This is a genomic window from Synechococcales cyanobacterium CNB (assembly GCA_030263455.1).
In the GTDB taxonomy this organism is placed as follows: domain Bacteria; phylum Planctomycetota; class Phycisphaerae; order Phycisphaerales; family UBA1924; genus CAADGN01.
Window position 1 is genome coordinate 1 of the sequence record SZOZ01000006.1, and the last position, 57,671, is coordinate 57,671.

The window sequence follows — 57,671 nt, forward strand, 5'->3', positions numbered from 1 at the left end:
CGAAGGACAACTCGGACCCCCGCGCAGGAACCGCACGCGACCAGACCGAACGCAGAGGCCGCGGAGCGGAACGCGGAGAGCGCGGAATGGAACGCGGAGAGCGCGGAATGGAACGCGGAGCGGATCGAACGCGGAGGACGCGGAGCAGCACGCGGAGTTCGCGGAGCGAACAGTGCGGGGAGAACGGATCAGAAGGTCCAGAACACCCGATCCCCTCCTCCCCCGCACCCCTTCCCTTCCCGCGCGCCCTCCTCACCCGCAAACGCTCCCTTCCCGCGCGTCCTCCTCCCCCTCGCTCCGCGGGGGAGGTCGTGGCCGGGTCTTCGCGTCTGGCCTTCGCGGCCGGGTCTTCGCGTCTGGGTCTTCGCGTCTGGGTCTTCGCGTCTGGGTCTTCGCGGCTGGGTCTTCGCGGCTGGGTCTTCGCCGCCGGGGGAGGTTCCCTTCAGCCCTTCGGCCCTCTGCGCAGTCTGGCCCCCTGGCGGCGTGTCCCGGCCAGCCGCCAACCCCCGCCCGAAGGCCGCACAGCCCGATCCCCGGTCGCCCAATGGCAGAACGAGCGGCTGCTAACCGCCAGGTTCCCGGTTCGAGTCCAGGTCGGGGAGTTTTCGACGCCCTCGCGGAAACGCGGGGGCGTTTTGGTTTACGGGGCGGCCCCGTCCAAGCCACCCGGCCGAACTCGCGAAAAATCGCTTTACGAAGGGGGTTTCGGCGCTTCCCGGCCCGCCCGCCGCGCTCTCGGTCTTGAAACCGAATCTCGGGGTCCGACGGCAACCCCCACGGTTGCTCTCGCCCCACCGGCGGCAACCCCTCTCAAACTCTCGCGCTCTCTGGTTGACGGGTGGCTTGAGCTTAACAGCAGGGTTGCTCTCGGCGGCCTTGTCCGGTTGGCGCAGGAACCGGTGCCAAGAAGACGGGATAGATGCTCGCGTCCAGCGATCTTTCTATCAGGGTGTCGAGCCGTTCCCAGTCGCGCTCCGGGTAGAGTTGCCGCGTTAGCGCCGCAATCGCCGATGCGTCTTCATCGGAAGCGCCGGCCGGATCGTCGTGAACGCGCCGGAGCAGGCTCCGCATCGCTGCAACCGACGCCGGTTCCGCAGTTGTCATGGATTCAGAGATTCTGGCACTCGGACATCCCGCGGATCGCAGGGCCCGGAGCATGTCGAGTGCCATCTTCGGACCGAGGCTGGGGTCGGCGCTGCCGAGGGCACGATCGAGGGCGGCGGCCAGGATCCTCGCCGCGCGCTGGGGCTCCCCTTGGGCCAGCAGCGCCCATCCGCGGGTCCGGTCAGCGAGCGATGTCCCGTTCAGCCAGCCTGCGACGGAATAGAGCACCTGCCCCTCGCTCGCACGCTTGAGTGCGCCCTCTCCATTGCCTCGAACCAAAAGGGCTTGTCCGTGCAGGACGGACGTTGCTGCCACGTCGCGGACCTCCAGAAGCCCGGGCGCATCCTCGCTGACGAGGACCGACATCATGACGTCCTGCGTCTCGCCCAGCCGCTGGGCAAGACGCGCCGATACAGCCGCCAGGATTCGATGAAGACCGAGCCGATGCAGCAGGGGAGCCGTCTTGAAGCCTGCAGCTTGGACGACTTTGCACCACAGGTGCAGTCGGTAGTGCTCGAAGAAGGCTCGCGTCGCGCGGGTAGCGAGCGTGCGCAGTCGCCTGCCCCGACGCAGGGTCCAGACTGCCTGCGGGACAGCGAGCACGCTGCCGGGCAGCGTCAAGGCGAAGGACTCGAACGCCCGGGCGATGAGCTCAACCTCCGTCCCCGGCCAGGCCCTCCGCACTCGCACCGCCTCAGCGGCTTGAGCGGAGCAGTCGTGCCCGTGACCAAACTGCTCCAGGTACAGCCGCACCACGGCCGGGGGGGGAGCGGAGTCTCCGAACACGAGCGGCCGCAGGACTGGGATCGCGTCGCTCCGACACGCCGAGTCGGTGATGCGTGCAACGAACTCGGCCAACGCGTCCGAGGAGAGGGATCGCAGCGCCTCGTCCACCCGCAGTTTCATTCTCGCATCCAACAAGCGTTCCGCCGATACGTACTCAGGTACATCTCTCTCGGCGGCATCAAGCCCGAGCCGATGGGCGAGATCGACGAGGATGTGCCGCGGACCCCGCTCATGGATCGGCCCAAAGAGGCTTGCGCTATGCACTGTCGGATTGAGCTCCGTGAGGAAACTCGCCCGCAGCACTTCTGGCCCGGAGAACGACGGATCGACCGGCCAGTAGGGCTCGTTCCAGAAGACCCGCCTTCGCTCACGCGCGCCGTCGCCGTTGAGCAACGCCGAGAAGAGCGGCCTGAGGTCGGGGTCACGGAACCCGTAACCCAGCACGACCCACAGGCTCGGTGGCGCGGGTACCCGAAGGAGTTGGAAGACCTGATCGAGCCGGCCAGCAAGGAACAGGGTCCGGGCAAGTTGATGAGTTGTGTACACGCACGATGCCGGCTCCGACACGCACCCGTGCAACTTGAGCAGTTGCACGAGTCCCCGCTGTCGTGCGTCAATCCATTGATGCAGTTGGCCACCCAGAGTCCGCGAGGGAGCGGGAACGGAAATCCCCGCGGCAATCTCTAGGCATCGATCGTAGTTCGTGGTCGCGAGCGTCACGGCCTCGCACCACTCGCGATCAACGAGCGCCTGCGCCACGGCAATCACCAGCCTATGAAGATGGTTGGGGCGCGAATCCACGCTCCCTCCGCAGGTCGCCCGCACGACTGCGGTGGCGGCATGAGGATTTGCCGCGTCCAGACATCCCATGAACTGCTCAAATGGGAGCTCGCTCACCGCCTTCTTCCACTCCGGGTTGTCCAGGCAGGCCCTGACAGCGACGCGCAGCTCGGTTGAGGCGCCGCTGCATTCGGTCTGTTTGAGCACCGACGCGAGGACCAAGGCGTCTCGAATCTCGGGCACGCTCGCGCAATGGCACTCTGGGCTGCGTGAAACAAGCGAGCCAACAAGGAAGAGCAGGTGACGATGACGGCGGCCCTCGATCTCCGTCCAGAGCTCGTCCAAGCAGTCGGCGGTACCTGGCGACATGCTCCCATCATAATGCGGGTCCAGGGAGAGCGCCCTCCTCATCGAACCTCTTGTGGTTGACGGCGGGGTTGCTCTCGGCCCCTTGCGCGCGACTGCGGAATCCCATCGCGTAGGTATCCAGTAGCCAGCAGCGGCGTGCCGCAGGCGACCGATCCCGGATCACCACGACCGGCCACGGACGAGTGAGCATCTCCGAAGGAGTGCGCGATGTCGCTGCGCCCCGACCCGACGGACCCGGCGGACATGTCGCCCGACGAGCGGATGGACGAGGTTGGCAGCATCCTCGCCCGCGGGATTCTGCGGCTGCATGGGCGAGTTCGCCCACATCTCGGCCCCGCCGACCCCCCTCAGAATCTGCCGGAATCCTCGCGGACATGCCTTGAACTCTCGGCCGGTCCTCGCCCTGATGGCGTCGCTGGTTAACGGCGAGAGAACAAGGAGGCGATGCGTGGCATTGAACGTCGGGCAGATGGTGAGCGAACCGCGGCGCATGACCGTGACCGAGCTGCGCAGCCGGTACACCGAGGTCTTCGGCGAGCAGACGCGGTCGGGCAATCGCGATTACCTCGTGCGCCGGATCGCATGGCGCGCCCAGGCCAACGCCGAGGGCGGGCTCCCCGAGCGGGCGCGGGAGGGGGGGGTGTGGTTCCCACGCCTCTCCGGCCTTGCGCGCAGAAACGAACGATGCCCACGGGCTCCGCTTCCACGGGTTGCGCTTCCCCGGGTTGCGAGCAGCCGCTGCCCGGCGTCGCGCCACCCGCGGCTACAGGCCCTCGCCCCTCCGGAGCGAAGAGGCCGTCCCCCCCACCCCCACTCCCCCCACTCCCCCCACTCTCCCCCCCACCACCACCGCCTCCGGCACCGGGCGGTACGCCATCCGCACCCGCGCGGCCCGGCACGCGATGCGGATCGCGGCGCTGCGCGCGAAGCCGCGCGCGCCGCGGGCGTCACCTCCACCGCCGTCACGCTCACCGTGCGGGCCGCGTCGCGCGACATCAGCACGCTGATCTCCGGGCGGTGCGGCCAGCGGTGCGCGTGGAACGCGTCCTGCGCCTCCGGCGTCGGCCCGGGCGCGACGACCAACTCCTCGAACAGCGGCAGCCGCGGCAGCACGACCGCGTCACCCAGGCCCGAACTCGCGAAGCAGACCGCCGCCTGCCCGTGCGCGGTCAGGTGCAGCCGCTCGCCGTCCCAGACCGCGTCGAGCGAACGCGGCACGCCCCGCGCATCCGGCTGCACCGCGACGAGCCGGAACGGGTCGAACCGGGCGAGGTCGGCCGCGGCGAGCCGGTCCGCGGCCTCGTCGGCCGTCAGCGCATCGATGAGCGACGGGATGAGCAGGCCGCGCGAGCGCCGGCCCGCGCGCGGCGGCGCGGATTCCCCCCCCGGGGCGTTCACGTTCAGCAGCGCGAGCGCGAGGCCCGTCTCGGCGGCGGCGACCCACGTGCCCCCCGCGTGCGTGTCGGTCGGCCAGAGCGCTCGCACCGGCAGCGCCGGCGGACCTCGCCACTCGGGCGGGTCCGCGGCGGCGCGGCGGCGGCTCTCGTCCCGGTTCGTCACGAGCCGGAAGCCGGCGGAGGGCAGCGGGATGACGGAGACGGTGCACACGGGAGACAACGGACAGCGGACACGAAGATGAGCAGACCGGCCGAGAGCGGGTCAGCGGGCGGTGCGGTCGTGGTTCAGCGTCGAGGGGGCGCGGCCGAAGTCGTGCGCGGCGTGCGTGCCGAACTCGGCCGCGATCGCCTTCATCATCGCCTGGTGGTGCACGGCGTGGTGCGTGGCGAAGGCGAGCTCGCGCGCCCGCGTCGAGCCGAGCTCCGCCTCGCTGCCGTCGGCGTCGGTCATCACGCGCACGCGCACCGGCGCGTCGAGCGCGCCGTTGCGCAGCTCGGCGAGCCGCGCCCGCAGCGAATCGATCACGCGCGAGGCCTCGGCCCGGTCGGTCTCGACCGGCACGCCGCGCTCGCGGTGGTCGTAGTCGATCGTCCCGCCCTCGCGCGCGGCCAAGGCGGCGGCGAAGTGGTCCAGCGTGTGGCGGAGGTGCTTGCCGATCGTGCCGCCCGCCAGCACGCGCGACTCCGCCCGGTAGGCGTCGTCGCTCACGGCGTGGAGCAGGTCGCTGCACTGGCGGAGAACGGCGTCCGCGCCCGCGGCGACACGCTCCGCCCCGCCGAAACAGGCGCAGGGAGTGGACTCGGTGGTGGTCTTCATGGGGTTGTGCGCTCCATCCTTTGATGCACGCCCGGAACCATAGTCTAGCGCGCGGGCACGCGGCTCAGACCCGTTCTTCGGAACCGCCGAGCCGCGGGTTCGCGCCCTCGCTCGCGGAGCCGAGCGACGCCGCCAGCCGGGCGTACAGCACGGCGACGCCCAGCATGAGCAGGCCCAGGCCCAGGAAACTCGCCACCCGCCAGACCGGCGGCACGCCCTGAAGGTCGAGCAGCGCGACCTTGAGCATGGCGAGGGCGATGAGCGCAAGCCCGGCGCAGCGGGGCGAGGCTCGGCGCACCATGAAACCGCACGCGACCGCGACCGCGCCCGCGATGCCCCACCAGATCGAGACGGCGGCGCGGCGCGCGGTCGGGTCGGCGGCGATCGCCTCCGCCACGCGCGCGACCTCGAGCGTCGTCGAGACGAGCGCGACCGAAGCCGCGATCCACGCGACGACGACGGCGCCCGCCGCGAACCCGCCGCGCAGCGCCCGAGCCGACGCAACGAGCGCTGCAACAACAACGAACGACCGCCACAGCCCCGGATGCAGGAGCGGCGCGGAACCGTCCGCCTGCCACGAGTGCGGCGGGAACGCCCGGCACCACGCAACGGTCGCCGCGAGCGCGACCAGCCCGGCCGCGGCGTCGAGGCGGAGGAGCGGCACGCGACGATGCACGAACGCGAGCGCGAACGCGCCGATCGACCAGAACACCGCGAGCGCGGCCGCGCTGCTCTGCTGCGCGACGGGCGACGCGAGCGCCGCTCCGATCCCCGCCCACGCGCCGGCCCGCAACGCCCACGCGGCAGCGTCCGCCGACGGCGCGGCTCGCCCCGCCCATGCGGCACGCCCCATGAGCGTCGCGACCACGCCGCAGGCGACGAGCAACGCGGACCACGGCGCGAGACGCAGACCGAAGGCGTCGATGCCGCTCCATCGCAGGTCGGGCCGGACGGTCTCGACGACGAGCAGCCGGACAAAGACCACGCCGAGCATGGCCGCGCCGATCCACCGCAACGCGAGCCGCGGTTCGATACGGTGCGCGGCGAAGACGATCGCCGCGCCGCCGAGCCAGGCGATGCACGTTGCGCCGGCGTGCGTTCGCGCGTGGATGAACGCGACGAGCCAGAGCAGCCCGGCGACGGAGGCACAGAACACGCCGAGCCGACGCGCGGGAGACGCCCGCCCGAGCCCCGGCGGCCGCGTCGGCGGCGCGAGCGGCGACGCCTCTTCCTCTTCTTCGCCGGGGCGAGCGACGACGAGCATCAGCCGCGCCGACGCCCCCCACGCCGCCGCGCCGACCAGCATCAGCACCATCCACGGGGAAACGGCGACGACGCGATCCGCGACCCACGGCGAGGCCAGGCCGCCGACGGTGTGATCCCAGATGAGCAGCCGGCCCGTGGCCACGACGAGCAGGAGCAGCCCGTAGCGGTCGAGCGCGGGCGCGGCGATCCATCGCCCGGCGACCACCGCGGCGACGCCCATCGCGAGCCACGCCGCGGTCTCCGTCCAGCCCGCGAGCGCGAGCGCGATCGTCACCATGAGCAGGCCGCCCGCCTGCACGGCGAAACACGCCGCGAGCGACTCCGTGTCGGTGCGCGGGCGGTCGCGCAGCACGCGCACGCTCGACCCGAGCGAGAGCGAGGCCACCGCCGTGGCGACAAAGCCCGCTGCAGGCGCCATCCAGTCTTCAAGCATCCCCCACTCGCGGATGACAACCGTGGCCATCAGCGTCGCCCACGCGGAACTCGCGATGCTGATGACGATCGGATGTGCTCGCCGCAGGCGCCTGCGGCGCGGCGTCTCGTCCGGCGAGATGCCGTGGCGACGGGCTGACAGGATCAGTTCGGACTGGTAGAGCGACCATGCGGCCGCCCAGAACCCGAGCGCGATGATCGCATGATCGACACCCTGCGCGGACGTCCAGAGCGTGCCGAGGACGCCCGTGGCCCACCACGAGAGCGGCCTGAGAATGGCAAATGGCACGCGGCGCCATACAGAGAGCGAGAGCGCGACGACCGCGAGCGCGAGCAGGTGCAGAGGGAGAACCAGCGGCGCGGGCTCGCGATCGGCGAGGAGAACCGGGATGAGGTAGCCACCGAGCAGGGCAAGGACGGCGGTGGAGGCGAGGTTGCCGCGGATGGCGACTGCGATGCCGACTGCCGAAACGATCACCATGAGGCCGAACGCGACGGGCGTGCTTTCGATCAGGCCGAAGAAGCCGTAGGCGGCGTACGCGGCCACAAACAGCGCGCCAACTCCCGCGGCATTCAGTCCCGCAGCCGCGAGCGGGTTGATGCGCCGGCGTGCGATCTCGCCGACGGCGAGCAGAGCCGCGCCGAACGCTGCCGTGGCGATGCACCGGCCGAGCGGCGGCAGCAGGCGGAACCACCCCTCGTCGAGCGCGACCTTCACCCCGAGCGCGAGGCCGATGATGACCGCCAGCGCCCCTACCGCCGCGAACACGCGACCACCGATCTGCCGCTCGATCGCAGGCTTCGCCGAACGATGAACATCGGACGGCTGCGCTGGACCGGCCACTCCTGTCGGCGGCGCGGCATGTGCTGTCGGCACGGTCTGCTGTGCCTGTGCGGAGGCAGACTTCGGAACCGCACCTTTGCTCGTCTGTCTTGACGACGGTGATGTTCGCGTGCCCGACTCGAGGGCGGCGACTCGCGCTTCGAGCGCGGCCAGCCGTGCCGCGAGATCGTCCGAGGCACGACCTGCCAAGTGTCGGCTCGAAGCGTCAGGAGCGTTCTCCATGCCAACCCCCACTTCAGTGTAGACTAGTACTTACTAACTTTCCGGCCAGGCGTCTGGGAGTTGCGATCAAACGGTCATTTTCGTCCCGCAGGGGGTGCCGATCGGAGATTCGGCTGCATCCGAGTTGACATATTCCGTTTGCAGAATATATTTTCGACATGGCTGCGGCCGGTGACCTGTCGGACGTATTCGGCGCGGTGGCGGAGCCTCGGCGGCGGCAGATCATCGGCGTGCTGGGCGATGGCGCTTCGCACGCCGTGGGCGAGCTGGTCGTATCGCTCGGGCTGCCCCAGCCGACGGTCTCAAAGCACCTCGGGGTGCTGCGCGACGCAGGGATCGTGTCGGTGACGCGGCGTGGCCGACACCGACTGTACCGCCTCGAAGGCGAGCGACTCAAGCCTGTGCACGACTGGGCAAAGACGTTCGAGCGGTTCTGGGGTCATCAACTCGACCGGATCAAGGAACGCGCGGAGAGGATGGCGGCGAGCGAAACCGAATCAAAGGAGAACGGGTCATGCTGACGAGCAACACAGAGGATGCCGTGCGGTCGCTGGAGGTGACGAAGGACGTTGTGGTGGCGGCTCCCGCGGCGGTGGTGTTCGCGGCGTTGCTGGACCAAATGGGACCGATGAGCGAGATGCCGGATGGCACGCCCTTCCCGATGAAGATCGAGCCGTGGCCCGGCGGGCGATGGTTCCGAGACCTCGGTAACGACACCGGCCACTTCTGGGGGCACGTTCAGGTGATCAAGCCCCCGGGCCTGCTCGAAATCTGCGGCCCGCTGTTCATGTCGTACCCTGCCGTGAACTTCGTTCAGTACCGTTTGACGGCCGAGGGAAGCGGGACGCGACTGAAAGTGATCCACAAGGCGATGGGGCAGATCAGCGACGAACATCGCGAGGGCGTGGTCGAGGGCTGGGGGCACGAACTGGAGCGGGTGCGTAGGCTGGCGGAAGAGCGCGTCGGCTCGGGCCGGCGCGGTTGAACCAGAGGCGAATGGACAACGAATCGCAACACCAACATGCAGCAGGAGTGTGAACAATGATGCCGAATCCGGGGGAACAGCACAAGTGGCTCGAACGGTTCCTGGGCGAATGGACCGTCGAGGGCGAATGCGACATGGGGCCGGATCAACCCAAGGCGAAGCACTCGGGATCAGAGCGCTTCCGATCGATGGGCGGGATGTGGATGATCGGCGAAGGGCGCATGGAAATGCCCGGCGGCGGCGAGGGCACCATGCTGACGGCCCTCGGCTACGACCCTCGGCGCGGTCGCTTCGTGGGCACCTGGGTCGGATCGATGATGGACTTCATGTGGGTGTACGAGGGTGAACTCGACCCGGCTGGGCGCGTGCTCACGCTCAGCACCGAGGGACCGGAGTTCTGCGTCGAAGGAAAGATGGCCAAGTACCGCGATGTGCACGAGTTCAAGAGCGAAGACCATCGCGTGCTGACGGCCTGGAAACTCGGCGACGACGGCGAGTGGCGACAGTTCATGCGGGCGGACTACCGGCGCAAGAAGTGATCGACCCGAGGATCCGACGACGCACAAAGGGAGCATCCTCATGGAGACGGGCACGGCTGCGCACCCGCGAATCGCCGGGCGCGAGGATTGGCTTGCCGAGCGGCTTCGACTGCTCGCCGAGGAGAAGGAACTGACACGCCGCTACGACGCGGTGAATGCGAGGCGGCGACGGCTGCCGATGGTGCGGCTGGAGAAACGTTATGAGTTCGACGGCCCGAATGGGCGGGCCACGCTGCTCGACCTCTTCGAGGGGAAGCGGCAGTTGATCGTGTACCACTTCATGTTCGACCCGGAGTGGGAGAGGGGGTGCCCGGGCTGCACCGGGTTCGTGGCCTCGCTCGGCGACCTCTCCTTGCTCGGCCAGCGCGACACCTCGTTCGCGCTTGTGTCGCGAGCCCCGCTGGCGAAACTCGTCGCGTTCCAAGCGATGAAGGGCTGGCGTTGGCGGTGGTTCTCATCGTTCGGGAGCGACTTCAACTACGACTTCCATGTCACGCAGGATCCGCGCGTTGCCCCCCTGCAGTACAACTACCGCGACCGCGCGGAACTTGAGCGACGCTCCGACGAAGAGCCGTGGTTCCTGCGCGGCGAGCAGCACGGCCTGAGCGTCTTCTTTCGCGCGGAAGGCGATGTGTTCCACACCTACTCGACCTACGGGCGCGGCGTCGAGCGGCTGACGGACTCGTACAGCCTGCTGGACCTCACGCCCTGGGGAAGGCAGGAGGACTTCGAGGACTCACCCGAAGGCTGGCCGCAGCGGCCGACATACGAGTAGGGAGTCGTCATGACGGAGCGCCACACGCGACAGCGGGTCTTTCCTCAACTGCGGATGACGGACTGGCAGCGAAGCCGCCGTTTCTACGTGGACGGGCTTGGGTTCCGCGTGGATTGTGAGCACCGGTTCGAGCCGGGTTTTCCGGTGTTCACGCAGGTGACGCGCGATGGGCTGTCGCTCTTTCTGACGGAGCACACCGGCGACTGCCAGCCGGGCGGAGCGGCCTACCTGATCGTCGACGACGTGGATGCGCTGTTCCGCGAAGTGATCGCTCGGAACGTGCGCGTGGCCGAGCCACCAAAGGACTCGCCCTGGAAGACCCGGGAGATGCTCGTCATCGATCCTGACGGGAATCGCCTCCGGTTCGCCCGCGCATAGCGTCCGCCGTTCACGCCGTGGGCGCGCCTCAGTGCAACCGCAACATCTGCTGATACTCGGCGAACCGAGCGTCGATCTCGGCCCGTGTCAGCGAGGCAAGCCGCTCCAGGCTGAAGGCCTCGATCGTGAACGAGGCGATCACGGTGCCGTGGGCCATCGCCCGGCGGATGGCGTCGAACGCGCCAGGCTCCGCTGCGTCGCGCGATGAGGCGAGGAAGCCCATCAGACCGCCTGCGAAGGAATCACCCGCGCCGGTCGGATCGACGACTCGCTCGGCGGGATAGGCGGGCAGCGCGGCGATGCCGTCGCGGTGCACGAGGATCGCTCCGTGCTCGCCCTTCTTGACGACGACGAATCGAGGGCCGAAGTCGAGCAGGCGGCGTCCGGCGGCGACGGTGTTGCGCAGGCCGGTGAACTGCTCCGCCTCATCAAAATTGAGCACGAGTCCGTCTACTCGCGTCAGCAGCAGTTCGAGTTCCGCCCGCGCGGTGCTGATCCAGAGGTCCATGGTGTCCGCAACGGCAAGCCCGCGGCCGGGGAACTGGTCGAGCAGGCCGATCTGCACCGCGGGGTGCGTGTTGGCAAGAAACACGAAGCGTGAGTCTCGGTAGGCTGCGGGGACCGGGGGGGGGGCTTCGGTCAGCACGTTGAGTTCGGTGTACAGCGTGTCGCGGTGGTCCATGTCGGGCTGGTAGCGGCCGCCCCATCGGAACGTCTTGCTGCCGGACCGGGTTTCGAGGCCGGCCGTGTCAACGTTGGCGAACCGTGCGATGGTCCGGCGGAAGTCTGCGGGGAAGTCGTCGCCGACGACGGCAACCATGCGGACGGGCGTGTAGAACGAGGCCGCGGCGGCGAAGTAGGTGCACGAGCCGCCGAGCACGTTCTCGCGGTGCTGGCCGTCGGGCGTGAAGACGGTGTCGATGCCGATGGTGCCGGTGACGGTGAGCGACATGGGCGGGAGGATAGCGAGCGATCCCGACGGGAGCCGGCTCACCCCCCCTTCGCTGCCACTTTCGCCCAGGTGTCCTTGAGCGTGACCGTGCGGTTGAAGACAGGACGATCGGGCGTCGAGTCCGGATCAACGCAGAAGTAGCCCAGGCGTTCGAACTGGAAGCGGCGGATGCAGTCCGGCCAGGCAGGCTCGTCGGGAGTCCCCCCGATGAGCCCGGGTTCGACAGCGGCATCGCGGATCGTCTCCAGCGAAGCAGGGTTCAGGTCGTCGAGGAAGTTGCCGGTCCGCTTGCCCGGCTCATCCGCGACGAAGAGGCGATCGAACAGGCGGACCTCGGCGCGCCGGCAGTGCGTCGCGCTCACCCAGTGCAGCGTGGCCTTCACCTTCCGGACCTTGCCGTCGGGGTCAGGGGGGGGAGTCTCCCCGCCACGGGTAGCGGGATCGTAGGTGCAGCGCAGTTCCACGGCATTGCCGGCCGTGTCCTTCACGACTTCACGGCAGGTAATCCAGTAGGCGTATCGCAGGCGAACCTCGACGCCGGGCGCGAGCCGGAAGTAGCCCCTGGGAGGGTCTTCCATGAAGTCGTCGCGTTCGACGAAGAGTTCTCGGGTGAAGGGAACGTGGCGCGTGCCCGCCCCAGGGTCTTCGGGATTGTTGACGGCATCCATCCACTCGGTGCGATCCGGATCGCCGCCGTCCGCCCAGTTGGTGATGACGACCCGCAGCGGCCTCAGAACGGCCATCCGGCGCGGGGCGGCCTTGTTGAGGTGGTCACGCACGGCGTTCTCGAGCACGACCACCTCGGTCACGCTGTTGTACTTCGTCACCCCAACCTGCTCGCACAGCGTGCGGAGCGATTCCGGCGTGTACCCTCGCCGGCGCATGGCGCAGATCGTCGGCATGCGCGGATCGTCCCACCCCGCGACGTGACCCTCCTCGACGAGCCGGCGCAGGTTGCGCTTGCTCATCAGCACCGTCGTCAGGGCGAGCTTGGCGAACTCGATCTGCTGCGGGTGCGGAATCTTTCTCCCCCAAGGCCCCGCCCCGTCGTCGGTGCGGCCCTCGTTGATGGCATCGATGAACCAGTCGTAGAGAGGCCGGTGGTTCTCGAACTCCAGCGTGCAGATCGAGTGCGTGATGCCCTCGATCGAGTCTTCCAGCCCGTGCGCCCAGTCGTACATGGGATAGATGCACCAGGCATCGCCGGTGTTGTGGTGCGTGGCGTGCAGGATGCGGTACATGACCGGGTCGCGCAGGTTCAGGTTCGGCGAGGCCATGTCGATCTTCGCGCGCAGCGTGCGCGAGCCGTCCGGGAACTCGCCGCGCCGCATGCGATCGAGCAGGTCGAGGTTCTCCTCGACGGACCTGTCGCGGTACGGGCTGGGTCGGCCCGGCTCGGTCAGCGTGCCGCGATACTCTCGGGTCTGTTCCGCGGTCAGGTCGCAGACGTAGGCGCGGCCCTTCTTCACGAGTTCGACGGCGTAGTCGTACATCTGCTGGAAGTAGTCCGAAGCCCAGAAGATGCCGCCCCCGTGCGGACCGCTCCAGTCCGCGCCGAGCCAGAGGACGTCGCGCTTGATGCCCTCGACGAACTCCATCTCCTCCTTGAGGGGATTGGTGTCGTCGAAGCGCAGGTTGAACCTGCCGCCGTACTCCTGCGCCAGCCCGAAGTTCAGGCAGATGCTCTTGGCGTGCCCGACGTGGAGATAGCCGTTCGGCTCGGGCGGGAAGCGCGTGTGCACACGCCCCCCCCACCGACCGGAACGCATATCCTCGTCGATGATCTGGCGGATGAAGTGGCGAGGCTTGTCGGGCGTGTCGGGCATGGCTGCGGCATCCAGGCTGCTACCGGGACCGGGAGGGCGGATCGTAGCCGGACTCTTCGAGCCGGCGAAGCCCCAGTCAGCATACAGCCCATGGCTGCGCGCATACTCGAGGACCGCACCGTCGAGCACGCTCGCGAGCGGCCGGCTCGCCTCCCCAGAGGGGGGGGTGATGCGGTTGAGCGCTGCCCTGATCGCCGTCGCCGAGACCGGGATGATCGGCGCGGGCGCGATCCGACTCTGCCACGCGCGCCGTTCCGCTGCTGTCCACTCGCCCGACGCCTCCAGAGCGGCATCCAGCGTCGCCGCGTCCGCGATCGGTTCGCGCAGCACGACCACCGGCTCGGCGAGCGCGAGAATCGCTCGGAACGCACGCCAGCGGTGGAACGCCGCCGCCTGATCCGACCCGATCAGGAACCGCAGCGGCGTGCCGGGCGGAAGCACACGCCTCGCCCGTCGCAGCGTCTCCACCCACCAACTCGGCTCTGCGCTGCCGCGCTCCGCCCGGTCGATCTCGTCGGTCCAGACGGCCGATCGCGCCAGCGGGGCGATCGCCAGTCGAAGCATGGCCGCGCGATCTGCCGCACTGGTCGCAGGCGCCTCCGACTTGTGCGGCGATCGGGCCGCGGGCACGAAGACCAGCCACGACCCCGGCGGCATCATCGCGTCGCGTGCGGCGACGGCAGGCTCGGTGTGCCCGCGATGCGGCGGGTCGAACGTCCCGCCGAAGAGCAGCACGCCGCGTGCGTCCGGCGGAATCGGCATCGGCGTGACGGACTCGTCGCGGGCCTCAGCCGTCATGCGTCATGGTACGCGACCGGACGGAGCACGTTCGGTAGCCGGACGGTGCGCGAGGGCTACAATGGCCGCGCTCAGGCCCCGTCGTCTAGCCAGGTCCAGGACACCAGGTTTTCATCCTGGTAACACGGGTTCGAATCCCGTCGGGGTCATTGGTCAGCCCGATCTACCGGGTCTCCACCCGTGCTTGGTGCTGCCGCCGAAGCCCCGAGGCAGTCCACTCGCTCTGGCGGACTCCCGGTACACTCTCGGCCGTCGGCCGTGGCTGTCGGGTCAGGTGCCGTACGCGAAGCATCCGATTCGCCGACGTGCGAGCGAGGCCCCATGCCACCGCAAGCGGGAGTGTGATCTCATGGCAGCAGGCACCGCCACCGTTTCACGGCGTGACTTCCTTCAAACGGCCGCTGTTCTCGGCGCGGCGGCGTTCGTGGCTCCGAGCGTCGGGTTTGCCCGGCCGGCGCGGGCTGCGAGCAAACTCCGCGTGCTCTCGATCGGTGTCATCGGAACGATCGGCGGAGCTGACCGGCACAACATCGCCTCGCACCCGTTGGCGGAGATCGTCGGTCTGTGCGACGTGGACGCGAACGCGCTCGCCGAGGCCGCACGCGAGCACCCTGACGCATTCACCTGCGAGGACTACCGCGAGGCCTTCGAGAAGCATGGCGACAAGTTCGACGCCGTGATCGTTGCCACGCCCGACCACTCGCACTGCGCGATCATGACGCTCGCGCTCGACCGCGGCAAGCACGTCTACGGCCAGAAGCCGCTCGTGCAGCAACTCGAGGAACTCGACCTGCTGGAACGCGCCGTCCGCGCCCGCCGCAACCTCGTTACGCAGGTCGGCGCCCAGCGGATCGAGCACGCCCCGCGGCGCGCGGCCGTGGACATCCTGCGCACCGGCGCGCTCGGGAAGGTCGTCGAGGTCCACATCACCTTCGGCAACGGCTCCCGCGCCGGCGGGCACTACTTCGCCGACGGCACGCTCGGCGACCCGATCGACCCCCCGCCGGGGTTCAACTATGACCTCTGGCTGAACGGGGCGCAGCACGAGCCGTGCCGACCGCAGATGGTCCAGCGGCAGTGGCGCAGCTGGTGGAAGTACGGCGGGGGGCAGATCACGGACTGGGTGGTCCATCTCACCGACGTGCTCTTCTACGCATTCCCTGAGCTGACCAGCCCCGTGCGCGTCTGCACCAGGACGCCCTCGCGCGACCTGTCGCACTTCCACGCCGACCGCGTGCTCTCGACGGTCACGTACGCTGTGAAGAGCGACCGCTTCGCGAACACGACGTGCAACTTCTACTTCTACGACTCGAACATGCGGCCCGACCGCGCGCACCTCGGCATCGGCGAGGGCGAGTGGCCCAGCGGCATCGTCACCATCGTCGTCTGCGAGGGCGGCACACTCGTGCTCGCTCCGGAAGGGCCGCTCGAAATCTGGCGTGAAGGCCGCAAGACCGACGGCATGGAGTGGCCGGGCCTGCCGACCTACGAGAAGTTCAGCCACTGGCACGCCTGGGTGGACAAGGCCCTCGGACGCGACACGCCGCACCTCTGGATGCCCTTCGACGTCGGCATCCGCTGCACCGAACCGGGCCTGCTCGCCATGAAGGCTGCGAAGTACCCCGGCCAATCGCTGGACTGGGACCGCGCGAGCCTCTCGTTCACGAACCACGCCGAGGCGAACCGCACGCTCGTGCGACGCGAGTACCGCACGGGCTTCGAGCCTCTCCGCGTCAAGTGACATGGACGCCCGCTCCGCCCGGCGGACGCCGCGTGGAACTCGAACACAAAGAGGCCCCCGCGCGAGCGCAGGGGCCTCCGTTCCATGGCAGAGGTTCCGGCACAACCGTCACGAGCAGCCGGCGACGTACGCGTTCAGGAACGCGATGAAGTCCAGCGAGTTGATGATGGTGTCGCCGTTGAAGTCCGCCCGCGGGTCCTGGGCGACGTACGCGTTCAGGAACGCGATGAAGTCCAGTGAGTTGATGATGGTGTCGCCGTTGAAGTCGGCCGGGCAAGGCTTCGAGGTCGGAACGACCACGAACTGGTCGCCGGCGTAGTCGGCGAAGTCGATGTTGCGGACGTCTGCGATCGCGCCGAGGTTGCCTGTTCCCGCCGGCAGCCCGCCGATGACCTGATTGGAGAGGTACGACGAGTCCGGGCTTGCGATGAAGCCCGCGAGCTTGATCTCAGACACACCGTCCCAACCCAGTTCGTCGAGGTCGATGGCGATCTCGAAGCCGGCCGTGACGTTGGGGGCGTCGGAAGTGTCGGTGTCCGTCACGCCGCCGACGTTGGAGTTGTCGAGGTAGAAGAGGAGAAGGCCCGGCACGGGGTTGAAGGGGTCGATCTGCGTCGTTCGCGGGGCGTAGTTCGTATACAGCTGTGGCGTGAAGCCGTCCTGCACGTCCACGCGCGGGCCATCGAAGGGCACCGGAGCGCGATCGGACTTGGGATTGTTGTCCCACGCGCCGTAGTCGAGGTTGTTGCCGTTGAAGTCCTTGAGCGGGCCGTTGGTGCGGAGGACGGCGCAGTCCATGGTCTGCCACGGCGGGTTGTCGTTGATCTTGATGCTCATCCAGTAGTTCGGCTCGAACGCGGCGTCGAAGGTCAGGCCGTTGCCGAAGCCCTCGTCGCCCATGCGGTTGAGGTTGCCGAAGGAGATGTCAACGTTGTCGCCGCGGAGGCGGTTCTGCCCGCCCGGCGCGGCGTCGAGAAAGAGGTTGAGCTTGTTGCCGCTGTTGGAGTCCTTGGACCCGGAGCCGTTCTCGAGGTTGCCGGTGATCATCAGATAGAGGCGATTGCCCGGGCCGTCGAAGTAGGAGTAGACGGCGTTGAGTTCGGACCCTGTGGCGTGGTCCTCGGTCCCCGATGGGGGTGGGCAGGAACCGAAGACGCCGTCCACGTTCGAGTTGTTGATCGTGACGCGGATGTCGTCGGGGTTTGACCCGCCGAAGAGGACGCCATCGCTCACAGCAGAACCCGCACCGAGCCAGCGGCCGATGCCGCCGGGCATGACCTCCGCGTAGTTGGGGTAGATGGTGTACGGCTCGCCGCCGCCGCCGAAGAGGATGACGTAGTCGGCCTCGAAACCCTCGTCGAACTCAAGCCCGTTGCCGGAGCCGTCGTCCCCCATGCGGTTGAGGCCGTTGAAGTCGATGTCGGGGTTGTCGCCGCGGAGCTTGTTCTGCCCGCCGGGGATGGTGTCGAAGAAGATGGTGAACTTGTTGAAGTTGGATTCGAGGTTGCCGGTGACCATCACGTACAGCCGACCATCGTGGACGACCGCGTACAAGGCGTCGAGTTCGGAGCCATTGGCGTAGTCGTACGCGCCCATGTTGGCGTCGCCGAAGCCGGTCCGGTTGGTCTGCACCGCCACGGGAGCGCCGTACACGCCGTCGAGCGTCCCGTCGATGATCGGCGCCGCGCCCACCACGGCGGGCGTGAACTCAACGTGCTGCGTGCCGCCGTAGTTCTTGAGGTTCACGTTCCGTGGCTCGCCCGGATTCGACGTGCCGGGGAGCAACCCACCGAGAATCTGGTTCGACACGAAGTCGTTGCCGCTTCCGTTGACGAAGGCGCAGATTCTGATCGCACCCGCCGGGTTCCCCAGCGCGGAGAGCGGGATCGACATCTCGACGCCCGTGGTGACGAGATCGGGCCAGCCGACATCCTCATCATCGCAGGGGTCCGACTGCCCGGAATCGCCGAACTGGGTCGGGTTCGTCTGCACCCAGATGGGCGCACCGTACAGGGCGTCGCGCTGCCCGTCCACAACGGGCTGGGCGCCGACCACCGCGGCCGACGCTGCCACGCCGACAAACAACAGAATCCCTCTCGTGCTCATCGCTTCTCCCTTGCCTCAAGATGTGCGACGCCCGCTCTCGGCGGCGGTTCCTCCAGACCGAACCGCGATCGGCGCGGACACGGTGCAGTCTAGCGGTGCGGCCTCACCGCTCCAAGGGGTTTCTGCCGGCCGATTCCGAGGCATTGACCCGAAAGTTTGCGGTCTGTACTCTTTGGCGTTCCGGGTCTCACCCGGGAGGCGGAGCAGGTCTCGGACCGGAGTCGCCATGCGCACGTCCCCTGCAACCCGCGGCGCGTTCACGCTGATCGAGTTGCTCGTCGTCATCGCCATCATCGCTCTCCTGATCGGGCTTCTGCTTCCTGCCCTGGGCAAAGCCCGGGAGGCCGCCCGTATCGCTCAGTGTCTGAGCAATACACGCCAGATGGGCCTCGCGATGACGTACTACGCGAACGAGTGGAAGGACTGGTACCCGCTCATTCCGTTCACCAAGCAGGCAGAGGACGCCTTTTACGGCAAGTCCGGCGAACGGCGTCTGGACTTTCAGTACGTCGTCGGCGGCGTCTCCGGCCTCTTCAGCCTGTACCAGATGGGCCAGTCGGGCGGACTCGGCGACGGAATGCACGGGTTCGTCGGCGCGACGGGCGACCCCGACCTCGCCGCCTACCCGGACGGCAACAAGACGCCCCTGATGCGGGCCTACGTTTCCGATTGGCAGTTCCTGACGTGCCCCGGAGATAAGCTTGATCGCTGGTACGGCATGCCGTTCAAACCAGGTTATTCGTACAACGCGGGCAAGCCGATGCAGCCCAAGCCGCCTGCATCGGAATGGAGCATCGTGGGATACAACGTGAGTTATCTCTACATCGCCGGGCTGAAGACCGATGAGTCGGTCATCATCCACCCCGCGCCGATCTGGGGCGACGAGACCAACGGCCCGGACGTGAGCACCGACGCGTGGTACGGGCGGAAGGACCTGGCCGACTCTGCCGGTACCACGGTGGGCAAGTTTGCCAAGGACGACAACCACGGCAAAGCGGGCGGCAACTACGTCTTCACCGACGGGCACGCGGAACTCATCACCGACAAGATTCACGACGTCTTCTTCAAGGAAGAGAGCGACAGCGAGAAGAGTGTGAACGTCATCGACAAGAAACGCAGCAAGCGTGTTCAGACGATCGACTGACGCGCCTGCGAGGCGAACCGCCACGGTGTCCGCCTTGCTGCTCCGCGTGGGAACGCCCCCGGCTGCCGCCACGCCCGCCATCCGAGGGCCTGTACGCTCCACTTCGCAGGTTTCCTCTTCCGCGCGGGCGGCTGATGCCGCATAATGGCGGAGCACACGGGAGGACGTGATGACCAATGCCCAGACCTTGTCCCGCTCTCTCCTGCTCGCCGTGGCTGTCGGCTTCGCGCCGTCCCCCCGGGCGGACGGGCAAGACCACCCGGTCATCCTTCAGTGGTTCGAGTGCCCGTGGGCTGACATCGAGCACCGCGCTCCCGACTTCTTCAACGCGGGCTACGGCGCGCTCTGGCTGCCGCCCCCATCGAAATGCGCCGACCCGAAAAGCCCCGGCTATGACCCGTTCGAACGCTTCGATCTCGGCACGCCGACGTCGCCGACGGCCTACGGGACCGAGGCCGGCTTTCGTGCGGCGACGAGCGAACTGCGCCGAGCGAATGGCCTGATCTACATCGACACAATCATGAACCACAACTCGATGCGCCAGACAAGCAAATCCTTCCAGGAGGCGGGCGGGTACCCCGGATTCTGGATGGCGTCGGAGAACCCGCCGCGCGACAAACTGCCGACCGACAACTGGGGCGACTTCCACGCCGGGCACGCCGCAGGGTACTACCAGTCGGAGGATCCGGGCAAGCCGTTCTATGACCGCGAGAAGGGCGACCTCGTCGCATTGATCGACATCGCGCACGAATCCAACAACCTCTTCATCCGCCACCCCGTGAAAGCCGGTCACGCGCAGAACATCCCCGAAGGTACGCTCTACAACAAGCCGAATCCGGCCAACGCCCGCTTGTACCAGGACCGCGACCTGCCGCCGAGGGTGGTCCACAACCCGGGTACTTCACGCAACCCTCCCCCCGGTCAGCACTGGGAGTTCTTCGTCTATCCCTTCAATACGAACGATCCGTCGCAAGGCGATCCGATCGCGGAGAACGCAACCCTCCTCCTGCTCCGGTGGACGCAGTGGATGCTCGACGAGTTCAGGGTGGACGGCTTCCGCCTCGACGCAGCGAAGCACGTGCCGACCTGGTTCTGGGACACCTACTGGGACACGGTCGTGCACGAACGTCGCCTCACGCCCGACGGCCGCATCGCGACCCCCTTTTCCTTCGTTGAGTGCGTGGACGGCAACTGGTTCACCTACACGCAGTACGTCCGCAAGGACGCCTTCGCCGACCGCGACGCGCTCGACCTGAGCGGAGCAGGCTCGCTGCGCGACGTCCTGAACGCCGACGGCTTCGGCTCGTGGGCGTCGGTCCTCGCCGCCCACATCGACACCACAGATGACGGGTTCAACAACGGCACCCTCGGCGTGAACCACGTCTTCAGCCACGACAACGGCTCGGCCGGCAACGGTTCCGCCGCCCCCCCCCTTCCCACGCGCCGCCAGCAGGGCCTCCCCCAGATGGCATACGCCCTCCTGCGACCCGGGCCGCCCATCGTCTACCACAACGCCCGCGGCATCACACGCTCTGGCGGCTTCTTTCCCCGCGAAGGCTCGCCCAACGCACTCGGACTCGACCCCGCGTCAGGTTCACTCGACCCCGCACTGACGACGCTCGTGCGCATCCGGAACGAGTACGCCCGCGGCCAGTTCTTCCCCCTCAACTGGTCCGACCCGGTCAACCAGTCCATGGACGACGCTCTCGTCTACGAACTCAGCACGCCACTCGACGGCGGCGCATACTCCGCCAACCTCCTCGTCGCCGTCAACGACCGCTTCGACAACGGCGTTCAGCAACGAAACGTCCTCACGACCTTCCCGCCCGGCACACGCCTCCACGAACTCACCGGCAACGCCGCCGACCTGCAGATCGACCCGACCAACCTCATCCCCGAAATCCTCACAGTCGGCGCCGATCGGCGCGTCCTCATCACCGTGCCAAACAACCGCAGCGTCAACGGCCTCGAACACGCCATGGGCTATGTCGTCTACGGCCCCGCAGTCCCGAGCGGCGTTATTGAGATACCCGAGGCGTCCGGCCTCATCCCCGCCGACCCGCCTCAGGCCCCCTTCTCTCGCCGCAGGCTCTCCAGCGTCCCTGTTGTCAACACGGAATCTTTCACGCTCCGCCTCACGACGATGCAGACCGATCCCCTTGATCCGAATACAGACGATGATGCCATCTTTCGGATCAACGAGGGACACGCAGACCTGAACGGCAACGGTGCCACGGACTACCCATACGACGCCGGTGTCGCTGCGGGCTACGAGCGATTCACAACCACCTTCCAACCTCTCTACGGCTCAGGTCACCAGGCCGGCCTCTACGAGCAGGTGATCGACGCCTCGCTCCTCCCCGAGGGGTACAACTACGTCTCCGTGCTCGCGTTCCGTCATCGCAACGCGGGCGATGCACCCCTCTTCCGCGAGTTCAGGACGACGATCTATATCGATCGTGTAGGACCGAAGGTAGAACTGCTCACGACCGGTCCGATCGAGAACGCCACCACGGCCACGTTCCGTGTCGCGCTGCTCGACCGCACGGCACAACGCGTCCACTTCTTCTGGAATCTGCCGCCGGACACAGACCCGATCCCTCTTCTCTCGCCATTCAACCAGGGCGTGAAGCACGACCGCTTCGAATGGCGATGGACCGAATCAGGCCTGACCCACGGCCTGCACACGCTCACCGTCGTGCCCGTCGAAGTCACAGGAACCGCCGCCGTCGAACGCTACGACGTGCTCGTCCTGAACTGCGCAGCGGACGTGAACGGCGATACGCGTACCGACACGCTCGACTTCCTCGCGTACCTCAGCCTCTGGGCAGCGAAGGATGACTCCGCCGACATGAACGGCGACGGAGCCGTAGACACGCTGGACTTCATCCTGTTCCTGAACCTGTGGGTCGCAGGGTGCTGAACAACGGCGACCGAGGAAACACGTGCGATTGCGGTGCCCCACTCCGATCCCGCGCGTACATCAACTCGCTCGCACCAGCAGACCACGACCAAGCCTCCCATTCGGGCGCGCAACACCACCTATCGGTTCGCACCGATCCGCACGAATCATCGGAAAGCCTTGTTGACGCGAGCGTTACGCGAGAAGGTGCGGAACCGTGCGAAACGCTGCGAAACGGGCCGATGGGCGCAACAGGACTCGAACCTGTGACCTCTTCCATGTGACGGAAGCGCTCTAGCCAACTGAGCTATGCGCCCGGGCGCCGCGCTGGGCGGCCGGTCGGGGCAGTATAGCAGCGGCGCCGCTGGTCGGCGGGCGGGCCAGGGGTTGCTGTCGGAGGAGGAGGCTCGTCAGGGCCTCTGAAGCCGGGCGACGACCGTCTTTTCCGGGTCGACGACGCACGTGACCGTAACCGAGGCCGCTTGGCGGTCGATCGAAGTCAAGGCCCACCCGGGCGCGATCTCGGCTCCGAGTCGATACGGCTTGCCGTTGATCACGGCGAGTGGTTCTCTGCCGCCCAGCATGAGCGCGGTCAGCACGACGGCCGGGGGCTTCTCAGCGAGCGGTCTGGCCGTCTCGGGCTTGCTCGCCACCGGAGGCAGAACGATCTCGTTGACAGGCGCTGGCTTGCCGGGGTCGTCGAACAGGAACGGGGAGAGGAGTGGCGCATCGGTGGGCTGCGACGCCGCGAAGGCGGACGCTGCGGCCTGCTCAGCCGTCAGCGGTCGGCGAACGTACGCCGTCGGCGCGGCGGTCGCTTTCTGCTTCGTGGACTTCGCCGATGCGGACTGCGGTGACTGTACGCCGACCATCCGCACGCCCATGAGCATGAGCATGGGAATGACCGCCAGCGCGGCGGCTGCGAGACGCATCGTGGATGGGGTCAGGTTCATTTCGTCCCTCGCTTCGTGGCGGCGGGCGAGGCCGGCCTGGGATCGGGCTCGAGCAGCGATCGGACCAGCCGGTAGTGCGAGGTTTCGATCGTGGCGGTCACTTCCTGGGAGGAATCGCCTGGTCTCGGCGCCACGCGCAGTGCCGTGATGCGGGTCAGGCCGATCTCGTGCTCGAGCTGGGCAACGAAACGTGCAACGGCGTCGAAGGCGCCGATGGCGATGATCGTGTACTCGACGGACTCGATCTCGGTCCTCGACCCTGGACGACGGTTCGCCGTGGTCGCGCGTCGCTTCGGGTCGAGGCGGTCGATGCGGACACCGTGCGACGCGGCAGCCCCGGTCAGCGTGTCGTAGAGCATCGCCGGCTCACCGGACGCCCTCGACTGCCGGTCGATCTCGACCGCGCGAGCGGTGAGTTCGCGGAGTCGGGTCTCGGGCGGCGAAGCGCGGTTGGCATCCTCGCGTCTGGCCGCCTCGATCTTCAACTCCTGGCTTGCCTCCCGTGCCTTGGCGGTTGCCAGGCGGGCTTCGAGCGGCTTGAGCAGGCCGAACCAGCCACCCGCGATCATCGCCCCGACCATGATGACCTCGATGGCGAGCCTTCGGGCGATCAGGTGCCTCATGGCGTGCCCTCCTTGGCCACGACGATCGGGTGCGGCAGGCCGTGCAACTGGGCGCGAAGGACGAAACTCCGCGCGGGAGCGTTGTCCATGACCGTGTTCCGAGTCGAGGCCAGTTGCACCGAGCGAGTGAGCGGCGAGGCGGCCAGCGCCTCGAGGTAGCGACTCAACGGCTCCTGCCCCTCCGGTCCCGCGCCGGCGAGAGCGATCCCGCGAATCGTGAGCGCGGGACCTTCGCGACCGACGTCGCCGGTCACTTCGAGCAGCCGCACTTCGTCGCTGGCAACCGCCGCGATCTGGCGGAGCGTGGCGACCCAGTCGGGGTACTCCCCGAGCGTGGCCGCCAGAGATGCCTCGGCGTCGGCGAGTCGGGCAGCAAGCTCGTCGGCTCGCTGGTCGATCTCCGCCGCAAGGTCGATCGACTCGATGATCGGAGCGTTCGCGTGCATCAACCGGTCGACCTTGGCCCGTTCGTGCGCGATCCGCGCACCGTCGGCGGCGAGGAGCAACCCCGCGGCCACGCCGCCGGCGCGCACGCCGACCGCGAGCACGCTCGCAACCCGCCTTGCTTCCGCGACTCTGGGCAGCAGGTTGAGATTCGGGATCGGACGCTCGACGCACGCTCGCAGGGATGCGCTGCACGCCCCCGCTTCGTACTTCGGCGCGTCTTCGCTGACGATGGCGTCGGCGTCGAGGTGGCTCGACAACAGCTCGGCAAAGCGGGGAATACGCCCGCCCGGCCCGCTGAGCACGAGCCGCACCGTCGAGAGATCACTGTGACTCATGCCGAAGCGGATCGTTTGCCGGGTCTCCACGACATAGCGCTGGATGATGGGTTGCAGCAGCGGCAGGACGACCGAGCCGCGCAGGCCGGAACTGTGATCGATGACCTCCTCCGGACCCGGGATGCCGCGCGTGTGCATGAACTCGCGCGCCCGTTCACGCTCACCGGTGGTCGGCGGCGCAGCGCGTCCGGCCGGATGGAACGCCCGGACGAGTGCTTCGAGCAACAGGTCGCATCCGAGATCGAACGAGCGAAGACATCGCAGGTTGCCGCTGCTCCCCGCCGAGATAACCGTGTGACGCTCGCCGACGTGCATCAATACGTCGTTCGGGCCGCACGAGTCGGTGAGCGCCGCGCGCGCTGCGGATGCGATGAGAACTGCCTCCATCGGGGCAATCACGACCGGACGGCACCCAGCCCGAACGAGCATCCCGAAGAGCGACTGGGCACGATCGTCACGATCGGCGGTCGCGAGCACGTGGGTTCGAGGCGGCTCGCCCGAGGCGTCGTTGCCAACGATCGTGCACGAAACAGGATGGCTCGAGGCCGGATACTGGAGAGCCTCCGCCAGTTGCATCCGTGCCGCTCGGAGCGCCGCGTCGCCGGACAGCGGGCAACTGGCGAGCATCGCCGTGGCGTCAGGGCCGTCGTGGTACAGCGCCGTACGCATCCCTCGGCGCGCGCGAACGCGCTTCAGCAACGCGGCGACCGCCGTGTCGAGCGGCATCAGGCCGTCCGCCCAGTAACCCTCCCACTCGGCAGGGTCGAGCTCGACGGAGGCGGATCGCTCGACCGCACGGCCCGATACGACCGCGACCTCGAGGCGAGTCGGCGACAGCCCTATGCACAGGCCCGTTGATCTCAGCACGAGCGCACACTCCCCTGCGGCTCCGCCCGCATAGCGATCATCGACCCGCCAAGGGCGTGACTTGTGCCCCGGTCGGGAGCCTCGTCGTTCCCGGACCTCACTCGACGAGCAGGTTGAGCCGACGCCGTGCCTCGCCCGATCGACCCTCGACCACAATCTCGCCAACTTCGCCCGTGGGTGGAAGGCTGACGAACGCGACCGTCGCCGCGCCCACGGACTGCTCGCTCCCGAGGGCCGGTGGCTCCAGCCCGTCGACGATCGCCCTGACCGCGATGAACGCCCCTGACTCGGCGGCGTAAAACGCCCGCGTGGTCTCGGCACGCATCGCGCCCAGAACGGCCTCGTCGCCGGCAGGGCGAGCCGACCCCATGACGACAAGGTTCAACATCGCCAGAACGACGATCACGACCGCGAGCGCAACCCCCGCACGCCCGCGGGCGAGGTGTTGCGAAACGCACCGATCGGGGACGGGTCGCGTGCTCATGCCTTACGCACCTCCTGGCTGGACGATCGTGACTCGTGCGAACGCAACTCCGCGGAGTTCCACGCCGCGCACGACCAGCCGGACCGTGAACCGCCGCGTCTGCTCCGGGGTCGCCGAGCAATCGGTAACGCCGTCGGCGGCCAAGTAGCCGATCTCGAACGCCGTTACCTGCCTGCAGAGCACACCCTGAACACCGAACTCGTCTGTCAGCACGAGATCGGAGCCACTGAGTTCGACCCCTCGATTGTCCGTGAACTCAACAGCATCCGCGTCGGCGCGCACGATCCCGACCTGGCCGCCCGCGCTCCCTTCCGGCGCCTCACGCAGGAGTCGGACCACACGGTCGAGCGCGAAGCCCGCGTCCTCCGCGGCTTCGCGCGTGTCCGCAGCCGAGGCGTACGCATCGCCGAGCGACGCGGTCACGGGCACCACGATCGCTGCGATTACCCCTACGATGACGATCGACAGGGTGACCTCGAGGAGGGTCAGCCCGCGTCGCCCGGGCGACGTAATGCAGAGCGACCGGCCGGGATGGATGCCCGCTTGATTCACAGTTCCGTCACCACCACCGAGATGGGCAGGGATTGGGTTCCGCCCGTTGCTCTCGGCCACGTCACGGTCACCGTTACCGTCCTGAAAAGGTCGAGTTCGGGATCACCCGTCGCGACACCCGATGCGGCGTGAGGGGGCGTCACGTCGATCGTGTACGCGAACCCGAGGTCTTCGTATAGAGACGCGGTGCCCGCTGCCCGTGCCAGCAGCCCTGCATCCGGCGTGTTGAGCCAGGCGTTCGTATCCGCAAGCGCCGCGTAGCCGAGGCCGGGTGCATCAGAATAAACGTCCGCCAGCACATGCTCGACGACAGCCTGCGCCAGCGCGGCCGCTCGTGTGGTCTGCACGGCGTCGGCGCGGGCGAGCACAGCCTCCTGCACGACGACAACCGAAGGCGGCACCGCGATCCCAAGCACCACTACCACGACCACCACCTCGATCAGCGAGAGGCCTCGCCGAAGGATGCCGCGGCCGTGCTGTGATGCGAGATGGTTCATCGCTCAACAAGCCCCGATACCCTGCGAACGCTGATCGTGAAGCCCCCCGTCAGCGATACCGATGCATCCTGCGTGAACACCCCGGTCAGCGTGCCGGCGGCATCGCGCACCTGCGGCGTGCCGGAGTGGGAAAACCACAGCCGGACCAGCCCCGAGGAGCCGTCGCCGCCGACGCACGAGAGCATCTGGACCCCGGGAAACGAGTGGGCCAGCACGAGCGACTCGGCCGCAAGCCCGGTCGAGTCTCTCATCGGGGCGACGCTCAGGCTGCCCGACGGAATGTAGACGGGCGTGAGCGTGCCCGTTGACGCGTCTGCGATGACTCCGCTCGGTTGGCCTGTCGCCATGGCGAAGGTGCGGGCGTGGGTGAGGAGGCGGTGCGTTTCCCGCGCAGCGGCCGCCTGGCGGGCGCCAGCGGTCGAGCCGAGCGCGGGGATGACGCCGATCGCGAGGATGCCGACGATGACGATCACGACCGTCACTTCGAGCAGCGAGAACGCCCGGGTTGTCATGCCGCGCAGGCCCATCAGCGACGCCCTCAGAGTTCGTTCGCGTTGCGGAATCCGCCCTGCCCGTCCGGTGAAGTCGTCGCGGCGGCGGAGTTCGCGTAGAAGATCGCCACGGGGGGATCGGAGGCGTTGTTCACGTAGTAGTTCCAGCCGTAGAGGTCCGGGTCCGCCACAGCGCGAGCCTCGGCCTGCTGCTGCGAGACGGCCTGCACCGCCGTGAGCCGCGAATACGGATTCGCCGGAACCCCCCCCTGCACGACGACGCCCGCCGTTGTCAACTGCTCCAGCGTGGGATAGGGGTCCGTCCCGGCGATGATCGCGCGAGCGCGGAACGAAGCGATCGACGAACGCACACTCGACACGCTCGACTCCAGCGCGGCGGTGCGCGCGTCGTCCGTCGCCCCGGCGAACTGCGGCACCACCAGCGCGGCCAGAATGCCCATGATGATCACGACGATCACGATCTCGAGCAGCGAGAACGCCCGCCGATTCCGAAGATTCATCACGCCGACCATGGCTCCCCCTAGTGATTCAGCTTGACCATCTGCCACATCGGCAGGAAGACGGAGAGTGCGATCACGAGCACAATCACGGCGAGGGCGACCGTCAGCAGCGGCTCGATGACCTGGCTCACGCCCTTCGTGAGATGCTCGGCCTCACGCTCGTAGTGCTTGGCGACGACCCCGCACGAACGAGAGAGTTCCGCCGAGTCCTTGCCCGCGCTGATCATGCGTCGTGCGAAACTGGGCAGGTAGGTGGCGACCTCGATCGATTCCTTCAGCGAGGCCCCCCCCCGAAGACGCTCAGCGATCTGGTTGCACTCCAGCGCGAACAGCGGCCTGCCGGTCGCGCGACCTCCCATCTCCATCGCCTCGGTGACGCCCAGGCCGGAGCCGAGCGCGATGCCGAAAACACGGGCAAAGCGGGCGGTCGTGACGGCAACGAGCACCTTCTCGACGAAAGGAACGAAGCGGAAAGCTCGCTCGAAGAACGCCCGGCCGCCATCGGTTCGCCACGCCGCCGCGCACGCGAGCGCCACGCCGACGATTGTGCCGAGGTACGCCCACCAGTGTGCCCGCACAGACGCCGCGATCGCCTGGATGGCCCGAGTCGTCAATGGCAGCTTGACGTCCGACGAGGCGAACGTCTCGGCGAAACGCGGAACGACGAACACGATGATGACGCTGACGGCCAGCGCCACGACGCCCACGACGATGACGGGGTAGGCGAGGGCGCGCTTCAACTGCTGGCGGAGTTCGACCTGACGCTCGAGCATGTCCGCGAGATGCGAGGTGACCGAGGCGAGACTCCCCGATCTCTCCGCCGCTCTCATGGTCTCGACGTACACCTCGCCGAACGTCTGCCGGTGCTGGTCGATCGCCTCGCTGATGGACGCTCCCGCCTGAACTCGAGCGGCCACGTCCCGGATCATCTCGCGCTGGGCCGGACGCTTCTCGCTCTCGGCAATGCTGCTCAGCCCGTCCTCGATCGGAATCTTCGCCTCAACCAGAACGCTCAGTTCCCGTGTGAGCGCGGCGATGTCCGTCAGCGTCGCGCCCCGATACCGGAGCAGCGAGGTCCGCTCACGCGCGGGACGCACGCTGAACGGCGTGAGACCCATCGAGGCGAGCCGGCGGTAAGCGTCCTGCTCGCCCGTCGCACGGATCACGCCGCGGCGACGCGAGCCGGACCCGTCCACTGCCGTGTATCGATAGACGTTCTCGCTCATGCGGAAAGCCTCAGCTCGCGCTCCTCCGTCTCCTGCACGCCGCGAAGCTTCGCGAGTTCGTCGAGCGTGGTCAGCCCGAGCGACGCCTTCTCCAGCCCGTCGTGCCACATGAGGCGCATCCCTTCGTCCGTCGCGGTGCGCCGGATGTCGCTCACCGACGCGTTCGCGTCGATGAGGTCGCGGACGCGCGTCGTCACCCGGAGCATCTCGTACACGCCCACTCGACCGCGGTACCCCGTGTTCAGGCACCGCGGGCACCCGCTGCCACGCACGAACTTCGCGCCCATGTCGGGTCGAATCCCCATCTCACGGAGCAGCGTCGCGTCGGCATCGTGCGGCTGGACGCAGCCCTCGCACACCCGACGCACGAGCCGCTGCGCGATCGCGCACAGCAGCGCGTTGTTGATCGCGAACGCCGGCACCGAGAGGTCGCGGAGGCGCGACACCGCCCCGACCGCGTCGTTCGTATGCAGCGTCGAGAAGACCAGGTGCCCGGTCAGCGCTGCCTGCGTGGCGATGCGGGCCGTCTCCTCGTCGCGAATCTCGCCCACGAGGATCACGTCCGGATCCTGCCGAAGGAACGACCGGAGCGCGCTGGCGAAAGTCAGCCCGATCTCGGCGTTCACCTGCACCTGGCGGACCAGCGGGAGGCGAATCTCGACCGGGTCCTCGATCGTCATGATGTTGCGTTCGGGCGAGTTGAGTTTCGACAGCGCGGTGTACAACGTCGTCGTCTTGCCCGAACCGGTCGGACCCGTCACAAGGATCATCCCGTGCGGGTGCGCGATCATCTGCTCGAACCACGCCGTCGCGTCACGCGGCATGCCGAGGTCTTTCACGTCGCCGATCGCCGTCGCGGGTCGCAGGAGCCGCATCACGACGTTCTCGCCGTGAATCGTCGGCACCAGGCTCAGCCGGACATCGATGTTCTGGTTGCGGTGCACGAAGCGGAACTTGCCGTCCTGCGGGCGGCGCGTCTGCGTCAGGTCCAGTTTCGCCATGACCTTCAGTCGTTGGACCATGCCCTCGTGCGCGGAGCGCGGCGGCCCCTGCTGCGGCACGAGCACGCCGTCGAGCCTGTACCGGAGGTTCAGCGTGTTCTCCTCGGGGTTCAGGTGAATGTCGGACGCGCCCGCGTCGATCGCTGCCACGATCACCTGGTTCACCGCCGCGACGATCGGTTCGTCGCCCGTCGTCAGCGAAGCCTCGGCCCGGGCGTGCGCCGGCTCCGGAGCGCCGGAATCGGTCTGCACCAGGCTGTACGCCCGCGCGATCAGCGCTCGCAGCTGTTCCGCGTCGCAGAGGACAGGGTCCACGTCGGTGCGCAGCACCTGCCGGACCTGGTCGATCGACTGCAGGTTCAGGGGGTCGAGCATGGCGACCGTCGAAACGTCGCCGATCCTGAAGAGCACGAACGCTGAGAGACGCTCGGACATCGCGCGGGGGATGAGGTTCGCGTTGTTGATGTCCACGTCATACGCGACGAGATCGACGAACGGGTACTCACAGAGTTTCGCGCGCGAGATCGCCAGCTGGCGGTGCGTGATCGCACCGACGGCGACGAGCGCATCGGGCAGGGCGCACGCATGCTCGCCCGCGTGCTCGCGGGCACGATGCGCGTCCCCTTCCGAGATCAGGCCGTCCTCGATGAGCGACTGCACGAGGAAATGACTCGAATCGAGTACCACGTCGTCCTCCCCGCGTCAGGCCGCGGCGCCCTCAAGCCGTTCGATGAGCGTGTGAATCTGGCGAAGCGCCGACCCGTCGGTGGTCTCGAACGCCACACCGACCAGGTATGCGGGCCGTCGATCCGTCATCACAACCCGCCTGACGACGCAGGGGATCGTGAAGAGCAACTCGCCGCTGTCGTGCCCGAACACCCGCAGCTCTAGGCCGCACCCCCTCGGCACGAACACGTCGCTGACCAGGCCCACGCCGTGCGAACTCAGGTCCACCACGTCCGCGTCGATCCACCCGTCTTTGGCGCCCGCCGCCTGGGAGAACCGGACAACGCCGGTGTGCCCCGGCCCGACCCGGAATCTCGCACGGAGGGCGATGTCATACCTGGCCGCGTCGCGGACGATCAGGCCTTTCTTGCTCTTCATCGCTCCGGCACCCCTTGGGACGGCGGGTCGGCGCGGTCCCTGGGACTCTGCTTCGGCCAGACGGGAGGGAGCGTTGAGACCGAGTACCGACCATGTGTGACCGGCTGCACGCGTCGCCCAATAACTCGCCGGGGCAGACCCGGCCGGGACCGCGGGACGCGTGCTTGTCCGGGGGCGGCCGGGTTCTATAGTCCTGTTCCTCGGCCGCGACCGCCGGCCGGGGCCGGTTCTCCCCGCTGTGGGGCGACCCGCGTCCCTCTCGCCGATCCTGCGGCCGCCGGTGGGGCGGCCGCGCCCAAGCGCCCTCTGCGCGGGCAACGCTCCGGTTCGTCGCGCACGCCGCGCCGCCCGGAGGCCGGTTCGTCGTCCGCCGGTGTCGCTGCAGCGAACGGAACCTCCCATGTCCAGCACACTCGTCCAGGACCTCATCGAAGCCGGGATTCACTTCGGCCAGCGCTCCGGCGCGTGGAACCCCAAGATGGGGGCCTACATCTACGGCAAGCGCAACGGCATCCACATCATCGACATCAAGGAGACCGTCAAGGGCCTCCTCCTCGCCAAGCGATTCCTCGCCCGCACCGTTGCCGACGGCAAGGACGTCTGCTTCGTCGGCACCAAGCGCCAGGCCAGGGACGTGCTCGAACAGCGCGTCGGCGACGCCAAGATGCACTACGTCACCGAGCGCTGGCTGGGCGGAACGCTCACGAACTTCCGCACCATCCGCCAGCGGCTCAAACGCCTCGAGGAACTCGAGGCCATCGAGCAGGGCGGCGGCTTCGCCTCCTACTCCAAGAAAATGGAGAGCCAACTCCGCCGCGAGAAGCAGAAGATCAGCCGCAACCTCAGCGGTATCCGCAACATGGACAAGCTCCCCGGCGCGCTCGTCGTGATCGACGTCCGCCACGAAACGACCGCCCTGAAGGAAGCCCGCAAGCTCGGCATCCCGACCATCGCTCTCATCGACACCGACGGCGACCCCGATCTCGTGGACATCCCCATCCCGGGCAACGACGACAGCATGCGTTCGATCGACGTCATCGTCCGCGAGTTGTGCCTCGCCATCGCTGAGGGCCGACAGGGCAGGCGGGAGGCTCAGGCCGCCTCCGGGACCGAAGGCGAAGCAACGGCCGAGGAGCCCCGCAGGCGTTCCCGACGCGCCCAGTTCCGGGCCGATTCGTCGGGCGAGTCACGCGACGACGCCGGCGAGCGGCCACAGAACACGCCGGCAGCCGAGTCCGTTGCCAGCAAGGCCGAATGACGATCGCGCCCGTCCGCACGGGCGACGAGTTCACATTGCAACCAACCAGGATTGACCACGCGGCACGCCGCGTCGGGGGCGAAGCCCCACCGGAGATCGAACCATGGCGGAGTTCAGCGCGAAGGACGTGATGGCCCTGCGGAACCGCACCGGGCTGCCGATGATGGACTGCAAGGCCGCGCTCGCCGAAGCGAACGGCGACGTGGACGCGGCCGAGGACCTGCTCCGCAAGAAACTCAAGGGCAAGATGGAGAAACGCTCCGACCGGGCGGCGGGCGAGGGGTGCATCGCCATAGCGATACAAGGCGGCAAAGCGGCGATCGTCGAACTGCGGGCCGAGACCGACTTCACGGCCAAGAACGAGAAGTTCCAGGCGGGCGCGCAGAGGATCGCCGACCTCTCTCTCGCCTGCCCCGCGGGTGACGTCGCGCCGACCCCGGAGATGACCGCCATCATCGACGACATCCGGATCACCACGGGCGAGAACTGCTCCATCGCCCGCATCCATCGCATGGACGCCCGGCCGGGGCAGAAGTTCGGCAGTTATGTCCACTTCGACGGCAAGACCGGCGTCCTCGTCCACGCCGAGGGCGACGCCACAGACGACCTGCTCAAGGAAGTCTCCATGCACGTCACCGCGGCCTTCCCCGTGCCCAAGGGCGTCACAGCCGACGACATCCCCGCCGACGTGGTCGAGAAGGAGCGCAAGTTCCGCGTCGAGCAGGCGATGGAGTCCGGCAAGCCGCGCGAGATCGCCGAGAAGATGGTCGAGGGCGGCATGAAGAAGTTCTTCGCCGAGATCGCCCTTCTCGAACAGCCGTTCATCAAGGATCCGGCCAAGGCAGTCAAGGACGTCATCGGGCCGCGCGTGAAGATCATCGCCTTCGCACGCTGGGCGGTGGGCGAGTCCGCCTGACGGATCGGGCACGTACCCCGGGGCTCGGTCCGCCCGCGCGGACCTCATCCCGGGCGTACATGCGCGTGGCACGTGGAACGATCAGGGGCAGGGCGAGGTGAACGCGTTCAGGAACGCGAGCACGTCGAGTGTGTTGATCACCGTGTCGCCGTTGAAGTCCGCCCGCGGATCGCCCGAGGTGTAGGCGTTCAGGAACGCGAGGAAGTCGAGCGTGTTTACCGTGGTGTCGCCGTTGAAGTCGGCCAGGCACAGGACCGTGACGTACCCGCCCATGCCGAAGAACCCACCCGCCCCGTCGTCAAACCCGTGGACGGAGCAGTAGTACCCGTAGGTACCGACGTTCGTGAACGTGTGCGAGAACTTCGCCCCCGCGTTGTTGATCGGCGACTGAAAGAACTCCGCCTGGCCCGACGATGCCACCACGTTGTGGAACGGGTGCACCCACTGCCACTCGATCGTGTCGCCCTGCCTGATCACGGCGTCCTCCACGGGCTCGCCGGGCGGGTTGATGCTGAACTCGAAGTTGTAGACGTACACGACCACGGTGTCGCCGCCCAACGCCGGGGCGAGCGATCCCGCGATGCCGAGCGCCGCCGCTGGGATCAGAGCACGAAACGCCATGACGAAGCCTCCTGGCCGCCCCGGAACAGGGCCGGACTCGCCCCAGCGTACTCGCGACATTTCACCCTCCAAAGCCGTCTGATCGGATGGGGGGCGATTTCGCGCCCCTGTGTCGAACCGACTGATCAGGCTCGGTCACCGCTGCTCTCCGCTGGCCACCTGCCCGGGGTCGTAGGACGACATTCACGACCAATTCAGTGCTGCACCCGCTGAATGTTCTGGTTGTGTTCGGATGCTTCTGGAGCCAATCAGCCCTGATCCTGCATCCAGTGCCGTGTCCCAAAGCATGCGGCGACAAGACATTGGACACCGATCGCACAGATCGTGACGATTTTTTTGTCCGTGAGGTGGCATCGTCCGAAAGCCGTGGCATCTTGTCAGTGTCTTGTCTCTCTCTCCTCCTATGACTCGGCTGCGGGCGAAAGACCGGTAGCCGGGTTTTTTTATGGGTCAACTCGACGCACGCGGAGCTGCACCGGCTCCGCGTTGTCGTTTCGGGAGCGCCTGACGGTACCTCGCCGATGCACGAAGCGAAGGGCGCTTCGGTGGAGGGAACCTTCCGCAGCCGGGTGCAGTCGTACGGGGTTTTGCGCGTCTAGGGGAGCCTTGCAGGCCCCGTCGTGTTGTGATTCATGAATCACCCGCGACGTGCTTGGGATCGAACGCATCCTGCAGCGCATCGCTCACGATGTTGAACGCCAGCACCAGCACGAACATGAACGCCGTGGCGATCCCCAGCTGCCAGAAGAAGCCCACGACGACCTCCGGCTGCGAGTCGCGGATCATGATCCCCCACGATGGCTGGCCCTGCACGCCCAGGCCGAGGAAACTCAGGATCACCTCGCCCTTGATCGCTCCGACGAAGAGGAGCGAGAAGTTGATGAAGACTAGGTACGTCGTGTTCGGCAGCACGTGCCGTGTCAGCACGCGCCACCGCCCGCATCCGACCGCTGTCGCCGCCTGCACGTAGTCCAGCCCGCGAATCTTCAGGGCCTCGCCACGGATGACGCGGCACGGCCCGACCCAGAAGTTCATCACGAACGCCGCATAGACCGGGAAGAGTGTCTGGTTCAACTGCTTGTCGAGGATCGGGACCGTCCAATCGACCTCGCGCACCACGAACGCGACGACCACGAGCCACACGATGTATGGGATCGAGGAGATCGTCGAGTAGAGCCAGACGACGGCGTGGTCCACCGGCCCGCCGATGTACCCCGCCGCAGCCCCGAGGAGCGTCCCCACCATCACCGAGAGCAGTGCCGTCACCACCCCGATCTGCACAGCGACCTTGATCGAGTACACCGCCCGCAGCAGCAGCGAGCGCCCCTGGCCGTCCGTCCCGGCCAGCAGGCGCAGGCGATATACGGCCCCCTCGCCCCCGCGAGGCGTCGGATACAGCGCCTCGATTGTGTCTTCGAGCGCGGCGAGCCGTTCGCGCACGACGCCCTCCAGCCTGGCCAGCTCCTCGCGCAGTTCGCGTTCCCGCTCCCGGAGTTCGTCCGAAGGCTCGGCCTCGTTCCCGAGTTCCTCGCCGAGGTCATCGAGGTCGAACCGGGCGTCCTCGGCGTCGCCCATTGCTTCGTCGAGATCGTCGAGCAACGCCTGCGCCTCCGCGAGCCGCTCCCTCAGCGCGTCCGGCTCAAGCGGCGCGATGCGGCGCTCAGCGAACGCGAGCGCGGCCACGGCACGCTCTGGATCACTCGCCCGCAACGCCTTGTCCAGTTCCCGCACCCAGAACGCCGCGAACGCCGCCCGCTTCTCGTCCGAACCACGCACGAAGAACCCGGGGACGGCGTCCGGCCCAACGCGCTCCGTCGCACGCTCCAGAGGCACGAGACTCACGCCCGGCATGCTGATCAGCAGCGCGAGCAGCAGGAAGACGGCGATCACCGCCAACGCGCCGACCGCGGGCCGGTTGCGGACGAACTTTCGCACGCCCGGCTGCTCGAAGAACCCGCTCGGCCTCTGACCCGCGCGTGCCGCGAGCAGGTCGGTCGGCTGGCCGCTCTGGTTCCTCGCGCCGCTCACGATAGCCTCACTCTCGGGTCAACGACCGCATAGAGCACGTCGGTCAGGATGTTCGAGGCGATGAAGATGGCCGCGAGCAGCGCAACGATGGCCTGCGTCACCGGGAAGTCTTTGTTGATGATCGAGTTGTAGAGGGTGCGCCCCATGCCGGGGATGCCAAAGAATATCTCCAGCAGCAGCGACCCCACGACCACGAACGGGAGTGTGATCATGATGCGTGTGATGATGGGGATCATCGCGTTGCGCAGGAGGTGCTTGAACATCACCCGCCGCTCGCCGCACCCCTTGGCGCGGGCCGTCCGCACGTAGTCGGACGTCGCCTGCTCGACGATGACCGACCGGTAGAACCGCGTGTCGTAGCCCATCGTCACAACGACGCTGATGAGGACCGGGAGCAGGCAGTAGTGCGCCCACGTGCGGACCGCGTTCAGCGGCTGCGACCAGGTCGTCCAGTCCTCGTAGCCCTGCACGGCAAAGATGCGCGTGCCCAGCCGCTCGCTCAGCCAGAACGCCCCGAACTTCTGCCCCAGAATGATGTACACGAGGTAACTCACGCACATCCCCAGCACCGCGCCGAGCATCAGCGCTCGGTCGATCATCCTGCCGCGATTCGCAGCAGCGATCAGACCGATCACGATCGACACGCACGCCGACAACGCCAGCGCAGGCACCGTGATCGACAGGCTCGGCACGATCGACGGGAAGATCACCTGCCCCACCGTCTGCGCCTGGTCCCAGCTCCGCTCCGAGAAGTCCATCCGTGCGAAATCCCACAGGAACTCGGCGTACTGCTCGAGGAACGGGCGGTTCAGCCCCATCCGCTCGCGCTCGGCGGCGATGGCCTCCGCGCTCGCCACCTTTCCCAGCCGGGCCGCGACAGGATCGTTGATCCGCAGCAGCCCCATCAGGATCAGCACGATCACGAGAAAGATGGGCACGTTGTACAGAACGCGACGGACGACGTACGACCACATGGCGGCGGCTCACTCCTGCGGGGCGGCGGCCACGCTCAGCGCTTCGACTCGTCCACGTCCAGGTACTTGAACCAGCTCCAGAACCGCTCGGTGGGTCTCGCGTTCTTCAGCCACGGCTGCGTCAGGTAGTAGCGCGTCCGCGCCAGCGAACCGATCATCGGGCAATCGTCGATCACGATGTCCCGCATCCGCTCGTAGAGCGCGGTCCGCTCCGGGCCTGGCCCCATCACGACGGCCTGCTCGTACAGGGCGTCGAACGCCGGGTTCTTGTAGTTCCAGTGGTTCGAGCCGGGCGACTCGTTCGGGCCGTAGAAGAGCGCGAGGTTGTTCTCCCCGTCCGGGTAGTCCGTCAGCCAAGCGAAGCTGAACATCGGCGCGGATCGCTTGTTGACGAGCTCGATCAAGGTCGAGAAGTCCACGAGTTGCACGTCGATCCGCACCCCGATGCGACCCAACTGGCGCCGGAGCATCTCGACCTGGTCCGCGTTGTTGCCGCCCTGGCTGGTGTAGAAGCGGATCGTCGGCAGGCCGCGCCCGTCCGGGTAGCCCGCTTCGGCTAGATACCGCCGCGCCAACTCCGGGTCCGGGCCGCGCGGCGCGCCCGGAACGCGCCCGCCCTCGGGGTGCCCGTCCAGCCCCGGCGGGATCGGTCCGTCGTAGACCACGCACAACCCGGAGTAGAACGCGTCATTGAACTCCTGCAGGTCCATCGCCAGCGAGATCGCCTTGCGGAGCTTCTTCCTGTCCTCCGTGTATCCACCGACGACGGGGTCGTCCATGTTGAACGCCCGGAAGATCATGTCCAGCTGCGGCACGGCCCGGTACCCGACGCCGCGGCGCCGCAAATCCGCGTTCATCCGCTTCGTGCGCGGGTTGAACGCCTGGCTGAAATAGTCGAACGGCAACTCGATGTAGCCCAGCGTCCCCTGCTGAAACTCCAGCCAGACAGGCTGGTCCGGCACGTACATCGTGAACTCAATCCGATCCGCGATCGGCAGCCGTCGCCCCGCAGCCGCGGCCAGCCCCGCCGCGCGATCATCGGCCGACCAGAGCGACGCCGCGGGATAGAAGCACTCGTGGTAGTTCGGATTGCGCTCTGCGATCAGCCTCTGCTTCGGAACCCACTCCCGCAGCACAAACGGCCCCGTCCCCACCGGCCGAGACGCGAAGTCCTGCCCGTACCGCTCGACCGCCTCGCGCGGCACGATGCTCGACTGGAACATCGTCAGCACCCACAAAAACCGGAAGACCGGCTTCGTCAGCACGACCTCGAACTCGAGGTCAGACCGTTTCACGAAACCCTCGACCGGCGCGTCGTAATCGAATGACCCACCCGCGTCGAGCGCGGCGTTCTGCGCCTCCTTGAAAGCGTCCAGGCCGACGATGGTGTCCTCGAGCAACCACCAGTTCTTCAGGCCGTTGCGCTTGTCCGCCAGCCGCTTCCACGAGTAGAAGACGTCATCGGCCCTCACGGTTCGTCCCCGACCGCCGGGGAAGCAGGGGTCGTCGTGAAACCGCACGCCCTCCTTCAGACGGAAGCGATACCGCCGCCCGTCGTCGAGCCGCTCGGGCATCTCCGCGAGCAGCAGCGGTTCGAACCGCGATTCGTCGTAGTAGCAGACCTGCAGCAGCGTCTCGTAGAACTGCACCGTCGCCATGTTGTCGTAGGTCGTCGAACCCACCGCCGGATCAAGACTCTTCGGCCCGTCCGTCCGCATGGGAAGGGCGATCGTCTTCGCCCCGGGCTGCGCTGCCGCGCCCGTGATGGCCGCCAGGCACGAGACGAGCCAGACCACGATGACTGTTCGTATCGACACGGCAACCTCCTCGCGCAGCGCTCCACGGTCGAACCAGGCTCGGTCGGGCCGGCACTCCCCCACCGCGGGCACGCCTGGCATCGTAGCGAAAGCAGCTGAGCCGCTCCAACCGTACCGCCGACCGCAGCGGCGGATGCCGGTCTCGCCCCGCTCCACGCTCGACACCCCGCGAACGCCTCGGAATCCGCCCTACCCTTGGGTCGGCAACGCGGCGAGGGAACGACCACACGTGCAACTCAACGTGCTCACAGACCCGGAGCCTCACATCGACCCGGTCTGCGGCATGAAAGTCACGCCCGGCCGTGAGGCAGCCTCCATCACGCACGACGGCACGATCATCCTCTTCTGCAGCACGCACTGTGCCGCGAAGTTCCGCGCCGACCCCGCCCGCTACGCGAACGGCCCCGCGGACAGCGCCGCCTCGTGCTGCTCACACCACAGCGCACGCCCCACCCCCCCCGACGCCGCACGTCCCGACGCCATCTACACCTGTCCCATGCACCCGGAGGTGCGCCAGATCGGCCCCGGCGACTGCCCCAAGTGCGGCATGGCCCTCGAACCGCTCGACGCCGCCGCCGAACCGGACGACAGCGAACTGCGCGACATGACGCGGCGTTTCTGGATCGCAACCGTTCTCACGGCGCCGGTCGTGCTCCTCGCAATGGGACACATGCTTCTCGGAAGTCGCTTCCATTCCGCGATCGGGCCTGCCGCGGCTCAATGGGCGGAACTCCTGCTCACCTTCCCGGTCGCGCTCTGGTGCGCGTGGCCATTCTATGTCCGGGGCGTCCGCTCGATCGTCGCGGCAAGCCCCAACATGTGGACACTCATCTCGATCGGCGTCTCGATCGCGTTCGCATACAGCGTCGTCGCCACGATCGCGCCCGGGTTGTTCCCTCCTTCCTTCCGGTCCGATTCCGGCCGCGTCGGCGCCTACTTCGAGGCCGCCGCGGTCATCGTCTCGCTCGTCCTCCTCGGTCAGGTGATGGAACTCCGCGCCCGACGCCGGACCGGCGGCGCGATCCGCGAACTGCTGCAGCTCGCCCCCGAAACGGCCCGGCGCCTCGCCGACGACGGCTCCGAGAACGAAATCCCGGTCGAGCACCTCGTGCCCGGCGACCGCGTCCGTGTCCGACCGGGCGACCGCGTGCCGATCGACGGCGTCGTGCTCGAAGGCCGAAGCACGGTCGATGAATCCATGCTCACCGGCGAGCCGATCCCCGTCGAAAAGTCCGAGGGAGACGAGGTCACAGGCGGCACGCTCAACCGCACAGGCTCGTTCGTGATGCGCGTCGCCCGCGTCGGCGCGGAGACAACGCTCGCCCAGATCGTGCAAATGGTCGCGGAGGCCCAGCGGTCGCGTGCTCCCATCCAGCGCGTCGCCGATGCTGTCGCCGCGTGGTTCGTCCCTGTTGTCGTTGCCATCGCCGTCATCGCGTTCGTCGTCTGGCTGCTCGTTGGCCCATCGCCGTCGTTCACCTATGCGCTCGTTGCCGCCGTGTCCGTGCTCATCATCGCCTGCCCCTGCGCCCTCGGCCTCGCTACCCCCATGTCCATCATGGTCGCCGCGGGTGTCGGCGCTCGGCAGGGCGTCCTCATCAAGAATGCCGCCGCCCTCCAGGCCCTGGAGAAGGTTGACACCGTCGTCGTCGATAAGACCGGCACACTCACCGAGGGCAGACCGCGACTTGTCTCGGTCGAACTCATCCCGGGCCACGACCCCGAACGCACCCATGCCCTCCTCGCCGCCGCCGAGCGAGGCAGCGAGCATCCATTGGCTGAGGCGATCGTCGCGGGGCTGGACGAGCGGACCGGTGCCCGGCTCAGCGCGTCCGATTTCGAGAGCGTGACGGGCAAGGGCATCGTCTCCACCGTTGACGGGTCGCGCGTCGCCATCGGTTCGCCCGCGCTGATGCAAGACGAGGGGGTTGACACCGGCTCACTGGTTCAGGCCGCGGACCGCGCCCGACGCGAAGGCGCCACGGCCACGTTCGCGGCGATCGACCGTCGGCTCGTCGCGCTGCTCGTCGTCACGGACCCGATCAAGGCGACCACTCGCAACGCGATCGACGCCCTGCACGCCCGCGGCCTGACCGTCGTCATGCTGACGGGAGACAACCGCACGACCGCCGAGGCCATCGCCGCCTCGCTCGGCATCGACCGCGTCGAGGCCGAGGCGCTCCCGGACCAGAAGGCCGACATTCTCCGCAGGCTCCAGTCCGAGGGCCGCCGCGTCGCCATGGCGGGTGACGGCGTCAACGACGCGCCCGCCCTCGCCCAGGCCGACGTCGGCGTCGCGATGGGAACGGGCGCGGGAGTCGCCATCGAGAGCGCAGGCATCACGCTCGTCGGCGGCGACCTGAACGGCCTCGTCCGCGCGCTCGACCTCAGCCGCGCCGCCATGCGAAATATCCGCCAGAACCTCTTCTTCGCCTTCGTCTACAACGCCGCGGGCGTCCCGATCGCCGCAGGCGTTTTCTACCCCGTCTTCGGCGTCCTCCTCAGTCCCATGATCGCCGCCGCCGCGATGAGCTTCAGTTCCGTCTCCGTCATCGCAAACTCCCTCCGCCTGCGATGGCAAGGCACACCCCGGCGCCCGGACGCCTGACCACACCGCAAGAATCACATGCCGAGCGAGACCTGCAGCAGGAAGGCCGCGTCAGTCTCGGCCACCACGCTGTGTCGCAGACCGGGCCTGAGAACCATCAAACGACCAGCGCTCAGAAGACGGCTCCCCAACTCCATCCCGACGCGGATCGTGCCCTCGATCGCCTGGATGCTGACCGTGCCGTCAGCGGCGTGCTCAGGCAACGCCGAGCCCTCCTTCATCACGAAGAGCGCGATCGTCCGCCTGCCGCTCTTGTAGAGCGTCTTCTGACGATGACCATGCCGTGCCGGCGCGGATTCGGCGCGCAATGCGGCGATCTCAGCCCTGAGGTCAAACTCAAGGAACGGCGCGTCAAACCGGTCCGACGGGGCCTCACGCACACGCCCTTCGCTCATGGCGTTCGACCCTCCACTCCCGACCCTCCCCCGTCGTCAATCGCGCGACGGCGACGCGCCCCGGGACGCACACGCTCGATCTCGACCGCCTCCCCAAGCAGGGATGTCAGCGCCTGGGGATGATCGCGCTGGATCGCCTCGAACAGCACGCGCTCTTCCCAGCGGATGTGATCGTGCAGGAGTGATCCGAGCCTGGCCAGCAGCGCAGGCTGCCTTCCCGCGCCCACGGGATCGTTTCCGCACTCCTCGACCACCGCGCGAATCTCCGCGTGCTCGCGCAGCAGTCGATCTCGTGACGCGGCATCCGAGATGAGCGGGATGAGAAGCCGCTCCTCGTCATCGAAGTGCTCGCTGACCTCGGCACGCCAGACACGCATGAACGCTTCCACCGCTCTGGCTCCGGCTCCCGGGCCATCGCGGGACGCTCGGAGCAGGCTCCGGGCCTGAATCAACCCGCTCATGTGCTCACGCGACAGCGGTTGCAACGCTGCATGTCTGCGCAACGGAGGCGTCGGCACAGCCTTTCGCGTCGGCTCCATCACAACAGCCTAGGGGTGCCCGAACCCCACGGGTCGGCAGGAACGATCGCTCCGCCCCGCACACGGCTGCAGAGCCGCCCCACGGATGCTTGACTCGTGGAAGCCGACGGATATTGTATAGGACTCCTACCTATTGAGGCCGAACCGTGCTCGGGAACCAGGAACATCACCTCACCGCCGGGCTTGTCAAGATCGGCCTCGTGCTTCGCCACCACGCCTGGGCCGAGGCGGGCCGGAGCGGACTCACCCCAACCCAGTCCCAAGTACTCGCCCTGCTCGAAGCCCGTCGGCACAACGACACGCCGATCTCCACCCTAGCCGCTGAACTGGCGGTATCGCAACCAACCGTCAGCGACGCCGTAGCCGCCTTGGAACGCAAGGGCTTCGTCACGCGATCGAGATCGAAGGAGGACGGCCGGGTGGTGCTCGTGCGACTCACCGCCTCGGGCCGACGGGCAGCCAAACAGGCCACCCAGTGGCCCGACTTCCTGCTGCGGGCTATCGACTCGCTCGACGCCGACGAGCGTGCCGTGTTCGTGCGTGGTCTCGTGAAGATGATCCGCTCGCTTCAGGAGGACGGACTGATCCCCCTGTCGCGCATGTGCCCGTCATGCACGTACTTCCGTCCCAACGCTCACGCTGATCGCGAGCGACCCCATCATTGCGCGTTCGTCAATACCCCCATCGGCGATGCTGACCTGCGGCTCGACTGCCGCGACCACTCGGCCGCCGGCGTAGCCGATCGCCACCGGCTCTGGCAGCTGTTTATCCGAGGCAGGCCTCTCGGTGCGGACGGTCCGCTCCCGGTCCTGCCCGAATCGTGACGTGTGAGAGACAGGAGAACACCATGAAAACCGCAACGTTCTACCACGCCGGTTGCCCGGTTTGCGTTCAGGCCGAGCGCACCATCGCCGAGTCGCTCGACCGGGGACGCTTCAAGGTCGAGATCGTCCACCTCGGGCAGCAGAAGAATCGGATCGCCGAGGCCGAGAAAGCGGGCGTCAAGTCCGTCCCCGCGCTGGTCGTGGACGGCGCGCCCTTCCACATCAACTTCGGCGCTCCGCTCAGCGCGCTCAAGGGCTGATCCGCCAGCGAGGGGCCGCAAGGCGTGACCAACCGGGGACGCCCGACGCGTCCCCGGTTCCGCGCGCCCCTGGGGTGTTCACTGTTTCAGCGACGCCATGTCGATCACGAAGCGGTACTTCACGTCGCCGCGGAGCATCCGCTCGTACGCCTCGTTGATCCGCTGGATCGGGATGATCTCGACGTCGCACGCCACGCCGTGGCGACCGCAGAAATCCAGCATCTCCTGCGTCTCCGCGATCCCGCCGATCAGCGAGCCGGCGATCTGGCGCCGAGGCATGAGCAGCCCCATCGCCGACAACGCGAGCGGCTGCGCCGGCACCCCCACCAACACCAGCGTCCCATCCAGTTTCAGCAGCGACAGGTAGGCGTTGATGTCGTGATCTGCCGACACCGTGTCGAGGATCATGTCGAAGGAGCCGGCGTGCTTCGCCATGGCGTCCTTGTCCTTCGAGATGACGACCTCATCAGCCCCAAGGCGCCGCCCGTCCTCCGCCTTGCCGGGAGAAGTCGTGAACAGCACCGTGTGCGCCCCGAACGCGCGCGCGAACTTCACGCCCATGTGTCCGAGGCCACCGAGGCCGACGATGCCCACTTTCCGCCCCTTCGTCGCGTTCCAACGACGCAGCGGCGAGTAGGTCGTGATCCCGGCGCACAGCAGCGGCGCGGCCGACGCAGGCTCGAGGTTCCCCGGAACTTTCAGCGTGAACGCCTCGTCCACGACGATCGACTCCGAGTACCCGCCGTAGGTCACGCCGCCAGAGTGCTTGTCCGGCCCGTTATACGTGAACACCGACCCCGCCAGGCAGAACTGCTCCAGCCCCAGCCGACAACTCGAGCACGTTCGGCACGAGTCCACGAGGCACCCCACCGCGGCGAGGTCGCCCACCTTGAACTTCTTCACCGCGCCGCCGATCGCCGTCACGCGCCCGAGAATCTCGTGCCCAGGCACCACCGGATACACGGTAAAGCCCCACTCGTTACGCGCAATGTGAAGATCAGAATGGCACACGCCGCAGAACAGGATGTCGATCGCCACGTCGCTCGACATCGGCACACGCCGAACAATCGTGTGCGGACCGAGCGGCGAAGTGGCGGACCGGGCGGCATAGGCGCGCGTGCTCATGCACCATCGTAGCTCGCTCACTCGCCGAACGGAACGGGAAGGTGCGCCAGCGGCACCCGCACGAATCGCGGCAGGTACAGATCGGCATTCGCTGCCATGTGCCGGAAGTCCGTGCTGTTCACGCAGTACGAAACCAGCAACTCACCTTCGCGCGATAGGTGCGGGTGCGCTTTCGCGCTGTAGACCAGGTTCCTCGGATCCAATCCCGGCTCCGGGCACTCGTAGAGCCGAACAGGTTCGGACCACGGCCCTTCCGGCCGCAACGCGGTGCGGGCCATGATGCCCGCGCCCAGCGGCGGCTCGCTGTAGATCATGACGAAATGCTTCCCCGAAAATCGATCGCTGATCTCGTGGATCGAGACCTCGCTCGCGACGTTCCCGGAGACAGAGACCGCCTCGCCCGGCACACCCGACCATCCGTCCGCTGTACGAAAACTCCACGTCTCGAACCGATCGACCGACGAGACCGGCGCGCGGGCAAGCAGCGCTCGCTTGTTGAGCGGCTCCGTCCCATCGATCCCGAAGACGAGCAGAGAGGCCGCATCCTCGGGATCGGGCACCACTGCCGTTCCCCAAGTGCGTTCCAACGGCGCTTCGGCCGCGATCGACGTCAGCGTGGATTGAACGACCCGCCACTTCGACGGATCGTCGTCGGGATTCTTGATCGTCAGCAGCGTGCTGCCGCGACATGTGAAGTTCCAGACGCTGTCCGGCTCGTCGCGCCGTGAGAGTCTCGTCATGAACACGAGCAGCCGCGGCTCGCCGCCATCGCGCACGACAAGCCCCCCGCCCGCCGGCCAGAACCACTCGCTAGGCTGCTCCGGCGTCGCCCACGAGGCAGGCCGGATGCCCGATTCATCCCAGAAAAACTCAGCCCGTTCCGGCGCCTCGCTCATTTGCTCGGCTTGGTGAACGGCGATCGTGTTGTTCACCATCACCGACCCTTCCGTGTGCCGATTGTCCCGTACAGGCCCGATCCAGGTGTCGCCGAAGAGCCATAACACACGGCCGGGAGAGAGAACCACGCTCGCGGCGCCGTCCGCGCCGGTCCAGCCGATCGTGCGCACGAACAGGGCATCCCACTCCGGCGCACGGACCGGCCCCTGACCTTCCGCCCCGGCGGCAGGCTGCGCAACCGCGGTGCCGCAGGAAAGCGCAAAGCACCCCAACGCCAGCACGAACGCGAACGCGCCGGGACGCAAGCCACGGCGACGCTGGATTCCACGCCCGTATCGTGCTCCGCCTTCTCCCATCGGCTCGATCATTCTCGTTCACGATCGCATGAGCGCTCTCGCGCTGCGCGGTCGGCGTTCGGGTTCCCGTTCGCCATGATACACGCCGTGGCCGACAGGACCGTCGTGCTGGAAGACGGGGCCTCACCGCTTCCGCTTCACCATCTCCTCGACCCACACAGGCACATACGGCGGCGTGCATCCCTTCGAGACCGGCCAGTCTCGGTACAGCCCGATCGCCCTGCCGATGGCGATCGCGCGTTCCCGGTGTTCGGCGTGGTGGATGCCGATCGCCGCGAGCGTGTTGTTCATCGTCCACTGCACCTCCGGCGCGGCGCTGGGCATCTCACGCTCGATCCGATCCAGCAGTGCTGGCAGGTCAAGCCCCTCGGCCTTCGCGCTCACCACGCCGGCGGTGAGCTGCCAGCCGGCTCGGGCTGCCCACCGATCCTTGTCCGCCATCCACTTCACACGCAGCGCTTCATTCGCAGGGTGATCCTTCACGACATGGGTGTTCAGCCAGTCCGCGACGTACGAGAAGGCAACGGTGCGCGTCAGCCTGTCGAGTTCGCCCGCGGAAAGCGATCCGGGCTTGATGATGAGCGTGGCCAGAAACTGCGCCTCGACGTTGCCCGTCTCCCAGAGTTTGAGCGCGAGGTCGTGATCGGACTTGATCTTCTTCGCCAACGCGCGGATGTCGCCCATCTTTACGCCGAACTGGTTCTCCGGAGCGCCGGCGTTCGCGTTGTGCCTTCGCCGAGCCTTGTCACCCAGAGCCTCGAGTTGCGCGAGGATCTCTTTGACCGTCATATCGGGATTATACCCAACACGAATCCCCATGCCGGTGCATCAAATCAGGGTTCCAGTATACCAAGAGAACTTTTCTTCGAGAGCGTTCGGGTGTTGACGCTCGAACTCCGGAGCTTTCGCGATCCTCTGCTTCCGCTATCCGTCCGATGAAATCGGCACGTTCACGGCGCGTTCGCTGGAAAACGTCTCGCTCGTCACTCCACCCGCCGTCAAGCCCTTTCGGCGATTCCGGCGGCGCTGCGCCACTGCTTCAGCTGGCCCAGGTGATGCGGCGGGTGTGCTACAAGCAGCGTGATGGCGATGTGCCCGATGGTCGGCGAGTAAGGGTGAAACTTCTCCGGCGATGGTCTCGGGAAGTAGTCCGGGTGCTTCGCCGCAACGACCGCGGCTAGGCGCGCGTTCCGGTCTCCGAACCGGTCAAGCAGTTCGCGCTTCGTCGCGTAGGCAGCACGGTCAGGCACGGGCGTGGTGCCATACCCGAACCGCTCCATCTCGGCATCTGCCGTCGGCACGCTCGGGTCGTCGAGTGTCGACAGCAGTACTCCTGCGTACGCATTGAGATGCGACAGCGTCCACGCCGGGTGGTTGACGATCGTGCCCGGCTGCTCGGTCATGCGGGATTCCGGAACGTCTTCGACTGCCGCGATGATAAACCCGTTGATCATCGCATGGATATCCAGGATCGTGCCGATCGTGTCGCGGGGGCTCATGTGATGAATGCTACGCGATGGAGGCGCCGGATTCATCATCGCCGGGCGGGACTGCCGTTACGCCGAGAGCTTGTGCAAAGAGCGAGCGTTCAACCTCTCAAAAACAAAAGCCCCGCAAGTCCTTGACCTGCGGGCCTTATGCGGCAATCGGGGTGAGAGGATTTGAACCTCCGACCTTCTCGTCCCGAACGAGACGCGCTACCAAGCTGCGCTACACCCCGTGGTCCCGTTTGTCCTCCGGCAGGCGATGGATGATCGCTCGCCGATGCCGCCGAGTATAGCCCCCTTCACGGACCGGCAGGAAGCACGGCCGGCAGGGCTGTCCTGACGCTCCGGCTGATACAGGGAAACAGGTCGGAGGCGTTACTTGAATCGGGCCGTCTCCGCAGGGTACTGCGGCTCGACCGTGTAGACGTTGTCCGAGCGGGTGCCGGGGTCGCCGTCCTGACCCGCGGAGTAGAAGTACGGACGGCCACCGGGGCAGATGCCCTCGTCCGCGTCTCCGACCCACTTCGAGGTGCGCAGCGGATCGGTCGCGCTCCACGGTCGGTAGGACCGCCTGAAGTTGAGCGCGACCGGCGTTCCATCGACTTTCACGCTCATGTTCGCTCGGCTGACCTTGACGTTCTTGTCGTTGTAGTAATCTCCGTATCCGCCGTGGTAGGCGGGATGAACGAAGCGGATCGGGCGTTCCCAGGCATCGACGACGTTCAGGGCCTTGTAGGCCGTCGGCGCCCCGCTGACCCCAAAGTCAACCACCGTCGGCTTGGCATACTTCGTGTCCAGCGACTGCAGCGCGGGTGCGACGGCAGCTGACTGCATCACCAACGCCGTGTACAGCGTAACCGTCGGATTCGCGGGGTCGTCTTCCTTGGCGTTGTCCGGCCGCCCATCGACCATCGGGATGGAGGCCCGTCCGGTGATGCCCGCCGGTGGCGGGAGTTGTGACGCGGGGATCTGTCCCTCGGACGCGATCCACTCGGCGAGCGAGTTGTCGAGCACGCGGATGGTGTTCGCCGTCGCCGATGCTCGGCTCGAGTTCGTCATCTTGGTGCCGACCGTCACGGTCAGGCCGACGAGCAGGGCGAGAATCGCCACAACGACGAGCATCTCCACGAGCGTGAAGGCCGAGCGTTGCATCGGGATGATTCCGTGTGTTGCCGTCATGCCGCATCTCCGTAGCGTGCCGCCGAAGCGGTGCATGGGCGAAGCATAACCCCTCGGCCTCGCCCTCTCCCAGACATACGCCGCCCCGGCGCGATCCGTTCCGCCTCGCGGCCCTCTTCCGGAAGGACTATCGCTTGCGAGGCTCCTTTCGGTCCGCAGCGAGAGCCGCCCGCGCGGACTCGTCCGTCACAGTCGGCGGGGCCTTGTCCTTCCCGTCCCGGGCGGTGCCATCCTCGGGCTTCGGCGGCACCGAAGCGGCGGGCTGGGCCATCGGTCGCGCGTCGAGACCCGGCCCCATGATCGAACCGCCCACGGGTGTCATCGGGGGCGCTCCAGCCGGGCGGCTCGGAGGCGCGGGAACCGGCCGAACGGCAGGGCGCAGCGGCTGGCCCGGCGCCGGCGCACCCATGCCCCCCCCCCCACCGCCGCCCGGACCGCCGGGACCACCGCTCGGCATCAGCCGAGCCTTGAAGACGTAGTCCGTGACGCGGTCCCGGATGCCCTCGTTCATGTCCTGGAAGAGGCGTGAACCTTCTCGCTTGTACTCGATGCGCGGATCGCGCTGGCTGAACGCCCTGAACCCGATCGCGTCGCGGAGCTGGTCCATCGCGTAGAGATGGTCCTTCCACGCGCCGTCGAAGATCTCGAGCAGGATCGTGCGTTCGAGGTAGAGCAACTCGGCACGGAGCAGGTTCTCGACGCGGGCGCGGACCGCGTCGGGTCGCTCAGATGGTTCGAGGTATCGCAGCCGGTCCGGCAGGCCGACGCCGAATCGCTCGGACAGGTGCCGATCGAGAGCGGCGTCGTCCGGGCAGGCGAGGGCGGCTTCGATCTCCCTCTCAATCACCCGCTCACGCACGAAACGCTGCGAGGCCTCGAGCAGTTCACCCCGGATGCGCTGCGGCGGTGTCGTTCGGACGCGCTCCTCCGTCCAGTTCAGGCCGAAGCGCCGGTTCGCCCAGTCCGCCAGCTGGCGCAGCGCCTCGGTCGGCGACTGCCGCGCCGCGTTCATCGTCAGCTGCATCATGAAGTCCACGGGGTACTCGACCTCCCGGCGTTCGTAGAGCTTCTCAGCCTGCTCCATGATGAGCATCTGCGGTGTGCGTTCCTCGTCCTCGATCGCTTCGCGCAACGCTTCGGCACCGATCTCGAACCCGAACTTGTTCTTCACCCAATCCGAGAGACGGCGCACGCCGTAGTCAGACTCGACGAACTGCGCGATCCCCGAGAGGTCCGCCTGCTCGATGCGCCGCTCCGCGGCCTGGCAGAGCCGCTCGTACACGGCGCGTCGCTCCTGGGCCCCGCCCTCACGGAGTTCGGCCGCGTCCAGCTCGACGCCAAACCGCGACTTCGCCCAGTTGATCAGGCCGGCGGAGTCGAAATCGACGCTGACCTCCGAGCCTTCGACCGGCATGTACTCGCCGAGCGTCACGTCGATCATGTGGCGAACTTCCTCGGCGGCGATGCGACGAACGACAGCGTCCATCTCGTCCGCGTCCTTGCCGCGGAGCCGCTCGGGGGGGACGGAGCAGTCGAGCCGTTCGCGGGCGAACTCCGCGACGCACTCGGCGGGGTAGCCCGGGTCCAGGTATTCGGCACAGGCGTCATCGACGGACTCCTCGATGTACTCGAAGATCAGACCGCGCACGTCGCGCCCCTCGAGCACGCGCTGCCTCAGCCCGTAGAAGTACTGCCGCTGGTGCTCCATCACCTCGTCGTACTCGAGGATGTTCTTGCGGACCTGGAAGTTGCGCTCCTCGACCTTGCGCTGGGCGCGCTCAACGCTCTTGGAGAGCATCGGGTGCTCGATGGCGTCGCCCTCCTTCATGCCAAGCCGAGACAGGATGCGCATGGTCGTCTCGCCCGCGAACATTTTCATCAGGTCGTCCTCGAGCGACACGAAGAATCGGCTCGAGCCGTTGTCCCCCTGGCGGCCTGAACGCCCTCGCAACTGGTTGTCGATGCGCCGGCTCTCGTGACGCTCCGTGCCGATGACGTGCAGCCCACCCATGTCCTCGACGTCCTCGAACCAGCGGATGCGGTGCAGAAGGCAACGACCAGTCGCGTCAAGCTCGGCACGCAGCTCGTCGGCTGAGGCAGTCTCCGCCTTCCTGGCCCCCATCCAGGTGTGCTTCTCCGCCCAGTGGCGAAGCAGGCGCAGCTCCAGTTCCGCGAAAGGCATCTCCTCGGCCTCACGCTTCTTCAGCCCGAGCTCCTGGGGCGCGATCTTGCGGTAGACGTTCCCACGCAGCTCCTCCTCGCTCGCGTTCACGGTGAGTTCACGCGAGCAGATGCCCCGCCGGAGCCAGTGGTCGAGGAGTTGTTCCCGGTTGAACCGGCCCAGGCGGATGTCCGTGCCGCGCCCCGCCATGTTCGTGGCGATCATCACCGCGCCGAGCGAGCCGGCTTCGGCGATGACGTGGGCTTCGCGCTCGTGCTGCTTCGCATTGAGGATTTCATGCCTGATCTGGTGCTTGCGGGCGAGCATCTTGCCCAGCGTCTCGCTCTTCTCCACGCTGGTCGTGCCGACGAGGATGGGCCGCCCAACGTCGTGGAACGCCTTGATCTCGTCCACGATCGTTTCCCACTTGTCGCGCACCCGCAGGAAGACCAGGTCGTCGTAGTCCCGCCGGATCACCGGCTTGTTCGTGGGGATGCTCACCACGTCGAGCTTGTAGATGTCGTGGAACTCCTGCGCCTCGGTGTCGGCCGTGCCCGTCATCCCCGACAGACGCCGGTACATCTTGAAGAAGTTCTGGATCGTCACCGTCGCGATCGTCTGCGTCTCCTGTTTCACAGGGACGCGCTCCTTGATCTCCACCGCCTGGTGCAGCCCGTCCGACCACTGCCGACCCACCATCGGCCGGCCCGTGTTCACGTCCACGATCACGATGCTCGGCTCCGACCGTCCCGTAAACCGATCCGGCACGTCGAGCACCACGTAGTCGCGGTCACGCTGATAGATCACGTGCGCCCGCAGCGCGTTCTCCAGCAGGTGCGGCACGTCCATGTTCTCATCGACGTAGAACGACCCGACCCCCGCCGCACGCTGCGCCTCCGCGATGCCGTCGTGCGTCAGGTGGCACTGCTTGCGGTCCATCTGGGCGTCGTAGTACTGCGTGAACTTGTCGCGCCGGCGCTCCAGTTCGGGCAGCTCCCGCTTCGCGGCCGCGAGCTGCTTCTGCAGGTCGGGGATGCGCCCGCGGTCCCGCACCTGCCGGATGTCCCCCTCCAGCCCCTTGATCCGCTCCTTGCACCGCTGCACCTCGGCATCCGCCTCCGCCCAGGGCTTGTGCTTCTCCACGAGGTGGCGCGCCAGACGGTCGGCGAGCTCGTAGCGGGGCTGCTCCTCGTGCGCAGCCCCGGAGATGATCAGCGGCGTGCGGGCCTCGTCGATCAGGATCGAATCAACCTCGTCCACGATCGCGAACTGACGCTTGCGCTGCACCTGCTGATCCACCGACCGCTTCATGTTGTCACGCAGGTAATCGAATCCGAACTCGGCCGTCGTGCCGTAGACCACGTTGCACCGGTACATCCAGCGTTTCAGGTCCTCGGGCTGGATGTGCATCGGGTGGATCGCGCCCACCGTCAGCCCGAGGGCGTGAAAGAACGGGAACGTCCAGTCGCGGTCACGCTGCACCAGGTAATCGTTCACCGTCACGACGTGCACCTGGAACCGCTGGAGACAGGCGAGGTACGTCGCCAGCGGCGCGACGATCGTCTTCCCCTCGCCCGTCTTCATCTCCGCGATCTTGCCCTGGCTCAGCACCATGCCGCCGATCAACTGCACGTCGAACGGCCTGGCCCGGAACGGCGGCTTGCTCTCGGGGTACAGGTCCCGCACGGCCCGGTACAACTCGACCGGAATCTCGACCCGCGCCCAGCCCGGCACCGGCTCCACGCAGCCAAGGAACTCGTCCTTCTCGTCCGGCTCACCCTGCGGCGTCGGCTTGCCCGGCTCCACCACGCACGTCTTCGGGATGACAAGCGGCAGGGCATCCGCCTCGGACTTCACGCGGTCGTAGGTCGAGCGCACCGCCGCCGGAAGGCTCGACGGGTCGAAGCCGTGCGCCGGGTTCAGGATGTTGCGGATGCCGACGGCACGGTCCATCGCCTCGCGCGCAACCGCGAACGCCTCGACGAGAACGTCGTCGGCCTTCGCGCCCTTGGCGACGCGCTCGCGCAGTTCGGCCGTCTTCGCCCGGAGTTGCTCGTCCGAGAGACGGGTGATGTCCCCCTCCATCCCATTGATGGCCTCGACCCGGGCTGTGTACTTGCGCACGAAACGCTCGTTGCGCGTGCCGATGATGCGGTTCAGGATCGGGCCGACGATCGGAATGCCCTGCTGTGCAGGCATGATGCGTTCTCTTTCTGCTTCTGACACGCCGATTGTCGGCCCAAGTTCGGGCGACACCGCGGTCAAGCGTGGTTGTCGGGGTCGTACCCCTGCGGTGGTTCGTGAATGTGGAGAAACGGGCGCGGCACGAATGCGCCGACGCGACGGCGGCTCAGGCAGACGCGGGTGGCGGCAGGTCGAGCTGCGTCAGAACCAGCCACCGGCGACACGTCGGCGTGTCCGCATCGTGCCAGATCGGCGTTCCACAAGCGGCCCCCCCCGCGGGAAGTGGCTGCGTGCCCCCGGCCATGGCGCCGGCACGAACGGCGAAAGTCGCCTGCCCCACCGAGCCACCATCGACCAATCCGCGCAACTCGATTCGCGCCGCGGGGCGGCCTGAACCGGTGGCCTCCACCGCTGCCGTGGCGAGGCTCATCGCCAGCGCGACGAGCATCAGGACCGGCAGCCCGATGGTTGCCCCTCGCAGGGGGGAGGCGTCGTGTTGATGCTGGGCAGCCCGAGACACGGCAGGGAAGTATCGACCCTACCCGGCCTCGGAGCAACCCCGCTGGGCAAGAGAAAGGCACCCCTTGCGTCAATAACTGAACGGCGGTCCCAAACGGGGCCGATATCGACCCGGCCCAGAGGCTGCGGAACCGGCGACCGGCAGGCTACGGTGTCGTAATGGCCGGTCAGCCTCCCCGCAAGCACGAGGAACCCTCCCCGATGATCGCCACACGCGCTGCGCTGCCGACGACGCGGGATTCTGTCACCCACAAGTTCCGCGTTGACCGCCACGAGGGGTACCTGACCATCGGCCTCTACCCGGACGGGCGGCCGGGCGAGATCTTCCTCAAGATTTCCAAGGAGGGTACCGCCCTCTCAGGCATGGCGCAGGCCTTCTGCCGGGCGTTCAGCCTCGCCATCCAGCACGGCCTGTCGGTCGAAGAGGCGGTCGTGCGGTTCAAAGGCATGCGCTTCGAACCGCTCGGCGCGACAAGCAACCCCGACATCCCGGAGGCTGAGTCGATCGTGGACTACGTCGCGCGATACCTGGAACTGCACTTCTCGACCCGAACCCCCCGCAGATAGCGATCAACACACCCGGTTCGGCGGCTCACGCCCCGCCAGGATCGCCCGCGCGTTCTCAGCGACCATCTCCGTCATCATCTCGCGGTACCGGACGGCCGCGCTGCCCAGGTGCGGCGTCATCACCACGTTGTCCAGGCCCGGCAGGTCGGGATGCACCTCCGGCTCTCGCTCGAAAACGTCAAGCCCCGCCCCCCAAATCCGGCGTTCCTTCAAGGCGGACGCCAGCGCGGCCTCGTCCACCACCGGGCCGCGGGCGGTGTTCACGAGGATCGCGGTGGGCTTCATCAGCCCGATCGCACGAGCGTCGATGATGTGCCGGGTCTCTGGCGTCAACGGCACGTGAACGCTCACGAGGTCCGCCTTCGCAAGCCCGTCTTCGAGCGAAACCCGCTGGGCGGCGAGCGGGGCGAGTTCGAACTCCCAGTGACGCGACCGGGCGACGTACAGGACGCGCATCCCCCAGCCCCGGGAGCGAAGCGCAGTCGCGAACCCGATCCGGCCAGCTCCGACGATCAGCAGGGTCCGGCCCGTGAAATCCAGACCCATGAACTCGGCCATGCCCAGCGGTCCGTGGCGCTTCCAATCGCCCGACCGTGCGAACCGATCCCCCTCGACCACCCTCCGGGCCGCGGCGAGCGCCAAGGCCCAGGCCATGTCGGCGGTGCCTTCGGTGACCGCGTCGGGGGTGTTCGTCACGACGACGCCACGCCGCCGACACGCCCCGAAGTCGAAGTTGTCCACGCCTACCGCGAAGTTGCAGACCCCGCGCAACCGCGGCCCCGCCGCTTCAAGCAGCGCCTCGTCCACGCGGTCCGTGTACATGGTGACCAGGATCGAGGCATCCCGGGCGAAATCGCGCAACTCGCTGGGCGACAAGACCTTGTCCCCCGCGATACGAACCTCCGCGCCCTCGACGCGGATCGCCCCGGGAATGCGTCGAGTAACCGCGATCACGGGGGCGGATGAACCGGCGTGGTCTCGTGAATCCGTCATGCGGCAACGGTAGTCCGGCGGCACAACCCCCTTCCGGAGGGGCTGTTTTCGGCCGGTTCGACGGTATGAACGTGGACCACGTCGGTCCCCCCACCGAGTCGGCGGAAGCGAAGAATTCTCCACAACCGCTGGTTTTTTCGGTTTTTTTGCCCCGGAGCCACTTGCCGAACGGTTCTGGCCGCGTTACAACCCGCGGATTCGTTGGCCGAATCGTTCGGACACAAACAGGAGGTTACGGAGTCCACCTATGGCGAAGAAAGCGAAGAAGGCTGCACGGAAGTCGGCGAGCGCTCCCGCGGCGAAGAAACCGGCGAAGATCACCGCGGCGAGCAAGACACGCACCAAGAGCGAGGTCTACTCGGTCCTCGCGGATCAGGCCGGGATCAGCAAGAAGCAGGCCGTCGCGCTGTTCAACGGCCTGTCGAGCCTCATCGAGGCCGACCTCAGCAAGAAGGGGCCCGGCGTCGTCGTTGTGCCCGGCCTGATGAAGGTTCTCGTGCAGCGCAAGCCCGCGACCAAGGCCCGCAAGGGCATCAACCCCTTCACCGGCGAGGAGACGATGTTCAAGGCCAAGCCGGCACGCAACGTCGTCAAGGTGCGCCCGATGAAGGGCCTCAAGGATCTCGTGGCCTGAACGAAGCGCGCCCGCCGCGGCGCAACGTGCAACCACACGACGGGTCGCCCCGCGCGGGCGGCCCGTTTTTTCGTTCTTGCCCGCCGTGAATCCGCCCCGCCTCGAGCGCCGTATGATCGTGGCCGGATGCCGGGCGGTCGTACACGCACGCTGACCGCGTCGGGCGGGCCGTGCCCCGTGGATGATCCGGGGCGCTCGACCCACAGAGCAAGACCGCACGTCATCGATCCGAACGCTTGTGCGCCGTCCCCACGGAGCGAACCATGACCGCCAGATTCTCGCTGGAGTCTCTCGAATCCCGCGTCCTGTTCGCCACCGACTTCGCGGGTGTCGGATTCATCTACGGCGCGTCGGGGCCGGTGCTTGTCGGCCGCACCTTCGCGCAGGAGAGCGTGCTCAGCCCCGAGTTCACGGCGTCCGGCGACGTTTACGTCAGCGGCGCCAACGACCGCCAGCGCGACGGCAACATCCTCTACAACAGCATCACCAACCTCTCGGACGGGCGCTTTCAACGGACGCCCGATCGCGGGCTGCTCGGCTCGCTCGCCGAATCCAACGGCGCCCGCTTCCTGAGCGGCGACGGCTATTCCCTCGGCTGGTGGTACGGCGAGTACGGCACGTCCAGCAAGGAACTCGAACTCCTCCTCGACCACAACCGCGCCGCCAAGCAGACCAACTTCGAGGAGTCCTACCGCTACACCGCCATCGGGTACAACAGCGGATCCATGCCGACACGGTTCTTCAGCTCCACGGGGCGGCTCACCGTCGGTGACGGACGCTTCGACTGGAGCGCCAGTTACGGCACGCTCCCACACTCGTCGAGCAACATCGACACCGTGTCCGCCGACGGCGTCCTGCGAACCGCCCGGCAGGAATACGCCTACCTCTCCGCCGCCGGCGGCGTCCTCGTCTGGGCAGACATGCGCGCCGGCGACGGCGCCGTCACGCTCGGCGCCGCCGTCGTCGCCGACGGATCACAGACCTTCAGCACCATGATCGGCGGCTATCTACTCGCCTACGGCAACACCAACGGCGGCGGGATCGATTTCCGACAGCTCTTCCTCGACCTCGAAGACGACGGCGACTACAAGATCTACGACCTCGACGAGTACGACGACGGCAAGCGCGACGCACTCGAACGAGGGTTCTGGCGAGTCTCAGGCTCCACCCTCGTTCTCGAAGAACGCGACACCAAGGCAGAGTTCAGGCTCGTCATCGGCCCGGACGGTCGAACCATCATCGGCCAGAGCACGGAGTTCGGCTCCACCTCCGTCCCGGTCTTCGCCGTCGGCACCAGGGCCGCGCCGGGAGACGGCGGGGGAAATACGCCCCCATCCGCCCCCGTCATCGTCGTTCCCGCGACCAACCAGTTCGATCGCTCCGTCATCTACGAACTGGGGCACGACGGAACCTGGTTCGAGGTCGATCTCGTCCGCGTCGCCGGCGGACCGAACATCACCGGCAAGACCGTCGCCTGGATCGACCCGAAGGACAGCCGGGCCTACGCCGCGGCGATCTCGGCGCAGGGCCTCGTCCTCTACACCGGCGCGGCCGACGGCACCTGGAGCTTCCGCAACCTCACCACCGAGGCATTCGGCGGTGTCGCGATCGCCGCCGAACTCGGCGTCATGGTCGCCCCGGACGACACCGTCCACCTTACCGGCCTGACCGCCGACGGCCACGTCGCCCGTTACTTCCAGAACGGAGCGCATGACGCAAGCGGCTTCCGGTGGAGCTTCGAAAACATCTCCACCAAGTCCCTCGAGCCCGCCGGGCTGCCCACGCCCGACTACTCCGGGCTGATCTCCTTCTCAACCGCCTGGGGCGGACTGAACGTCGTCGGCCTCGACGCCGACGGTGCGATCTGGTCCGTCTGGTGGGCGCCGGGACTCTCGGCGTGGACGGTCAATGACCTGACAACGCTCTACGGCGCTGAGCCGCTCGTCGGCGGACTCACCGTCTACCTCACCTCCTGGCAGGGCATCAATATCGCCGGTGTCGGCCAGGATGGGCACATCAAGGTGACCTGGTGGGTGCCTTCGTTCGGCGGACAGTGGGTCCAGAG

At 67.5% G+C, this 57,671-nt stretch carries 48 protein-coding genes, 4 tRNA genes and 2 pseudogenes (1 of these 54 running past the window's edge); 20 read left to right on the forward strand and 34 right to left on the reverse strand.

Annotation, left to right across the window (positions count from 1 at the left end; all coding sequences use genetic code 11):
• Positions 1-530 precede the first annotated feature (530 nt).
• Positions 531-602 (forward strand) — tRNA-Ser (locus FBT69_07205).
• Between the two features lie 247 nt (positions 603-849).
• Here the strand turns inward: FBT69_07205 and FBT69_07210 are convergent.
• Positions 850-3,081 carry an SIR2 family protein gene (locus tag FBT69_07210; protein MDL1904585.1) on the reverse strand — a complete coding sequence of 744 codons (2,232 nt, stop codon included), beginning with the start codon at positions 3,079-3,081 and terminating at the stop codon, positions 850-852.
• A gap of 165 nt (positions 3,082-3,246) precedes the next feature.
• Between FBT69_07210 and FBT69_07215 the strand changes: the two genes are divergently transcribed.
• Complete coding sequence (locus tag FBT69_07215) at positions 3,247-3,462, forward strand: hypothetical protein (protein MDL1904586.1); 216 nt, start codon at positions 3,247-3,249, stop codon at positions 3,460-3,462.
• A 46-nt stretch (positions 3,463-3,508) separates the two neighbouring features.
• Positions 3,509-3,670 (forward strand): annotated as a pseudogene (locus tag FBT69_07220) (DUF2924 domain-containing protein).
• On the opposite strand, the gene FBT69_07225 reads toward FBT69_07220, so the two are convergent.
• The 3 genes from FBT69_07225 to FBT69_07235 all read right to left on the reverse strand — a co-directional run bounded on the left by FBT69_07225 (position 3,601) and on the right by FBT69_07235 (position 8,017).
• Positions 3,601-4,656: an NRDE family protein gene (locus FBT69_07225; protein MDL1904587.1), complete on the reverse strand. Its 1,056-nt coding sequence runs from the start codon at positions 4,654-4,656 to the stop codon at positions 3,601-3,603. The pseudogene FBT69_07220 and the gene FBT69_07225 sit on opposite strands and share 70 nt — an antisense overlap.
• A gap of 42 nt (positions 4,657-4,698) precedes the next feature.
• Positions 4,699-5,253, reverse strand: a complete 555-nt coding sequence (locus FBT69_07230) for a DinB family protein (GenBank protein MDL1904588.1) — start codon at positions 5,251-5,253, stop codon at positions 4,699-4,701.
• A gap of 64 nt (positions 5,254-5,317) precedes the next feature.
• Complete coding sequence (locus FBT69_07235; protein MDL1904589.1) at positions 5,318-8,017, reverse strand: DUF2339 domain-containing protein; 2,700 nt, start codon at positions 8,015-8,017, stop codon at positions 5,318-5,320.
• Between the two features lie 158 nt (positions 8,018-8,175).
• Between FBT69_07235 and FBT69_07240 the strand changes: the two genes are divergently transcribed.
• The 5 genes from FBT69_07240 to FBT69_07260 are packed head-to-tail and all read left to right on the forward strand — an operon-like array spanning position 8,176 to position 10,694.
• On the forward strand, positions 8,176-8,538 hold the full coding sequence (locus FBT69_07240) for a helix-turn-helix transcriptional regulator (protein ID MDL1904590.1): 363 nt from the start codon (positions 8,176-8,178) through the stop codon (positions 8,536-8,538).
• Positions 8,532-9,002: an SRPBCC domain-containing protein gene (locus FBT69_07245; GenBank protein ID MDL1904591.1), complete on the forward strand. Its 471-nt coding sequence runs from the start codon at positions 8,532-8,534 to the stop codon at positions 9,000-9,002. The genes FBT69_07240 and FBT69_07245 overlap by 7 nt, the downstream gene beginning before the upstream one ends.
• Positions 9,003-9,058: 56 nt before the next feature.
• A complete protein-coding gene (locus FBT69_07250; protein MDL1904592.1) occupies positions 9,059-9,541 on the forward strand; it encodes a DUF1579 domain-containing protein in 483 nt (160 codons plus the stop codon).
• 40 nt (positions 9,542-9,581) lie between these two features.
• Positions 9,582-10,316 (forward strand): DUF899 domain-containing protein, encoded by a 735-nt coding sequence (locus tag FBT69_07255; protein ID MDL1904593.1) that lies wholly within the window; start codon positions 9,582-9,584, stop codon positions 10,314-10,316.
• A 54-nt stretch (positions 10,317-10,370) separates the two neighbouring features.
• Positions 10,371-10,694 (forward strand): VOC family protein, encoded by a 324-nt coding sequence (locus tag FBT69_07260; protein ID MDL1904594.1) that lies wholly within the window; start codon positions 10,371-10,373, stop codon positions 10,692-10,694.
• A 28-nt stretch (positions 10,695-10,722) separates the two neighbouring features.
• Here the strand turns inward: FBT69_07260 and FBT69_07265 are convergent, their stop codons facing one another.
• Together FBT69_07265 and FBT69_07270 are read right to left on the reverse strand one after the other, a co-directional pair.
• On the reverse strand, positions 10,723-11,646 hold the full coding sequence (locus tag FBT69_07265; protein MDL1904595.1) for a sugar kinase: 924 nt from the start codon (positions 11,644-11,646) through the stop codon (positions 10,723-10,725).
• Between the two features lie 38 nt (positions 11,647-11,684).
• Positions 11,685-14,270 (reverse strand): glutamine--tRNA ligase/YqeY domain fusion protein, encoded by a 2,586-nt coding sequence (locus FBT69_07270; GenBank protein ID MDL1904596.1) that lies wholly within the window; start codon positions 14,268-14,270, stop codon positions 11,685-11,687.
• 74 nt (positions 14,271-14,344) lie between these two features.
• On the opposite strand from FBT69_07270, the gene FBT69_07275 reads away from it, so the two are divergent.
• Together FBT69_07275 and FBT69_07280 are read left to right on the forward strand one after the other, a co-directional pair.
• Positions 14,345-14,419 (forward strand) — tRNA-Glu (locus FBT69_07275).
• 200 nt (positions 14,420-14,619) lie between these two features.
• A complete protein-coding gene (locus FBT69_07280; protein MDL1904597.1) occupies positions 14,620-16,011 on the forward strand; it encodes a twin-arginine translocation signal domain-containing protein in 1,392 nt (463 codons plus the stop codon).
• 108 nt (positions 16,012-16,119) lie between these two features.
• Here the strand turns inward: FBT69_07280 and FBT69_07285 are convergent, their stop codons facing one another.
• A complete protein-coding gene (locus FBT69_07285) occupies positions 16,120-18,117 on the reverse strand; it encodes a hypothetical protein (GenBank protein ID MDL1904598.1) in 1,998 nt (665 codons plus the stop codon).
• Positions 18,118-18,343: 226 nt separating this feature from the next.
• Between FBT69_07285 and FBT69_07290 the strand changes: the two are divergent.
• Together FBT69_07290 and FBT69_07295 are read left to right on the forward strand one after the other, a co-directional pair.
• A pseudogene (locus tag FBT69_07290) lies at positions 18,344-18,550 on the forward strand (DUF1559 domain-containing protein).
• Between the two features lie 880 nt (positions 18,551-19,430).
• Entirely contained in the window at positions 19,431-22,184 is a 2,754-nt protein-coding gene (locus tag FBT69_07295) for a hypothetical protein (protein MDL1904599.1), read from the forward strand.
• A 222-nt stretch (positions 22,185-22,406) separates the two neighbouring features.
• On the opposite strand, the gene FBT69_07300 is transcribed toward FBT69_07295, so the two are convergent.
• From FBT69_07300 to FBT69_07355, 12 genes are all read right to left on the reverse strand, one after another.
• A tRNA-Val gene (locus tag FBT69_07300) sits at positions 22,407-22,480 on the reverse strand.
• 93 nt (positions 22,481-22,573) lie between these two features.
• Positions 22,574-23,116: a hypothetical protein gene (locus FBT69_07305; GenBank protein MDL1904600.1), complete on the reverse strand. Its 543-nt coding sequence runs from the start codon at positions 23,114-23,116 to the stop codon at positions 22,574-22,576.
• Positions 23,113-23,739: a type II secretion system protein M gene (locus FBT69_07310; GenBank protein ID MDL1904601.1), complete on the reverse strand. Its 627-nt coding sequence runs from the start codon at positions 23,737-23,739 to the stop codon at positions 23,113-23,115. The genes FBT69_07305 and FBT69_07310 overlap by 4 nt, the downstream gene beginning before the upstream one ends.
• Positions 23,736-25,388 carry a hypothetical protein gene (locus FBT69_07315; protein ID MDL1904602.1) on the reverse strand — a complete coding sequence of 551 codons (1,653 nt, stop codon included), beginning with the start codon at positions 25,386-25,388 and terminating at the stop codon, positions 23,736-23,738. Before FBT69_07315 ends, FBT69_07310 begins: the two co-directional genes overlap by 4 nt.
• Positions 25,389-25,485: 97 nt before the next feature.
• Positions 25,486-25,872 (reverse strand): hypothetical protein, encoded by a 387-nt coding sequence (locus FBT69_07320; protein MDL1904603.1) that lies wholly within the window; start codon positions 25,870-25,872, stop codon positions 25,486-25,488.
• A gap of 3 nt (positions 25,873-25,875) precedes the next feature.
• Positions 25,876-26,484 carry a type II secretion system protein gene (locus FBT69_07325; protein MDL1904604.1) on the reverse strand — a complete coding sequence of 203 codons (609 nt, stop codon included), beginning with the start codon at positions 26,482-26,484 and terminating at the stop codon, positions 25,876-25,878.
• Positions 26,421-26,921, reverse strand: a complete 501-nt coding sequence (locus FBT69_07330; GenBank protein ID MDL1904605.1) for a prepilin-type N-terminal cleavage/methylation domain-containing protein — start codon at positions 26,919-26,921, stop codon at positions 26,421-26,423. Before FBT69_07330 ends, FBT69_07325 begins: the two co-directional genes overlap by 64 nt.
• Entirely contained in the window at positions 26,918-27,448 is a 531-nt protein-coding gene (locus FBT69_07335) for a prepilin-type N-terminal cleavage/methylation domain-containing protein (GenBank protein ID MDL1904606.1), read from the reverse strand. Before FBT69_07335 ends, FBT69_07330 begins: the two co-directional genes overlap by 4 nt.
• A gap of 11 nt (positions 27,449-27,459) precedes the next feature.
• Positions 27,460-27,945 carry a type II secretion system protein gene (locus FBT69_07340; GenBank protein ID MDL1904607.1) on the reverse strand — a complete coding sequence of 162 codons (486 nt, stop codon included), beginning with the start codon at positions 27,943-27,945 and terminating at the stop codon, positions 27,460-27,462.
• An 8-nt stretch (positions 27,946-27,953) separates the two neighbouring features.
• Entirely contained in the window at positions 27,954-29,159 is a 1,206-nt protein-coding gene (locus FBT69_07345; GenBank protein ID MDL1904608.1) for a type II secretion system F family protein, read from the reverse strand.
• Positions 29,156-30,847, reverse strand: coding sequence for a type II/IV secretion system protein (locus FBT69_07350; GenBank protein ID MDL1904609.1), 1,692 nt, complete (start codon positions 30,845-30,847; stop codon positions 29,156-29,158). The genes FBT69_07345 and FBT69_07350 overlap by 4 nt, the downstream gene beginning before the upstream one ends.
• Positions 30,848-30,862: 15 nt before the next feature.
• On the reverse strand, positions 30,863-31,693 hold the full coding sequence (locus FBT69_07355) for a PilZ domain-containing protein (protein MDL1904610.1): 831 nt from the start codon (positions 31,691-31,693) through the stop codon (positions 30,863-30,865).
• Between FBT69_07355 and rpsB the strand changes: the two genes are divergently transcribed.
• Positions 31,665-32,522, forward strand: a complete 858-nt coding sequence (gene rpsB / locus FBT69_07360) for a 30S ribosomal protein S2 (protein MDL1904611.1) — start codon at positions 31,665-31,667, stop codon at positions 32,520-32,522. The two genes, FBT69_07355 and rpsB, sit on opposite strands and share 29 nt — an antisense overlap.
• Before the next feature lie 103 nt (positions 32,523-32,625).
• A complete protein-coding gene (tsf, locus tag FBT69_07365) occupies positions 32,626-33,438 on the forward strand; it encodes a translation elongation factor Ts (GenBank protein MDL1904612.1) in 813 nt (270 codons plus the stop codon).
• Positions 33,439-33,519: 81 nt separating this feature from the next.
• On the opposite strand, the gene FBT69_07370 is transcribed toward tsf, so the two are convergent.
• The 4 genes from FBT69_07370 to FBT69_07385 form a co-directional block, all read right to left on the reverse strand.
• Entirely contained in the window at positions 33,520-34,059 is a 540-nt protein-coding gene (locus tag FBT69_07370) for a hypothetical protein (GenBank protein ID MDL1904613.1), read from the reverse strand.
• Between the two features lie 630 nt (positions 34,060-34,689).
• The gene (locus FBT69_07375; GenBank protein ID MDL1904614.1) at positions 34,690-36,087 is read right to left on the reverse strand and encodes an ABC transporter permease; all 1,398 of its coding nucleotides are present in this window, start codon (positions 36,085-36,087) and stop codon (positions 34,690-34,692) included.
• On the reverse strand, positions 36,084-37,061 hold the full coding sequence (locus tag FBT69_07380) for an ABC transporter permease (GenBank protein MDL1904615.1): 978 nt from the start codon (positions 37,059-37,061) through the stop codon (positions 36,084-36,086). Before FBT69_07380 ends, FBT69_07375 begins: the two co-directional genes overlap by 4 nt.
• Before the next feature lie 35 nt (positions 37,062-37,096).
• A complete protein-coding gene (locus FBT69_07385) occupies positions 37,097-38,959 on the reverse strand; it encodes a hypothetical protein (protein MDL1904616.1) in 1,863 nt (620 codons plus the stop codon).
• Between the two features lie 52 nt (positions 38,960-39,011).
• On the opposite strand from FBT69_07385, the gene FBT69_07390 reads away from it, so the two are divergent.
• The gene (locus FBT69_07390) at positions 39,012-41,486 is read left to right on the forward strand and encodes a heavy metal translocating P-type ATPase (GenBank protein ID MDL1904617.1); all 2,475 of its coding nucleotides are present in this window, start codon (positions 39,012-39,014) and stop codon (positions 41,484-41,486) included.
• A 14-nt stretch (positions 41,487-41,500) separates the two neighbouring features.
• On the opposite strand, the gene FBT69_07395 is transcribed toward FBT69_07390, so the two are convergent.
• Both FBT69_07395 and FBT69_07400 read right to left on the reverse strand, forming a co-directional pair.
• Positions 41,501-41,881: a hypothetical protein gene (locus FBT69_07395; protein ID MDL1904618.1), complete on the reverse strand. Its 381-nt coding sequence runs from the start codon at positions 41,879-41,881 to the stop codon at positions 41,501-41,503.
• Positions 41,878-42,420 carry a hemerythrin domain-containing protein gene (locus tag FBT69_07400; GenBank protein ID MDL1904619.1) on the reverse strand — a complete coding sequence of 181 codons (543 nt, stop codon included), beginning with the start codon at positions 42,418-42,420 and terminating at the stop codon, positions 41,878-41,880. The genes FBT69_07395 and FBT69_07400 overlap by 4 nt, the downstream gene beginning before the upstream one ends.
• 146 nt (positions 42,421-42,566) lie before the next feature.
• On the opposite strand from FBT69_07400, the gene FBT69_07405 reads away from it, so the two are divergent.
• Entirely contained in the window at positions 42,567-43,244 is a 678-nt protein-coding gene (locus FBT69_07405; GenBank protein ID MDL1904620.1) for a winged helix-turn-helix transcriptional regulator, read from the forward strand.
• 23 nt (positions 43,245-43,267) lie between these two features.
• Positions 43,268-43,504, forward strand: coding sequence for a thioredoxin family protein (locus FBT69_07410; GenBank protein ID MDL1904621.1), 237 nt, complete (start codon positions 43,268-43,270; stop codon positions 43,502-43,504).
• A 78-nt stretch (positions 43,505-43,582) separates the two neighbouring features.
• On the opposite strand, the gene FBT69_07415 is transcribed toward FBT69_07410, so the two are convergent.
• From FBT69_07415 to FBT69_07450, 8 genes are all read right to left on the reverse strand, one after another.
• Positions 43,583-44,629 (reverse strand): NAD(P)-dependent alcohol dehydrogenase, encoded by a 1,047-nt coding sequence (locus FBT69_07415; GenBank protein ID MDL1904622.1) that lies wholly within the window; start codon positions 44,627-44,629, stop codon positions 43,583-43,585.
• Positions 44,630-44,646: 17 nt separating this feature from the next.
• A complete protein-coding gene (locus FBT69_07420) occupies positions 44,647-45,894 on the reverse strand; it encodes a DUF5005 domain-containing protein (GenBank protein ID MDL1904623.1) in 1,248 nt (415 codons plus the stop codon).
• Between the two features lie 111 nt (positions 45,895-46,005).
• Positions 46,006-46,671: a DNA alkylation repair protein gene (locus FBT69_07425; GenBank protein MDL1904624.1), complete on the reverse strand. Its 666-nt coding sequence runs from the start codon at positions 46,669-46,671 to the stop codon at positions 46,006-46,008.
• Between the two features lie 209 nt (positions 46,672-46,880).
• Positions 46,881-47,420: a DinB family protein gene (locus FBT69_07430; protein ID MDL1904625.1), complete on the reverse strand. Its 540-nt coding sequence runs from the start codon at positions 47,418-47,420 to the stop codon at positions 46,881-46,883.
• 108 nt (positions 47,421-47,528) lie between these two features.
• Positions 47,529-47,602: transfer RNA gene (locus tag FBT69_07435), tRNA-Pro, on the reverse strand.
• A gap of 142 nt (positions 47,603-47,744) precedes the next feature.
• Complete coding sequence (locus FBT69_07440) at positions 47,745-48,584, reverse strand: prepilin-type N-terminal cleavage/methylation domain-containing protein (protein MDL1904626.1); 840 nt, start codon at positions 48,582-48,584, stop codon at positions 47,745-47,747.
• A gap of 91 nt (positions 48,585-48,675) precedes the next feature.
• Positions 48,676-52,908, reverse strand: coding sequence for a preprotein translocase subunit SecA (gene secA / locus FBT69_07445; GenBank protein MDL1904627.1), 4,233 nt, complete (start codon positions 52,906-52,908; stop codon positions 48,676-48,678).
• 151 nt (positions 52,909-53,059) lie between these two features.
• A complete protein-coding gene (locus FBT69_07450; GenBank protein MDL1904628.1) occupies positions 53,060-53,413 on the reverse strand; it encodes a hypothetical protein in 354 nt (117 codons plus the stop codon).
• Between the two features lie 200 nt (positions 53,414-53,613).
• On the opposite strand from FBT69_07450, the gene FBT69_07455 reads away from it, so the two are divergent.
• Positions 53,614-53,979 (forward strand): hypothetical protein, encoded by a 366-nt coding sequence (locus tag FBT69_07455; GenBank protein MDL1904629.1) that lies wholly within the window; start codon positions 53,614-53,616, stop codon positions 53,977-53,979.
• Positions 53,980-53,982: 3 nt separating this feature from the next.
• Here FBT69_07455 and FBT69_07460 read toward each other — a convergent pair whose 3' ends face one another.
• Complete coding sequence (locus tag FBT69_07460) at positions 53,983-54,972, reverse strand: D-glycerate dehydrogenase (GenBank protein MDL1904630.1); 990 nt, start codon at positions 54,970-54,972, stop codon at positions 53,983-53,985.
• A 247-nt stretch (positions 54,973-55,219) separates the two neighbouring features.
• On the opposite strand from FBT69_07460, the gene FBT69_07465 reads away from it, so the two are divergent.
• Both FBT69_07465 and FBT69_07470 read left to right on the forward strand, forming a co-directional pair.
• On the forward strand, positions 55,220-55,606 hold the full coding sequence (locus tag FBT69_07465; protein ID MDL1904631.1) for a hypothetical protein: 387 nt from the start codon (positions 55,220-55,222) through the stop codon (positions 55,604-55,606).
• Positions 55,607-55,869: 263 nt separating this feature from the next.
• Positions 55,870-57,671 carry the 5' portion of a hypothetical protein gene (locus tag FBT69_07470; GenBank protein MDL1904632.1) on the forward strand. It continues 358 nt past the right edge of the window, so the window shows 1,802 of its 2,160 coding nt (coding positions 1-1,802); its start codon is at positions 55,870-55,872; its stop codon lies off the right edge, out of view.

Coding starts and splice junctions, on each gene's coding strand:
- FBT69_07235 (MDL1904589.1), bottom strand. CDS start 8,017: ATGGAGAACGCTCCTGACGCTTCGAGCCGACACTTGGCAGGTCGTGCC.
- FBT69_07345 (MDL1904608.1), bottom strand. CDS start 29,159: ATGAGCGAGAACGTCTATCGATACACGGCAGTGGACGGGTCCGGCTCG.
- FBT69_07260 (MDL1904594.1), top strand. CDS start 10,371: ATGACGGACTGGCAGCGAAGCCGCCGTTTCTACGTGGACGGGCTTGGG.
- FBT69_07465 (MDL1904631.1), top strand. CDS start 55,220: ATGGCGAAGAAAGCGAAGAAGGCTGCACGGAAGTCGGCGAGCGCTCCC.
- FBT69_07265 (MDL1904595.1), bottom strand. CDS start 11,646: ATGTCGCTCACCGTCACCGGCACCATCGGCATCGACACCGTCTTCACG.
- FBT69_07250 (MDL1904592.1), top strand. CDS start 9,059: ATGATGCCGAATCCGGGGGAACAGCACAAGTGGCTCGAACGGTTCCTG.
- FBT69_07390 (MDL1904617.1), top strand. CDS start 39,012: ATGCCGGTCTCGCCCCGCTCCACGCTCGACACCCCGCGAACGCCTCGG.
- FBT69_07460 (MDL1904630.1), bottom strand. CDS start 54,972: ATGACGGATTCACGAGACCACGCCGGTTCATCCGCCCCCGTGATCGCG.
- FBT69_07305 (MDL1904600.1), bottom strand. CDS start 23,116: ATGAACCTGACCCCATCCACGATGCGTCTCGCAGCCGCCGCGCTGGCG.
- FBT69_07255 (MDL1904593.1), top strand. CDS start 9,582: ATGGAGACGGGCACGGCTGCGCACCCGCGAATCGCCGGGCGCGAGGAT.
- FBT69_07370 (MDL1904613.1), bottom strand. CDS start 34,059: ATGGCGTTTCGTGCTCTGATCCCAGCGGCGGCGCTCGGCATCGCGGGA.
- FBT69_07285 (MDL1904598.1), bottom strand. CDS start 18,117: ATGAGCACGAGAGGGATTCTGTTGTTTGTCGGCGTGGCAGCGTCGGCC.
- FBT69_07385 (MDL1904616.1), bottom strand. CDS start 38,959: ATGCCAGGCGTGCCCGCGGTGGGGGAGTGCCGGCCCGACCGAGCCTGG.
- secA (MDL1904627.1), bottom strand. CDS start 52,908: ATGCCTGCACAGCAGGGCATTCCGATCGTCGGCCCGATCCTGAACCGC.
- FBT69_07280 (MDL1904597.1), top strand. CDS start 14,620: ATGGCAGCAGGCACCGCCACCGTTTCACGGCGTGACTTCCTTCAAACG.
- FBT69_07415 (MDL1904622.1), bottom strand. CDS start 44,629: ATGAGCACGCGCGCCTATGCCGCCCGGTCCGCCACTTCGCCGCTCGGT.
- FBT69_07270 (MDL1904596.1), bottom strand. CDS start 14,270: ATGACGGCTGAGGCCCGCGACGAGTCCGTCACGCCGATGCCGATTCCG.
- FBT69_07400 (MDL1904619.1), bottom strand. CDS start 42,420: ATGGAGCCGACGCGAAAGGCTGTGCCGACGCCTCCGTTGCGCAGACAT.
- FBT69_07335 (MDL1904606.1), bottom strand. CDS start 27,448: ATGGGCCTGCGCGGCATGACAACCCGGGCGTTCTCGCTGCTCGAAGTG.
- FBT69_07320 (MDL1904603.1), bottom strand. CDS start 25,872: ATGAGCACGCGACCCGTCCCCGATCGGTGCGTTTCGCAACACCTCGCC.
- FBT69_07410 (MDL1904621.1), top strand. CDS start 43,268: ATGAAAACCGCAACGTTCTACCACGCCGGTTGCCCGGTTTGCGTTCAG.
- tsf (MDL1904612.1), top strand. CDS start 32,626: ATGGCGGAGTTCAGCGCGAAGGACGTGATGGCCCTGCGGAACCGCACC.
- FBT69_07240 (MDL1904590.1), top strand. CDS start 8,176: ATGGCTGCGGCCGGTGACCTGTCGGACGTATTCGGCGCGGTGGCGGAG.
- FBT69_07380 (MDL1904615.1), bottom strand. CDS start 37,061: ATGTGGTCGTACGTCGTCCGTCGCGTTCTGTACAACGTGCCCATCTTT.
- FBT69_07455 (MDL1904629.1), top strand. CDS start 53,614: ATGATCGCCACACGCGCTGCGCTGCCGACGACGCGGGATTCTGTCACC.
- FBT69_07295 (MDL1904599.1), top strand. CDS start 19,431: ATGACCAATGCCCAGACCTTGTCCCGCTCTCTCCTGCTCGCCGTGGCT.
- FBT69_07355 (MDL1904610.1), bottom strand. CDS start 31,693: ATGAGGTCCTGGACGAGTGTGCTGGACATGGGAGGTTCCGTTCGCTGC.
- FBT69_07395 (MDL1904618.1), bottom strand. CDS start 41,881: ATGAGCGAAGGGCGTGTGCGTGAGGCCCCGTCGGACCGGTTTGACGCG.
- FBT69_07430 (MDL1904625.1), bottom strand. CDS start 47,420: ATGATGAATCCGGCGCCTCCATCGCGTAGCATTCATCACATGAGCCCC.
- FBT69_07310 (MDL1904601.1), bottom strand. CDS start 23,739: ATGAGGCACCTGATCGCCCGAAGGCTCGCCATCGAGGTCATCATGGTC.
- FBT69_07340 (MDL1904607.1), bottom strand. CDS start 27,945: ATGGTCGGCGTGATGAATCTTCGGAATCGGCGGGCGTTCTCGCTGCTC.
- FBT69_07425 (MDL1904624.1), bottom strand. CDS start 46,671: ATGACGGTCAAAGAGATCCTCGCGCAACTCGAGGCTCTGGGTGACAAG.
- FBT69_07420 (MDL1904623.1), bottom strand. CDS start 45,894: ATGATCGAGCCGATGGGAGAAGGCGGAGCACGATACGGGCGTGGAATC.
- FBT69_07230 (MDL1904588.1), bottom strand. CDS start 5,253: ATGAAGACCACCACCGAGTCCACTCCCTGCGCCTGTTTCGGCGGGGCG.
- FBT69_07245 (MDL1904591.1), top strand. CDS start 8,532: ATGCTGACGAGCAACACAGAGGATGCCGTGCGGTCGCTGGAGGTGACG.
- FBT69_07215 (MDL1904586.1), top strand. CDS start 3,247: ATGTCGCTGCGCCCCGACCCGACGGACCCGGCGGACATGTCGCCCGAC.
- FBT69_07330 (MDL1904605.1), bottom strand. CDS start 26,921: ATGAACCATCTCGCATCACAGCACGGCCGCGGCATCCTTCGGCGAGGC.
- FBT69_07210 (MDL1904585.1), bottom strand. CDS start 3,081: ATGAGGAGGGCGCTCTCCCTGGACCCGCATTATGATGGGAGCATGTCG.
- rpsB (MDL1904611.1), top strand. CDS start 31,665: ATGTCCAGCACACTCGTCCAGGACCTCATCGAAGCCGGGATTCACTTC.
- FBT69_07440 (MDL1904626.1), bottom strand. CDS start 48,584: ATGCACCGCTTCGGCGGCACGCTACGGAGATGCGGCATGACGGCAACA.